Origin of the sequence: Stenotrophomonas sp. ZAC14A_NAIMI4_1 (assembly GCF_003086915.1) — a bacterium.
GTDB lineage: Bacteria > Pseudomonadota > Gammaproteobacteria > Xanthomonadales > Xanthomonadaceae > Stenotrophomonas.
The window spans coordinates 571,124-625,667 of sequence record NZ_CP026002.1 but is presented as its reverse complement, the minus strand read 5'-3'; the positions used below and the strand labels follow the sequence as shown (position 1 = coordinate 625,667).

General features: G+C 67.3%; 59 protein-coding genes and 4 tRNA genes (2 of these 63 cut by a window edge). 30 read left to right on the top strand and 33 right to left on the bottom strand.

Annotation, left to right across the window (positions count from 1 at the left end; genetic code table 11):
* The 5 genes from C1926_RS02780 to C1926_RS02760 all read right to left on the bottom strand — a co-directional run.
* Positions 1-21, bottom strand: the 5' portion of a protein-coding gene (locus tag C1926_RS02780) for a DUF1684 domain-containing protein (protein WP_108758189.1). The gene continues 909 nt to the left of window position 1, outside the view; the window shows 21 of its 930 coding nt (coding positions 1-21); its start codon is at positions 19-21; its stop codon lies off the left edge, out of view.
* A gap of 25 nt (positions 22-46) precedes the next feature.
* Positions 47-1,948, bottom strand: a complete 1,902-nt coding sequence (mutL, locus tag C1926_RS02775) for a DNA mismatch repair endonuclease MutL (RefSeq protein ID WP_108758188.1) — start codon at positions 1,946-1,948, stop codon at positions 47-49.
* A gap of 69 nt (positions 1,949-2,017) precedes the next feature.
* On the bottom strand, positions 2,018-3,586 hold the full coding sequence (locus C1926_RS02770) for an N-acetylmuramoyl-L-alanine amidase (protein WP_108758187.1): 1,569 nt from the start codon (positions 3,584-3,586) through the stop codon (positions 2,018-2,020).
* 81 nt (positions 3,587-3,667) lie between these two features.
* Entirely contained in the window at positions 3,668-4,150 is a 483-nt protein-coding gene (gene tsaE, locus C1926_RS02765) for a tRNA (adenosine(37)-N6)-threonylcarbamoyltransferase complex ATPase subunit type 1 TsaE (RefSeq protein WP_108758186.1), read from the bottom strand.
* Positions 4,147-5,631 (bottom strand): NAD(P)H-hydrate dehydratase, encoded by a 1,485-nt coding sequence (locus C1926_RS02760; protein ID WP_108758185.1) that lies wholly within the window; start codon positions 5,629-5,631, stop codon positions 4,147-4,149. Before C1926_RS02760 ends, tsaE begins: the two co-directional genes overlap by 4 nt.
* A gap of 23 nt (positions 5,632-5,654) precedes the next feature.
* On the opposite strand from C1926_RS02760, the gene queG reads away from it, so the two are divergent.
* Together queG and xseA are read left to right on the top strand one after the other, a co-directional pair.
* A complete protein-coding gene (queG, locus tag C1926_RS02755; RefSeq protein ID WP_108758184.1) occupies positions 5,655-6,725 on the top strand; it encodes a tRNA epoxyqueuosine(34) reductase QueG in 1,071 nt (356 codons plus the stop codon).
* A gap of 45 nt (positions 6,726-6,770) precedes the next feature.
* Positions 6,771-8,102: an exodeoxyribonuclease VII large subunit gene (gene xseA, locus C1926_RS02750; protein ID WP_108758183.1), complete on the top strand. Its 1,332-nt coding sequence runs from the start codon at positions 6,771-6,773 to the stop codon at positions 8,100-8,102.
* Between the two features lie 905 nt (positions 8,103-9,007).
* On the opposite strand, the gene C1926_RS02745 is transcribed toward xseA, so the two are convergent.
* Both C1926_RS02745 and C1926_RS02740 read right to left on the bottom strand, forming a co-directional pair.
* Positions 9,008-9,904, bottom strand: a complete 897-nt coding sequence (locus C1926_RS02745; RefSeq protein ID WP_108758182.1) for a M48 family metallopeptidase — start codon at positions 9,902-9,904, stop codon at positions 9,008-9,010.
* An 89-nt stretch (positions 9,905-9,993) separates the two neighbouring features.
* Positions 9,994-11,865 (bottom strand): formylglycine-generating enzyme family protein, encoded by a 1,872-nt coding sequence (locus C1926_RS02740; protein WP_108758181.1) that lies wholly within the window; start codon positions 11,863-11,865, stop codon positions 9,994-9,996.
* Positions 11,866-11,949: 84 nt separating this feature from the next.
* Here C1926_RS02740 and rnd point away from each other — a divergent pair, with 84 nt between their 5' ends.
* Positions 11,950-13,029, top strand: a complete 1,080-nt coding sequence (gene rnd / locus C1926_RS02735) for a ribonuclease D (protein WP_108758180.1) — start codon at positions 11,950-11,952, stop codon at positions 13,027-13,029.
* 1,240 nt (positions 13,030-14,269) lie between these two features.
* Here the strand turns inward: rnd and C1926_RS02730 are convergent.
* The 5 genes from C1926_RS02730 to C1926_RS02710 all read right to left on the bottom strand — a co-directional run bounded on the left by C1926_RS02730 (position 14,270) and on the right by C1926_RS02710 (position 21,684).
* Positions 14,270-15,403, bottom strand: a complete 1,134-nt coding sequence (locus C1926_RS02730; RefSeq protein WP_159095025.1) for a hypothetical protein — start codon at positions 15,401-15,403, stop codon at positions 14,270-14,272.
* 127 nt (positions 15,404-15,530) lie between these two features.
* Complete coding sequence (locus tag C1926_RS02725; protein ID WP_108747059.1) at positions 15,531-17,858, bottom strand: TonB-dependent receptor; 2,328 nt, start codon at positions 17,856-17,858, stop codon at positions 15,531-15,533.
* Positions 17,859-18,047: 189 nt separating this feature from the next.
* On the bottom strand, positions 18,048-20,606 hold the full coding sequence (locus tag C1926_RS02720) for a Cache 3/Cache 2 fusion domain-containing protein (RefSeq protein WP_108758178.1): 2,559 nt from the start codon (positions 20,604-20,606) through the stop codon (positions 18,048-18,050).
* A 121-nt stretch (positions 20,607-20,727) separates the two neighbouring features.
* On the bottom strand, positions 20,728-21,033 hold the full coding sequence (locus C1926_RS02715) for a Rho-binding antiterminator (protein ID WP_108758177.1): 306 nt from the start codon (positions 21,031-21,033) through the stop codon (positions 20,728-20,730).
* Positions 21,034-21,084: 51 nt separating this feature from the next.
* Positions 21,085-21,684 carry a TetR/AcrR family transcriptional regulator gene (locus C1926_RS02710; RefSeq protein ID WP_108758176.1) on the bottom strand — a complete coding sequence of 200 codons (600 nt, stop codon included), beginning with the start codon at positions 21,682-21,684 and terminating at the stop codon, positions 21,085-21,087.
* Positions 21,685-21,785: 101 nt separating this feature from the next.
* Here C1926_RS02710 and C1926_RS02705 point away from each other — a divergent pair, with 101 nt between their 5' ends.
* The 5 genes from C1926_RS02705 (at position 21,786) to C1926_RS02685 (ending at position 25,842) form a co-directional block, all read left to right on the top strand.
* Positions 21,786-22,841 carry a sugar phosphate isomerase/epimerase family protein gene (locus C1926_RS02705; RefSeq protein ID WP_108758175.1) on the top strand — a complete coding sequence of 352 codons (1,056 nt, stop codon included), beginning with the start codon at positions 21,786-21,788 and terminating at the stop codon, positions 22,839-22,841.
* A gap of 21 nt (positions 22,842-22,862) precedes the next feature.
* On the top strand, positions 22,863-23,756 hold the full coding sequence (locus tag C1926_RS02700) for an alpha/beta hydrolase (RefSeq protein WP_108758174.1): 894 nt from the start codon (positions 22,863-22,865) through the stop codon (positions 23,754-23,756).
* Positions 23,746-24,672, top strand: coding sequence for an alpha/beta hydrolase (locus C1926_RS02695; protein ID WP_108758173.1), 927 nt, complete (start codon positions 23,746-23,748; stop codon positions 24,670-24,672). The genes C1926_RS02700 and C1926_RS02695 overlap by 11 nt, the downstream gene beginning before the upstream one ends.
* Positions 24,673-24,767: 95 nt before the next feature.
* Positions 24,768-24,843 (top strand) — tRNA-Ala (locus C1926_RS02690).
* 108 nt (positions 24,844-24,951) lie between these two features.
* Positions 24,952-25,842 carry a hypothetical protein gene (locus C1926_RS02685; RefSeq protein WP_108758172.1) on the top strand — a complete coding sequence of 297 codons (891 nt, stop codon included), beginning with the start codon at positions 24,952-24,954 and terminating at the stop codon, positions 25,840-25,842.
* 27 nt (positions 25,843-25,869) lie between these two features.
* Here the strand turns inward: C1926_RS02685 and C1926_RS21650 are convergent, their stop codons facing one another.
* From C1926_RS21650 to C1926_RS02675, 3 genes are all read right to left on the bottom strand, one after another.
* Positions 25,870-26,046, bottom strand: a complete 177-nt coding sequence (locus tag C1926_RS21650; protein ID WP_174214073.1) for a hypothetical protein — start codon at positions 26,044-26,046, stop codon at positions 25,870-25,872.
* 109 nt (positions 26,047-26,155) lie between these two features.
* Positions 26,156-26,584: a hypothetical protein gene (locus C1926_RS02680; protein ID WP_159095024.1), complete on the bottom strand. Its 429-nt coding sequence runs from the start codon at positions 26,582-26,584 to the stop codon at positions 26,156-26,158.
* On the bottom strand, positions 26,581-26,853 hold the full coding sequence (locus C1926_RS02675) for a hypothetical protein (RefSeq protein ID WP_108758170.1): 273 nt from the start codon (positions 26,851-26,853) through the stop codon (positions 26,581-26,583). Before C1926_RS02675 ends, C1926_RS02680 begins: the two co-directional genes overlap by 4 nt.
* A gap of 126 nt (positions 26,854-26,979) precedes the next feature.
* Between C1926_RS02675 and C1926_RS02670 the strand changes: the two genes are divergently transcribed.
* From C1926_RS02670 to dxs, 8 genes are all read left to right on the top strand, one after another.
* Complete coding sequence (locus tag C1926_RS02670) at positions 26,980-27,444, top strand: hypothetical protein (RefSeq protein WP_108758169.1); 465 nt, start codon at positions 26,980-26,982, stop codon at positions 27,442-27,444.
* 244 nt (positions 27,445-27,688) lie between these two features.
* Positions 27,689-27,764: transfer RNA gene (locus C1926_RS02665), tRNA-Phe, on the top strand.
* Positions 27,765-27,836: 72 nt separating this feature from the next.
* A tRNA-Phe gene (locus C1926_RS02660) sits at positions 27,837-27,912 on the top strand.
* A 131-nt stretch (positions 27,913-28,043) separates the two neighbouring features.
* Positions 28,044-28,607, top strand: a complete 564-nt coding sequence (locus tag C1926_RS02655) for a lipocalin family protein (protein WP_108758168.1) — start codon at positions 28,044-28,046, stop codon at positions 28,605-28,607.
* A 165-nt stretch (positions 28,608-28,772) separates the two neighbouring features.
* On the top strand, positions 28,773-29,249 hold the full coding sequence (locus C1926_RS02650) for an LEA type 2 family protein (protein WP_108747063.1): 477 nt from the start codon (positions 28,773-28,775) through the stop codon (positions 29,247-29,249).
* 61 nt (positions 29,250-29,310) lie between these two features.
* The gene (locus C1926_RS02645; protein ID WP_108758167.1) at positions 29,311-31,101 is read left to right on the top strand and encodes an acyl-CoA dehydrogenase C-terminal domain-containing protein; all 1,791 of its coding nucleotides are present in this window, start codon (positions 29,311-29,313) and stop codon (positions 31,099-31,101) included.
* A 381-nt stretch (positions 31,102-31,482) separates the two neighbouring features.
* The gene (locus C1926_RS02640; protein WP_079222565.1) at positions 31,483-32,148 is read left to right on the top strand and encodes an HNH endonuclease; all 666 of its coding nucleotides are present in this window, start codon (positions 31,483-31,485) and stop codon (positions 32,146-32,148) included.
* Positions 32,149-32,253: 105 nt separating this feature from the next.
* A complete protein-coding gene (gene dxs, locus C1926_RS02635) occupies positions 32,254-34,161 on the top strand; it encodes a 1-deoxy-D-xylulose-5-phosphate synthase (protein WP_108758166.1) in 1,908 nt (635 codons plus the stop codon).
* Between the two features lie 310 nt (positions 34,162-34,471).
* Here dxs and C1926_RS02630 read toward each other — a convergent pair whose 3' ends face one another.
* The 3 genes from C1926_RS02630 to C1926_RS02620 form a co-directional block, all read right to left on the bottom strand.
* Complete coding sequence (locus C1926_RS02630) at positions 34,472-34,675, bottom strand: hypothetical protein (protein ID WP_079222567.1); 204 nt, start codon at positions 34,673-34,675, stop codon at positions 34,472-34,474.
* A gap of 133 nt (positions 34,676-34,808) precedes the next feature.
* Positions 34,809-35,348, bottom strand: a complete 540-nt coding sequence (locus tag C1926_RS02625) for a DUF3011 domain-containing protein (RefSeq protein ID WP_108758165.1) — start codon at positions 35,346-35,348, stop codon at positions 34,809-34,811.
* Between the two features lie 141 nt (positions 35,349-35,489).
* On the bottom strand, positions 35,490-36,149 hold the full coding sequence (locus C1926_RS02620; RefSeq protein ID WP_108758164.1) for a response regulator transcription factor: 660 nt from the start codon (positions 36,147-36,149) through the stop codon (positions 35,490-35,492).
* 240 nt (positions 36,150-36,389) lie between these two features.
* Here C1926_RS02620 and C1926_RS02615 point away from each other — a divergent pair, with 240 nt between their 5' ends.
* The 8 genes from C1926_RS02615 (at position 36,390) to C1926_RS02580 (ending at position 40,850) form a co-directional block, all read left to right on the top strand.
* The gene (locus C1926_RS02615) at positions 36,390-37,097 is read left to right on the top strand and encodes a hypothetical protein (protein WP_254057359.1); all 708 of its coding nucleotides are present in this window, start codon (positions 36,390-36,392) and stop codon (positions 37,095-37,097) included.
* Entirely contained in the window at positions 37,094-37,645 is a 552-nt protein-coding gene (locus C1926_RS02610; protein ID WP_108758163.1) for a GTP-binding protein, read from the top strand. The genes C1926_RS02615 and C1926_RS02610 overlap by 4 nt, the downstream gene beginning before the upstream one ends.
* Positions 37,638-38,012: a roadblock/LC7 domain-containing protein gene (locus C1926_RS02605; RefSeq protein WP_108758162.1), complete on the top strand. Its 375-nt coding sequence runs from the start codon at positions 37,638-37,640 to the stop codon at positions 38,010-38,012. The genes C1926_RS02610 and C1926_RS02605 overlap by 8 nt, the downstream gene beginning before the upstream one ends.
* A 99-nt stretch (positions 38,013-38,111) precedes the next feature.
* Positions 38,112-38,438: a hypothetical protein gene (locus tag C1926_RS02600; protein ID WP_200734558.1), complete on the top strand. Its 327-nt coding sequence runs from the start codon at positions 38,112-38,114 to the stop codon at positions 38,436-38,438.
* A gap of 107 nt (positions 38,439-38,545) precedes the next feature.
* A complete protein-coding gene (locus C1926_RS02595) occupies positions 38,546-38,998 on the top strand; it encodes a pilin (RefSeq protein ID WP_108758161.1) in 453 nt (150 codons plus the stop codon).
* Positions 38,999-39,184: 186 nt separating this feature from the next.
* Entirely contained in the window at positions 39,185-39,646 is a 462-nt protein-coding gene (locus C1926_RS02590; RefSeq protein ID WP_108758160.1) for a pilin, read from the top strand.
* Between the two features lie 80 nt (positions 39,647-39,726).
* Positions 39,727-40,182, top strand: a complete 456-nt coding sequence (locus tag C1926_RS02585; protein WP_108758159.1) for a pilin — start codon at positions 39,727-39,729, stop codon at positions 40,180-40,182.
* Positions 40,183-40,307: 125 nt separating this feature from the next.
* A complete protein-coding gene (locus C1926_RS02580; protein ID WP_108758158.1) occupies positions 40,308-40,850 on the top strand; it encodes a response regulator transcription factor in 543 nt (180 codons plus the stop codon).
* Here C1926_RS02580 and C1926_RS02575 read toward each other — a convergent pair.
* Positions 40,819-41,076, bottom strand: coding sequence for a hypothetical protein (locus C1926_RS02575; protein WP_108758157.1), 258 nt, complete (start codon positions 41,074-41,076; stop codon positions 40,819-40,821). The genes C1926_RS02580 and C1926_RS02575 overlap by 32 nt on opposite strands.
* A 396-nt stretch (positions 41,077-41,472) precedes the next feature.
* Here C1926_RS02575 and C1926_RS02570 point away from each other — a divergent pair, with 396 nt between their 5' ends.
* The 5 genes from C1926_RS02570 (at position 41,473) to C1926_RS02550 (ending at position 43,797) form a co-directional block, all read left to right on the top strand.
* Positions 41,473-41,748 (top strand): hypothetical protein, encoded by a 276-nt coding sequence (locus tag C1926_RS02570; protein ID WP_108760612.1) that lies wholly within the window; start codon positions 41,473-41,475, stop codon positions 41,746-41,748.
* Positions 41,749-41,757: 9 nt separating this feature from the next.
* A complete protein-coding gene (locus tag C1926_RS02565) occupies positions 41,758-41,991 on the top strand; it encodes a DUF1653 domain-containing protein (protein ID WP_108758156.1) in 234 nt (77 codons plus the stop codon).
* A gap of 72 nt (positions 41,992-42,063) precedes the next feature.
* Positions 42,064-42,831 carry a transporter gene (locus C1926_RS02560; protein ID WP_108758155.1) on the top strand — a complete coding sequence of 256 codons (768 nt, stop codon included), beginning with the start codon at positions 42,064-42,066 and terminating at the stop codon, positions 42,829-42,831.
* Positions 42,832-42,878: 47 nt separating this feature from the next.
* The gene (locus tag C1926_RS02555; RefSeq protein WP_108758154.1) at positions 42,879-43,451 is read left to right on the top strand and encodes a TetR/AcrR family transcriptional regulator; all 573 of its coding nucleotides are present in this window, start codon (positions 42,879-42,881) and stop codon (positions 43,449-43,451) included.
* A gap of 13 nt (positions 43,452-43,464) precedes the next feature.
* The gene (locus C1926_RS02550; RefSeq protein ID WP_108758153.1) at positions 43,465-43,797 is read left to right on the top strand and encodes an SMR family transporter; all 333 of its coding nucleotides are present in this window, start codon (positions 43,465-43,467) and stop codon (positions 43,795-43,797) included.
* Positions 43,798-43,829: 32 nt separating this feature from the next.
* On the opposite strand, the gene C1926_RS02545 is transcribed toward C1926_RS02550, so the two are convergent.
* Both C1926_RS02545 and C1926_RS02540 read right to left on the bottom strand, forming a co-directional pair.
* On the bottom strand, positions 43,830-44,003 hold the full coding sequence (locus C1926_RS02545; protein ID WP_108758152.1) for a DUF1328 domain-containing protein: 174 nt from the start codon (positions 44,001-44,003) through the stop codon (positions 43,830-43,832).
* Between the two features lie 97 nt (positions 44,004-44,100).
* Complete coding sequence (locus tag C1926_RS02540) at positions 44,101-44,739, bottom strand: LysE family translocator (RefSeq protein ID WP_108758151.1); 639 nt, start codon at positions 44,737-44,739, stop codon at positions 44,101-44,103.
* 150 nt (positions 44,740-44,889) lie between these two features.
* Here C1926_RS02540 and C1926_RS02535 point away from each other — a divergent pair, with 150 nt between their 5' ends.
* Positions 44,890-45,582: an aspartate/glutamate racemase family protein gene (locus C1926_RS02535; RefSeq protein ID WP_108758150.1), complete on the top strand. Its 693-nt coding sequence runs from the start codon at positions 44,890-44,892 to the stop codon at positions 45,580-45,582.
* Positions 45,583-45,682: 100 nt separating this feature from the next.
* Here the strand turns inward: C1926_RS02535 and C1926_RS02530 are convergent, their stop codons facing one another.
* From C1926_RS02530 to thrS, 12 genes are all read right to left on the bottom strand, one after another.
* Positions 45,683-46,075, bottom strand: coding sequence for a hypothetical protein (locus C1926_RS02530; RefSeq protein ID WP_108747073.1), 393 nt, complete (start codon positions 46,073-46,075; stop codon positions 45,683-45,685).
* A 222-nt stretch (positions 46,076-46,297) separates the two neighbouring features.
* Complete coding sequence (locus C1926_RS02525; RefSeq protein ID WP_079222584.1) at positions 46,298-46,609, bottom strand: helix-turn-helix domain-containing protein; 312 nt, start codon at positions 46,607-46,609, stop codon at positions 46,298-46,300.
* The gene (locus C1926_RS21900) at positions 46,596-46,727 is read right to left on the bottom strand and encodes a hypothetical protein (RefSeq protein ID WP_301554038.1); all 132 of its coding nucleotides are present in this window, start codon (positions 46,725-46,727) and stop codon (positions 46,596-46,598) included. Before C1926_RS21900 ends, C1926_RS02525 begins: the two co-directional genes overlap by 14 nt.
* A 394-nt stretch (positions 46,728-47,121) precedes the next feature.
* Positions 47,122-47,198 (bottom strand) — tRNA-Pro (locus tag C1926_RS02515).
* A 68-nt stretch (positions 47,199-47,266) separates the two neighbouring features.
* Positions 47,267-47,623 carry a MerR family transcriptional regulator gene (locus C1926_RS02510; protein WP_005410431.1) on the bottom strand — a complete coding sequence of 119 codons (357 nt, stop codon included), beginning with the start codon at positions 47,621-47,623 and terminating at the stop codon, positions 47,267-47,269.
* A complete protein-coding gene (locus tag C1926_RS02505; protein WP_005410432.1) occupies positions 47,604-47,903 on the bottom strand; it encodes an integration host factor subunit alpha in 300 nt (99 codons plus the stop codon). The genes C1926_RS02510 and C1926_RS02505 overlap by 20 nt, the downstream gene beginning before the upstream one ends.
* Before the next feature lie 27 nt (positions 47,904-47,930).
* A complete protein-coding gene (pheT, locus tag C1926_RS02500) occupies positions 47,931-50,312 on the bottom strand; it encodes a phenylalanine--tRNA ligase subunit beta (RefSeq protein WP_108758149.1) in 2,382 nt (793 codons plus the stop codon).
* A gap of 83 nt (positions 50,313-50,395) precedes the next feature.
* Positions 50,396-51,391, bottom strand: a complete 996-nt coding sequence (gene pheS, locus C1926_RS02495; RefSeq protein ID WP_079222585.1) for a phenylalanine--tRNA ligase subunit alpha — start codon at positions 51,389-51,391, stop codon at positions 50,396-50,398.
* 196 nt (positions 51,392-51,587) lie between these two features.
* Positions 51,588-51,947, bottom strand: a complete 360-nt coding sequence (rplT, locus tag C1926_RS02490; protein ID WP_005410435.1) for a 50S ribosomal protein L20 — start codon at positions 51,945-51,947, stop codon at positions 51,588-51,590.
* Between the two features lie 11 nt (positions 51,948-51,958).
* Positions 51,959-52,156, bottom strand: coding sequence for a 50S ribosomal protein L35 (gene rpmI / locus C1926_RS02485; RefSeq protein WP_002811096.1), 198 nt, complete (start codon positions 52,154-52,156; stop codon positions 51,959-51,961).
* 266 nt (positions 52,157-52,422) lie between these two features.
* On the bottom strand, positions 52,423-52,950 hold the full coding sequence (gene infC, locus C1926_RS02480; RefSeq protein WP_075076340.1) for a translation initiation factor IF-3: 528 nt from the start codon (positions 52,948-52,950) through the stop codon (positions 52,423-52,425).
* Positions 52,951-53,013: 63 nt separating this feature from the next.
* Positions 53,014-54,544: the 3' portion of a threonine--tRNA ligase gene (gene thrS, locus C1926_RS02475; protein WP_079222587.1), read on the bottom strand. 371 nt of this gene lie beyond the right edge of the window; the window shows 1,531 of its 1,902 coding nt (coding positions 372-1,902); its start codon lies off the right edge, out of view — the gene reads right to left on this strand; it ends in the stop codon at positions 53,014-53,016.

Genomic DNA, 54,544 nt, shown 5'->3' with positions numbered 1-54,544 from the left:
GCCCACTCCCCGATAACGCATGGATGCTCCCTCGATGTTGCGCCGCTCAACGGCCGCGCAGGAACCAGCGGTCGATCTCCGCCAGCGAAAAACGTGCCCAGGTCGGTCGCCCGTGGTTGCACTGGCCCGAGCGCTCGGTGATTTCCATATCGCGCAGCAGCGCGTTCATTTCCGGCACGGTCAGGCGCCGGTTGGCGCGCACGGCGCCGTGGCAGGCCATGGTCGACAGCAGCTCGTCGCGCGCACTGGCGATGCGCCGGCTCTGGCCATGCTCGCGCAGGTCGGTCAGCACGTCGCGCAGCAGGCCTTCCGGCTCGGCGTTGGCCAGCAGCGCGGGAATGCTGCGCACGTGCAGCGCGCCGGGGCCGGCACGGGTGACCTCGAAACCGAGCGCGGACAACGTCTCCGCCTCGGCTTCGGCAGTGTCGGCCTCGCGCTCGCCCACGGCCAACGTGATCGGCACCAGCAACGGCTGCGACTGCAGGCCGATGCCATCGTGTGCGTTCTTCAGGCGTTCGTAGCCGATGCGCTCGTGGGCGGCATGCATGTCCACCACGATCAGGCCTTCGGCGTTCTCGGCCAGGATGTAGATGCCATGCAGCTGCGCGATGGCGTAGCCCAACGGCGGCACGCCGGCATCGGCGCTGGTCACCGGCAGGCCGTTCTCGCTTGGCATCGGCGGCAGCGCGCTGCTGCGTTCGCCTGCACCGGGTGCGGCATACAGTGCGGCATAGGCGGCGGGCGCATCGGCGACCTGCAGGCCCAGCGGCTGCTGCGGGCGCCAACCGGAGAAACCGCCACCACCGCCGCCCGATCCCGGGGCCGCGCCGCGCACCAGGCCAAAGCCCGACGCACCCGCGCTGGACGGCATCGGCGCGCCGCTGGCATCGGCAGGATGGGCCGGACCGGCGCCGATCTCCTGTGCAGAGACACCAGCGCGGGTATCGGCCAGCGCATCCTTCAAGGTGCGGTAGACGAAGTCGTGCACCAGCCGCGAATCGCGGAAGCGCACTTCGTGCTTGGCCGGGTGCACGTTGACGTCGACGCGGGTCGGGTCCAGTTCCAGGAACAGCACGTAGGCCGGCTGGCGGCCGTGGTAGAGCACGTCGCCGTAAGCCATCTTCACCGCGTGGGCGACACTGCGGTCGCGCACCGAACGGCCATTGACGTACAGGTACTGCTGGTCGGCGCTGGCCCGCGAATAATGCGGCTGCGCGATCCAGCCATGCAGGCGCAGGCCGGCACCGGTGTGGTCCACGCGCACAGCCTGGTTGGCGAAGTCCTCGCCGAGCGTCTCGGCCAGGCGCGTATCGGAATACAGGTCACCCGGCTTGTAGCGGCGCGAGGCCTTGCCGTTGTGCGAGACGCGCAGCTCGACATCGGGGCGGGCCAGCGCCAGCGAGCGCAGCCACTCTTCGATATGGCCCATTTCAGTGCGCTCGGCACGCAGGAACTTGCGCCGCGCCGGCACGTTGTAGAACAGCTCGCGCACTTCCACCGTGGTGCCCGGTGCATGCGCACGCGGGGTCACTTCGCCGATCTTGCCGCCTTCGATCTGCAGCGCCGAGCCGTGCTCGTCATGCGCGCGGCGCGAGGCCAGGGTGAAACGGCTGACCGAGGCGATCGACGGCAGCGCTTCGCCGCGGAAGCCAAGGGTGGCCACCGATTCGAGGTCGTCGAGGTCGGCGATCTTGCTGGTGGCGTGCCGCGAGACGGCCAATGGCAGCTGCTCGGGGGCGATGCCACTGCCGTTGTCGCGGATGCGGATGAGGCGCACACCGCCCTCCTCCAGATCGATGTCCACGCGGCTGGCGCCGGCATCGATGGCATTCTCGACCAGTTCCTTGACCACCGACGCGGGCCGCTCGACCACTTCGCCGGCAGCGATCTGGTTGATGAGGATTTCCGGCAACGGCCGGATCGGGCGCGGATGGGTAGCAGACGTCATGCGGGGATGATAACGGAGGCACACGTCCGCCGGGCGCGGCCCGGCGCTACCGACCGCTCGATCCGCGGGTTATTTGCTGCCGCCGGCCATGGTGGCGGCGGCGTCGATCTCGGCCTGGGCGCGGGCCGCATACAGCGTGCCCGGCGGCGGCTGCCGGCTGAAGAAGGTGTGCACGCCGTCGAGCACCGCGCCAGCGACCTTGCGCTGGTAGGCTGGGTCGATCAGGCGGCGCTCTTCGTCCGGGTTGGAGATGAAGGCGGTTTCCACCAGCATCGCCGGCATGTCCGAAGTGCGCAGCACGGCGAAGTTGGCGCGCTCGAGGTTCGGCTTGTGGTTGTTGCCGATCCGCTTCAGGCCGCCCAGCACGTGGCCGGCCGCGTCTTCGGACGCCTTCATGTAACCGCTCTGGGCCAGGTCCAGCAGCACGTTGGCCAGGGTGCCTTCGGTCTGCTGCAGGCGCACGCCACCGACCAGGTCGGCCGCGTTTTCCTTGTCGGCCAGCCAGCGCGCGCGCTGCGAAGAGGCGCCCTTGGTGGACAGCACGTAGACCGACGAACCCGTGGCCGAACGGTTCTCGGCGGCGTCGGCATGGATCGAAATGAAGATGTCGGCCTTGTTCGCGCGCGCCTTCTGCGCACGCATCGGCAGCGGGATGAACACGTCGCTGTCGCGGGTCAGGTAGGCCTTCAGGCCCGGCGTGGCGTTGACCTGGCGGGCCAGTTCACGTGCCACCGCCAGGGTGACGTCCTTCTCGCGCTTGCCGGTCGGGCCGATCGCGCCCGGATCCTGGCCGCCATGACCCGGATCGATGGCCACCACCAGGTGGCGCATGCCTGGCTGCATGCGGATGCGCGAGGCATCGCTGGGCATGGCCGGCCGCGGTGCTTCGGCCGGCGCAGCGGCGGGCGCAGGCGTCGGCGCCGGTGCGGCGGCCACCACGGTACGGGTCGGCTGGCCAGCAAGGATCGCGGCCGGCGAAGACGACGAAGACGGCGGCGGCGTGCTGCCGGCACTGATGCCCGCAGCGGCCACCTGGGCCGGGGTGGTGGTCGGGGCCGGGGCCGGCGCAACCGGTGCGGCGGCGGTAGCACTGGCCTGCTGCTGCACCTGCGCGGTCAACAGCGCGGTGGCACGGGCGGCTTCGCCACGCGACTGCGCCGTCTGTGCGGCGGCCGTGCTGGCGGTGGACGGGGCGACGGGAGCAGTGGCCGCAGGCGCGGCACGGCTGGCGGCGGTGGCTGGACCATCGCCCGGCCATTCGATCACCAGCTGGGATTCGTTGCCTTCGCGCTGCATCTGCGGGCGGAACGGCGCCACCGATGCGGCCAGGTCGAAGACGACACGGAAAGTGCCCGGAACCGGCTGTCCGGTACGGACGGCGGTGACCACGCCCTGCGCGGCCGGCATCTTCAGGTTGTGCACGGCGCTGGAATCGGGGAAATCGATCACCAGGCGGTTCGGCGAGGACAGCGACAGGGTCTTGTAGCCGCCGCTGCCAACCAGTGAGATTTCCGCACGGGTGCCGGTCGCGCCGGTGTTCAGCTGGACCTGGCGGACCTCACCGGCCCACGCGCAGACGCTCGCCAGACCCAGTCCGACGGCGGCACAGATGGCGATGAGACGGTTCCCCAGGCGCATGGTCAGGATTCAATCACCGCGCTGAACGGAATGCAACACTTTTTTCCTTAATAATCCGTAACCTGCCGGTGTTTGTTCTCGTCAGCCCACAGAAATGGCCTGCAAGTCGCCCCCGTCGGGAAGCCGACCGAGCCATTCACGCCCGGCGTCGCTGGCCCCAGTGAGACGGACGCGTCGGCCCTGCCCCTCGATCTCCAGCGCCACCACCAGATCGGTGCGTGGCAGGGCGCCGGCGCCGCGCTCGGGCCATTCGACCAGCCACAGCACCGCGCTGCCCTCGTCCAGGCCAAGGAAATCCAGCTCGCCCGCCTGGCCGATGCGGTACAGGTCCAGGTGCCACGCTTCGCCACCGCTGGCCAGCGGGTAGCGCTCGACCAGGGTGTAGGTCGGGCTGCGGATCGCGCCCTGCACGCCCAATGCGCGCAGCAGCGCGCGTGCGGTGGTGGATTTGCCGGCGCCGAGATCGCCCCGCAGCTCGACCAGCGCCAGCGGCGGACGGGTGGCGGCCAGCCACTGGCCCAGCAGCTCGGTGGCTTCGCTGTCGGCCAGGAAGAATTCAGTCATTGCGGCAGTTCCGGGTTGGCCAGCCGCCGCAGGGGCGCCAGCAGATCAGTAGGGAGCAGGCCGCGTGCGCCATCGAGGGCGGCGGCATCGCCGGCCAGCGCATGCAGCAGGGCACCGCACGCGGCGGCGTCGAAGGCCTCCAGGCCCTGCGCGCGCAGGCTGGCGATGATGCCGGTGAGCAGATCACCCATGCCACCCACGGCCATGCCGGGGTTGCCGGCGGCAATCAGGCGCGGGGTCTGGCCCGGGGCGGCCACGATGCTGCCCGCCCCCTTCAGCACCACCACCGCGTGGTAGCGCTCGGCCAGCGCCTGTGCGCAGCGGTAGCGGTCGGCCTGGATCTCGGCCGTCGTGCATTCAAGCAGCCGCGCGGCCTCGCCCGGGTGCGGGGTCAGGATGGCATCGGGCAGCGCGCGCGGGTCGCGGGCCAGCAGGTTCAGGGCATCGGCATCAATCACCAGCGGCTTGCCACAGGCCAGCACGCGGGCAAACAGGGCGCGGGCCCAGTCGTCCTGGCCCAGCCCGGGGCCGATCGCCACGACACGGGCCTTGTCCAGCAGGTTCGGCAGCACGTCGCCGTCTTCCAGCGCATGCACCATCGCCTCCGGCAGCCGCGACAGCAGCGGGCCGACGTGGTCGCCACGGGTGCCGATGCTGAGCAGGCCGGCACCGGCGCGCAGGCCCGCCTCGGCGGCCAGGGCGATGGCGCCGCCACTGCCGTGGTTGCCCCCCACGCACAGCACATGGCCGGATTCACCCTTGTGGGTATTGGCGCGGCGCGGCGGCAGCAGGCGCGGCAGGCGATCGGCCGCCCAGCGCTGCGCACTGGCGCTCACCCCTTCCCAGGCCGCGCCATCCAGCTCCAGCGGCGCAAGCCGGCGCTGGCCGACATGGTCCAGCGCGCCACCGGTGAACAGGCCCCGGTGGTTGGCGATGAACTGCAGGGTCACCTGCGCGCGTACCGCCACGCCAGGCACCTGGCCGCGATCGGCGTCCACGCCACTGGGGACATCCAGCGCAAACACCGGCGCATCCTGGGCATTGATCGCCTCGATCAGCGCGCGGGCATCACCTTCCGGTGCGCGGTCCAGTCCCAGCCCGAACAACGCATCCACCAGCAGATCGCACGCCGGAAGCGCGCCGTCCACGGTTTCCACCTGGCCACCTGCGTCGGTGAACGCTGCGGCCGCCTGCCGGGCCAGCGCCGTGGCCGGCCGCTTCCCGGCCAGCGCGAACAGGCGCACCTGCCGGCCTGACTGCAGGGCGTGCGTCGCCAGCACGTAGCCATCGCCCCCGTTGTTGCCACTGCCCGCCACCACGCACAGCTGGCGGGCATCGGGCCATTGCTGCAGCAGGCACTGCCACGCGGCCAGACCGGCCTGGGACATCAGGCCCCAGCCGTCGTCGCCGGCCAGCGCGGTCGCGCGTGCATCCAGCGTGCGTGCAGCGGCGGAATCGAAGAGAAGGGAGAGATCGGGCATGCCGGGATTTTATACTGGTGCGCATGTTCCCCGTCCCCGCCCCCCTCGATCCGGCCCAGGCCGTCTCGCGCATCCGTGACCTGGCCCGCGCGCACGGCTTCCAGCGCTGTGGCATCGCCGGCATCGAGCTGGGCGAGGATGAGGCGCACCTGGCCGACTGGCTGGGCAAGGGCCTGTACGGCACGATGGACTGGATGGCCCGCCACGGCACCCTGCGCGCACGCCCGGCCGAGCTGCTGCCCGGCACCGTGCGGGTGATATCGGTGGGCATGGATTACAGCCACAAGGACGACACCGAAGCCTGGGCCACCCTCGCCGATCCGGGCCGCGCCTACGTCGCGCGTTACGCACTGGGCCGCGATTACCACAAGCTGATGCGCAACCGCCTGCAGAAGCTGGCCACGCAGATCAACGATGAAGTGGCGCCGCTGGGCTACCGCGTGTTCGTCGATTCGGCACCGGTGCTGGAACGTGCGCTGGCGCGCAATGCCGGGCTGGGCTGGATCGGCAAGCACACCTGCCTGATCGACCGCCACGGCGGCTCATGGTTCTTCATCGGCGAGATCTACATCGACATCCCGCTGCCGATCGATGCGCCTGCCACCGCCCACTGCGGCACCTGCACGCGCTGCATCGACATCTGCCCCACCCAGGCCATCATCGGCCCGCAGCGGCTGGATGCACGACGCTGCATTTCCTACCTCACCATCGAACACGACGGCGCCATCCCCGAGGACATGCGGCCGCTGATGGGCAACCGCATCTACGGCTGCGACGACTGCCAGCTGGTCTGTCCTTGGAACAAGTTCGCCAAGCGCACCGACGAGGCGGATTTTCGTACACGCAACAACCTCGATACCGCGCGCCTGGACCAGCTGTTCGCCTGGGACGAGGCCGAATTCCTGCGCCGCACCGAAGGCAGCCCGATCCGCCGCAGCGGCCATGAACGCTGGCTGCGCAACATCGCGGTGGCCCTGGGCAATGCACCGGCCTCGGCCGAGGCACTGGCCGCCCTGCAGACCCGCGTCGACGATCCTTCGCCGCTGGTGCGCGAGCACGTGCAATGGGCGCTGGCCCAGCACGGCGCGCGCTGACGTGCGATCCTGAGCGCCCTGCTCCGCCCGCCATCCGCCGTACCCATGCAGCCACGCAACAACGACGTCCTCACCCCCAGCCAGCTCAACACCCTGGCCCGCGACCTGCTGGAAGGCAGCTTCCCGGCGATCTGGGTCGAAGCCGAGCTGGGCAGCGTGGCCCGCCCCGCCTCCGGGCACCTGTACTTCACCCTGAAGGACGCACGCGCGCAGCTGCGCGCCGCCATGTTCCGGATGAAGGCGCAGTACCTGAAGTTCGTGCCGCGCGAAGGCATGCGCGTGCTGGTGCGCGGCAAGGTCACCCTGTACGACGCCCGTGGCGAGTACCAGATGGTGCTGGACCACATGGAGGAAGCCGGCGAAGGTGCGCTGCGCCGCGCCTTCGAGGAACTGAAGGCACGCCTTGAGGCCGAGGGCCTGTTCGACCCGGCACGCAAGCGGCCGATGCCGGCGCACGTGCAGCGCCTGGCAGTGATCACCTCGCCCACCGGCGCCGCCGTGCGCGACGTGCTGAGCGTGCTGGCCCGCCGTTTCCCGCTGCTGGAAGTGGACCTGCTGCCGACCCTGGTCCAGGGCAGCACGGCCGCCGCGCAGATCACCCGCCTGCTGCAGGCCGCCGATGCCAGTGGGCGTTACGACGTGATCCTGCTGACCCGTGGTGGTGGTTCGCTGGAGGATCTGTGGTCCTTCAACGACGAGGCACTGGCCCGCGCCATCGCCGCCAGCGGCACCCCGGTGGTGTCGGCGGTGGGTCACGAAACCGACTTCAGCCTGAGTGATTTCGCCGCCGACCTGCGCGCGCCGACGCCGTCGGTGGCCGCCGAACTGCTGGTGCCCGACCAGCGCGAACTGACCCTGCGCCTGCGCCGCACCGCCGCGCGCATGGTGCAGCTGCAGCGGCACACGATGCAGCAGGCGATGCAGCGCGCCGACCGCGCCCTGCTGCGCCTGAACGCACAGAGCCCGCAGGCGCGCCTGGACCTGCTGCGTCGCCGCCAGCTCGACCTGGGCCGGCGCCTGCATGCAGCCTTCAACCAGCAGCAGGAGCGCCGTGCGGCGCGCCTGCGCCACGCAGCAGCAATCCTGCGCGGTCACCATCCGCAGCGCCAGCTGGACGAGATGCAGCGGCGCCTGGCCGCCCTGCGCGGCCGCCCGCAGGCGGCGCTGCAGCGCTTGCTGCAACGGGACGCATTGCGGCTGCGTGGGCTGGCGCGTTCGCTGGAGGCGGTGAGCCCGCTGGCGACGGTGGCACGTGGCTACAGCATCCTGACGCGCCGTGATGACGGCACGCTGGTGCGGCAGGTCGGGCAGGTACAGCCGGGGGACGCCCTGCAGGCGCGCGTCGGTGACGGCGTGATCGACGTGCTGGTCAAGTAAGGGGTTGTTCGGCAGGGCTTGCAGCCCTGCACCTGCGGTAGTGCCGGCCGCTGGCCGGCAACGTCAAGATCAACAGCGGGCTATCCGTGGGATGGCGGGGCGGTGGCGGTTGGTGGGTGCCGACCGTTGGTCGGCACATCTGTCAGATATCGAATGAATCATCCACGCATGGCGTGGATCTACTGGCAACGGCGGCGATTGGTGGGTGTCGACCGTTGGTCGGCACATCTGTCAGATGTCGAATGAATCATCCACGCATGGCGTGGATCTACTGGCAACGGCGGCGATTGGTGGGTGCCGACCGTTGGTCGGCACATCGGTCAGATATCGAATGAATCATCCACGCATGGCGTGGATCTACTGGAACGCGCGGCTTTTGGCAGGTGTCGACCTTGGTCGACACATCTGTCAGATGTCGAATGAAACATCCACGCATGGCGTGGATCTACTGGCAACGGCGGCGGTTGGTGGGTGCCGACCGTTGGTCGGCACATCTGTCAGATATCGAATGAATCATCCACGCATGGCGTGGATCTACTGGCAACGGCGGCGATTGGTGGGTGTCGACCTTGGTCGACACATCTGTCAGATATCGAATGAATTCATCCGTGTCGACCAAGGTCGACACCTACCAGAGCCGACCCCGTGCCGACCAACGGTCGGCACCCACCAACAGCAGCGTCATGCCGTTCCGACAGATCGCGGAAAACTGTCGAAGGCGGGGTGGGTCCGGTTGAGGGGGTGTGAGCGCCATGGATGGCGCGACCAAGCCCCCATGGATGGGTTTACGGCGTCCCCCTCAACCGGACCCACCCCGCCAACCCACGGAATGCCGGCTTTTGACGTTGACGTTGACGTTGATTGAGCAGGTGCAGGGCTGCAAGCCCTGCAAAACAAACAACACCCTACTTCGCCTGCTCGCAGAACTTCTGCCGGTACTCCAGTGCCTTCGGCATCAGCGCCTGCAGGTTCTGGATCCGGGTGCCCGGGTTGGGATGGGTCGAGGAAAACTCCGGCGGCGACTGCCCGCCACTGGCCTGCCCCATCCGCTCCCACAACGGCACCGCCTCGCGCGGGTCGAAGCACGCCGCCGCCGCCAGCATCAGCCCCACCTCATCGGCCTGGGTCTCGTGGCTGCGCGCATACGGCAGCAGATAACCGTAGCCCATCGCCGACATCATCATCTGTTGCTGCTGCGCATCCATGCCGCTGGCCGCGCCCGCCATCTGCCCGATCTGCGTCAGCTTCTGCTGCGCCATGCGCTGCGCACCATGGCGCAGCAACGCATGGGCGATCTCATGGCCCATCACCACCGCCATCGCATCGGTGGTGCGCGCCACCGGCACCAGCCCGGTGTACACCGCCATCTTGCCGCCCGGCAGGCAGAACGCGTTGGCCTGGTCGGACGGGATGACGTTGACCTCCCAGTCGAAATCACGCGAGAAGTGCCCGGGCTGCACGCCGTGCTCCTGCGCCAGCGCGGTCTCCACCACGTCCACCTTGGCGATCAGGCGCTGCGCGATGGCGCGGATGTCGCGCGAAATCTGCGCGTTCGGATCCAGCGGCCGCTCCTGCGACAGGATCTCCTGGTACGCCTGCAGGCCCAGCGCTTTTTCCTGGCTGGCATCCAGGGTGCTGTCGATCAGCACCTTCTCGCCCGTGTAGGGGTCGACCGAGCGGTTGGAAAACCAGTAGAACGCCGCATAGCCGGCCGCCAGCAGCAGCACCCACCAGCGGATGTTGCCGAACAGGCCGCGCCGGGGGCCCTGTTGCGGCGAGCGGGAAAAGGGATCGTTGCGCATCGACAGGCCTTCCAGCAGACCCCGCCGGCCGGCGGGCACGGCGCAATCTTAGTGCGCCGCCGCCCAGGGCGGGTGAAGCCGCTGCGGGATCAGATGCCGCGCACCAGGCGGAAGCCGATGCGCGCGCTGGTGGTGTCCGAATCCTGCGACTGGCGCCAGGCGGCGCGGGTCTGTTCCGGTGCGTTGGCCCAGTTGCCGCCACGGATGACCCGCGAGCGGCAGCCCGGGTTGAACCACGGCGCGCCATCGGACGGGGCGCGCCGGTAGCTGGCATGCCAGCAGTCGGCCACCCACTCGCTGAGGTTGCCGGACAGGTCGTGCAGGCCGAAAGCATTGGCCTGGAAGGTGGCCACCGGTGCCGGGCCCCACCAGCCATCGCCGTAGCCGACGAAGGCGTTCTGCCAGTGCCGGCCCGAGGGCGAGACATCGCGGCTGCCGGTGTAGTTGCCGTTGCCTTCCGGCGGCAGGCCGGCATCGCCCCAGGGGTAGCGGCCACTGTTGCCGCCCCGCATCGCGTACTCGAACTCGGCTTCGCTGGGCAGGCGGTAGGAACGACCGGTCTGCTCGGACAGCCACGTGGCGTAGTTCTCGGCGTCGCGCACGCTCACGTGCATCACTGGCGAATTGCCCATCGCCCGGCTGCCGTCGTAATCCGAGCGCCAGTCCACGCCGCTGCGGCGGATGAAGTTGCCGCTGCGCTCGTCATAGACCACCGAATGGCCGCGCCGGGTCGCGCGCGGGCGGGCGTTGGTCGCCTTCACATAGCGCTCGAAGTCGCTCACGGTCACTTCGGTGATGGCCATCGCAAAGCCGCGCTCGAAGCGCACGTAGTGCGAGGGCCGCTCGGCGTCGGTGGCACCGGGCTCGGTATCGCCGGCGCCCATCTGGAAGCCGCCATGCGGCACCACGATCATCTGCGGGCCACGGCCGCCGTCACGCAGTGCATCGCTGAACACCTGGCCGGGGCGGAAGCTGCCGTAATGGGTGGCCAGGTCGATGCGCTCGCGCAGCTGCGCCACCACCGGGTCACCGGGCAGGGCGATGCGCAGCGCTTCGGCCAGTTTCTCGCGCGCCGGCTTCAGCCCCTGCGGCGTGGTCAGGTCGCGCAGGCCACCGTCACGCAGCTGCACCAGCGCCGTGGCACGGATCTGTTCGATGCGCTCGAAGGCATCGGCGATGGTCGGCGAGGAATCGCGCACCTTGCTGGCCTCGGCCAGCCAGGTACCGGCACTGGCGAAGTCGCGCGCACGCGCGGCGTCCTCGGCACGGCGGATCAGCCCACTCTCCGCCGCCGCGAGGCCCTGCCGCGCACGCCGGTTGTCCTTGTCCAGGGCCAGCGCTTCCCGGAAATTGGGAATGGCGCCGTCGCCGTCCTCGCCGATGCGGTCGGCACGCAGGTCATCCTCACCGGCACGGTTGTAGGCCACCACGCGCTGCGCGGTCTCCACCCGGCCCTGCAGCGCGCGCACCTTGTCGTCCTTCGGCGCCAGGGTCAACAGCACCAGCGCCTGCCGGCTGGCTTCAGCCAGCGCCTCGCGCTGCTTCAGCGGCCGCGCCAGCAGCGCGTCGGCCTGCTGCAGCAGGCGTTGCCGGGCCCGCTGCAGGCCATCGCGGGCCTGGCGATCGTCCGGATCCTCCTCCTGCACCGCCAGCCACAGCGGGATGGCCGCGTCGGCATCCTCGTACAGGTGGTCGCGGGCGAAGGCCTGCCCGGCAGCACGGCGCAGCTGCGCCTGGCTGCGCTGCTGCCGGTCCACCCGGGGCGGCGTCCACTGCTGGATGTCCTCGGCCGCGTCATCATCGGCGATGGTGACGGTGCCCTGCCCCGGCGCGTCCGCGGGCTGGGCCTGCGCCGGACGCTCCTCATCGGCCCCGCTGGCGGGCACCGGGGGCGGCGGCGTGCAGCCGGCCAGGGCAACGGCCAGGGCGGTGCACAGCGCGGACGACAGCGGAAAACGCAAGCGGGGGCTCCTTCAACACGGATGCGGACCGACGTTAGGCTATTCTCCCCTGCCTGAGCAAACCCGAGTAGTAGGCCCTGACACGTGGCAACCTGGATCACCACCCCCGCCGAGCTGGACACGTACCGCCAGCAGCGCCCGAGCCGCATCGGCCTGGACACCGAATTCATCCGTGAACGCACCTTCTGGCCGCAGCTTGCGCTGGTGCAGATGGCCGTCGGCGATGACATCCTGCTGATCGACCCGCTGATTCCCGGCATGCCCGAAGCCCTGGCCCCGTGGCTGGCCGATGAATCCATCACGAAGGTGATGCACAGCGCCAGCGAAGACCTGGTGGCGTTCAAGTGGACCTGCGGCGTGCTGCCGCGGCCGCTGTTCGACACCCAGATCGGTGCAGCGCTGGCCGGCATCGGTGCCGGCATGGGCTACCAGAAGCTGGTGCAGGAAATCACCGGCGTCGCCCTGGCCAAGGGTGAAACCCGCTCGGACTGGATGCGCCGGCCGCTGTCCGATTCGCAGCTGCAGTACGCCGCCGACGACGTCGAGCATCTGTTCGCGCTGCATGACGCCATCGACGGCAAGCTGCAGGCGCTGGGCCGCCAGCAGTGGCTGCACGATGATGGCGAGCGCCTGCTGGCCAGCGTAGCCAACGATGAAGAACGCTGGCCACACCTGGGCATGCGCGCGGCGCAGTTCCTCGATGCCGCGGCCCAGCGCCGCCTGCTGCGCCTGCTGCGCTGGCGCGATATGCAGGCACGCAGCAGCGACCGCCCGCGCAGCTGGATCCTGGACAACGAGCTGGCCGCCACCCTGGCGCGCACGCCGCCGGCCGACGAGGCGGCGCTGGGCAAGCTGTTCGAGCAGTTCCCGAAGGCACCGCGCAAGCTGGCCGGCGCGGTCTGGCAGGCCTTGTCCACGCCGCTGGACGACGAAGCCGATGCACCGCTGGCAATGCAGGCCAGCGATACCAACAAGCAGCTGCTGAAGAAGCTGCAGGATGCGGTGGCCGAGCGCAGCCGCGAGCTGGGCCTGGCCGACGGCGTGCTGGCCTCGCGCAAGCACCTGGAAAGCTACCTGGAGCGTCGCCAGTGGCCCGCCGCACTGGCTGGCTGGCGCCAGCAGGAACTGGAAGCGCGCCTGCAGGCACTGCTGCCGGCACGTTGATGGCGCGGCGCCGGTTGGGGCCGGCTGCACCGCCCAGAGCAGTCGACTGACAGTCGACTCTACCGGCCTGCGGCGATCCTCACCGGAGGCCGGCTGGGTAGAGTCGACCGTTGGTCGACTACCGCGCGCAGCGCGACCGTGCCGCTGCACCGCCCGGAGCAGTCGACTGACAGTCGACTCTACCGGCCTGCGGCGATCCTCACCGGAGGTCGGCTGGGTAGAGTCGACCGTTGGTCGACTATCGCGCGCAGCGCGGGTGTGCGGCTGCACCGCCCAGAGCAGTCGACTGACAGTCGACTCTACCGGCCTGCGGCGATCCTCACCGGAGGCCGGCTGGGTAGAGTCGACCGTTGGTCGACTACCGCGCGCAGCGCGGGTGTGCGGCTGCACCGCCCAGAGCAGTCGACTGACAGTCGACTCTACCGGCCTGCGGCGATCCTCACCGGAGGCCGGCTGGGTAGAGTCGACCGTTGGTCGACTACCGCGCGCAGCGCGGGTGTGCGGCTGCACCGCCCAGAGCAGTCGACTGACAGTCGACTCTACCGGCCTGCGGCGACCCTCACCGGAGGCCGGCTGGGTAGAGTCGACCGTTGGTCGACTATCGCGCGCAGCGCAGGTGTTCTGCTGCACCGCCCAGAGCAGTCGACTGACAGTCGACTCTACCGGCCTGCGGCGATCCTCACCGGAGGCCGGATGGGTAGAGTCGACCGTTGGTCGACTATCGCGCGCAGCGCGACCGTGCCGCTGCACCGCCCAGAGCAGTCGACTGACAGTCGACTCTACCGGCCTGCGGCGATCCTCACCGGAGGCCGGCTGGGTAGAGTCGACCGTTGGTCGACTACCGCGCGCAGCGCGGGTGTGCGGCTGCACCGCCCAGAGCAGTCGACTGACAGTCGACTCTACCGGCCTGCGGCGATCCTCACCGGAGGCCGGCTGGGTAGAGTCGACCGTTGGTCGACTACCGCGCGCAGCGCGGGTGTGCGGCTGCACCGCCCAGAGCAGTCGACTGACAGTCGACTCTACCGGCCTGCGGCGATCCTCACCGGAGGCCGGCTGGGTAGAGTCGACCGTTGGTCGACTACCGCGCGCAGCGCAGGTGTTCTGCTGCACCGCCCAGAGCAGTCGACTGACAGTCGACTCTACCGGCCTGCGGCGATCCTCACCGGAGGCCGGATGGGTAGAGTCGACCGTTGGTCGACTATCGCGCGCAGCGCGACCGTGCCGCCGTCCTCACCGTCGCTCAGACGTAACCGCGTTCCTTCAACCGCCCCCAGCGCTCCGGCCCGATCGCCCGGCGCAGCCCGGGCAGCGGGTCGATGCTCCCCGTGTTGTCAGCCACGGCCACCACGAAATCATCGGTGGCTGCGAGCAGCGCGCGGCGTTCGGGTGCGTCCAGCCAGGCCGCCACGTTCTTCAGCACGCGCTTGGCCGACGCATCGCTGCCGCGCATTTCCATGTACTGCGAATGCCGCTTGCAGGCCTCGACCAGCGCAACATCGTCGAACCAGCACTCGTGCGCATCGCCCTGCACGCCTCGCATCTCATCCGGCACCCACAGGTAATAGGCCACGTCCTCGCCACGCGCCAGCACCGCCTCCCGGTAGGGCTGCCGGCCCCACACCAGGAACGGCGGCCAGGCCGCGGTAAAGTCGCTTTCGGTGAAGCACAGCAGCAGGCAGTACAGCGGCTCATCGCGCGGGATGCGCGGCAGTTGGGCCGCAATCGCCTCGATCAGCAGGCGCTCGACGTCAGCGGTGACCGTGGCCAGCGTCTCGCCCGGGCGTGGCCGCTGGTACTGCAGCCGGCGCTGGCCGGTGGCGCGTCCATTCTTGTCCAGGTACTCCAGCACGATGCGGTCCAGCTGGCCGGCATCGTTGTAGCTGTAGACATCCTGGCACCACCAGGTGCGCCCGGTCGTGCTCCAGTTGCACATCACTTCGCGCAGCAGCCGGTCGCCCTGCCAGTGGTAGGTGCGGTCGATGCCGCGGCCATGGTTCACCAGGTCCAGTGCCTGCAGGCGCCCACCTTCCTCGCGGAATTCCCAGGCGTCGCTGATGTGGCCGCCATCATGGAAAGTGAGGTAGTGGCGGCAGTCCTGCTGGTGCAGCCACACGCCGATGCGACCGGACGGGCCGCGCTCGAACACGATGCGCCCTTCCCCATCGAGGCCGTGCTGCACGTGCTTGCGCGCATCCGCCTTTGCTTCGGCCACCCAGCGCGGCGCTGGCGTGCCCGTGGACTCGCGCGGAAACGGCGTGATGTATCCCATCGATGCGGTCGCCCAGCGCCAGCTCACCACCTGTGCTTCGCAGCGCGCCTGCAGCGCGAGCGCAGTGATGGGGTCGGCATGGTCCTGGTACAGGGATTTCAGCATGGTCGAGATCCATTCAACACGGCGCGCGAACATAGCATGTGCCTTCGCGCCGTCGCGGCACGCAGGTCGCGGAAACGACAACGCCCCGCAGTGCGGGGCGTTGCCGGTGGCTGCATGACGCCAGCGCTTACCAGTTCATGTTCAGCGAGACACCCACGGTGCGCGGTTCGTTGTAGACCGCGGCCATGTAGTTCTCGATCACGCCCTTGAGGTTCTTCTCGTTGGTGATGTTGCGCGCGAACAGCGCCACTTCGTAGGCACCGTAGTTGCCGGAGTAACCCAGCTTCAGGCCGCCTTCGAAATCACCCTTGGAGTTGAATTCCTTGCTGTCGTACAGGACGAAGCTGGTGTAACCCTGCTTGTTCCAGTCGGTGGACACGAACATCGTGCCGGCATCGCTGACCGGGAAGTCGTAACGGGCAGCGAAGTTCACGTTGTACTTCGGCGCGTTCGGCAGCGGATTGCCGTCGATCTGGGCGAAGGTGTTCGCACCGACCTTGATGGTCGGGTCATTCACGGTGCACACCACCGCGCCGTTCAGCGCACACACCTGCGCGTACACGCGCTTGTCCTGCACTTCGCTGTGCAGCAGGCTGACGCCGGCGCTCAGGGTCAGGTTCGGGATCGGGCGCAGTTCCATGTCGGCTTCAAAGCCGTACGCCTTGGCCTTGTCTGCGTTGAACAGCACGCCGTTGCCGTCCGAATCGTTGCCGTTGAGCTGGATGTCGTTGACGGTGTAGGTGAACGCGGTGGCGTTCAGGCGCAGGCGGTTGTCCCACAGGCTGCTCTTCACGCCCGCTTCCCACGACAGGATCGTTTCCGAATCGGCGGTGGTGAAGTCGGCATTGAACACCGCCGAACGGCCCTGGATGGTCGGGCCGCGGAAGCCACGGGCAACCTTCGCGTAGACGCTCACGTTCGGGTTGAACTGGTACATCGCGCTCAGGTCCCAGCTCGGGGTGGTATCGGACATCTTCACGTCCGTACGGCCCTTGTAGGTGACCACGCCGGCAGCGGTGTCAGCGGTCTTCAGCAGGCGGGTGTGCTTCTCGTCCTTGGTCTGGCGCAGGCCGGCGGTGATGCTGAACTTGTCGGTGAAGGCGTAGCTGATCTGGCCGAAACCGGCCCACGAGGTGTTCTTGTTGCGCAGGCGCACCCAGTTGTTCGGGTTGCGGGCCGCGCCCTGCAGGAACCACGCGCGCTGGTAGAAATCGGTGGTGTCGCTGCCGTTGAAGTAGAACGCGCCGGCCTGCCACTGCAGGGCGTTGTCATCGTGGCTGGCCAGGCGGAATTCCTGGGTCCACTGGTCAAGGTCGCGGATCTGGCCCATCGACTGGCCGTAGCCGTTCGGCACGCCGTTGACCGGGAAGTTCACCGCTGCGCCGCCGTCGGTGTCACCACGGCTGTAGCCGGAGGTGGTTTCGTAAGCGGTGATCGAGGTGAAGTCGACCGCGCCGAAGTCATAGCGCGCCTTCACCGAGCCGCCGTAGGTCTTGTAGGCCTGCGGGTTGTTGTCGGCTTCGTCGTAGGCGACCTTGTCGCGCGGCACGTCGGTCTGGTTCGAGCCCTTGGTCAGCGCGTTGCGCAGGAACAGGGTCGAGGTGCCTTCGTAATCGCGGGCGTGGGCCGAGGCCAGGATCGAGAACTGGTCGCTCGGGGTCAGCAGCAGCTGCGCGCGCACGTTGCGGTCATCGAAGCCGCCCATGGCGTTCTTCTTCGGGCTGACCGTGCCATCGGCGCTGGGGCCGGTGTAGGTGTTGTCGACGTAGTCGTCGCGGTGCTGGTACAGGGCCGACACGCGGAACGCGGCGACATCGTTGATCGGGCCACCGAAGCCGCCGTCGATCGAGACGCTGTTGTAACTGGCATAGCTGGCGCTGACGCGGCCGCTATAGTCTTCGCTCGGCTTGATGGTGTCGAACTTGACGATGCCGGCGGTGGTGTTGCGGCCGAACAGCGAGCCCTGCGGGCCGCGCAGCACTTCCACCTGGTCCACGTCATAGACCGGGTTGGACTTCAGCACCACGTGCTCCAGCACCACGTCGTCCTGGATGATCGACACCGGCTGCGAGGCACCCAGGTAGAAGTCGATGTTGCCCAGGCCGCGGATGTAGAAGCGCGGGAAGATGCGGCCGGTGGTGGTTTCCGCATACAGGCTCGGCACGCGGCCGGACAGCGCCAGCAGGGTGTCGTCGCCGCCGGCGGTGAAGTCGCGCATGCGCTCGCCCTGCACCACGCCCACCGATACCGGCACTTCCTGCAGGTTCTGCTCACGGTGTTCGGCGGTCACGGTGATGGTGTCCAGACCGGTCGGGGTCGGCGCGCTGTCCTGCGCGGCGGCACCGAAGCTGCCGACCAGGGCCAGGCCGGCACAGGCCAGGGCCAGCGGGTGGCGACGGAAAGAAACAAAAGACGACATGCCCGACGAACGGCGGGAATCGGTATGGGAAGGCATCGAGAGCTCTGAGGAGGCATCCGTGCGGCCTGCGCGAGCCGGGCGGTAGAAAAGGGAGACACTGCGCAAGCGTTCATTATCGCCCGAATTGTTACGATTTCGTTGCGCACCCCGTCGCAGTCAGGTTCCCGCCCACTGCGGCAAAGTGGGGGCGGCAGCGAACACCACCGCCCCCGGGCCCTGCTCCCCTTACACGCCTGCAGCCAACGGAGAACGTGCCAGCACGAAGCGGCCGGCCGCCTCCTGCAGGGCATGCGCCTGGCTGCTCATCGCCCGTGCCGACGCCGACGCCTCCTCCACCAGCGCAGCGTTCTGCTGGGTCACGCCGTCCATCTGCACGATGCTCTGGTTGACCAGCTCGATACCGGCGGCCTGTTCCTGGCAGGCATGGGCGATCTCGCCCACCAGTCCCCCCAGCTCGGTCACTGACGCCACCACGTCCTGGATGGTCCGTCCGGCATCACCGGCCAGCACGTTGCCTTCGGCCACCCGGGCGACCGAATCCTCGATCAGCCCCTTGATCTCCGCGGCGGCCAGCGTGGAGCGCTGCGCCAGCGCCCGCACCTCGCTGGCGACCACCGCAAAACCGCGCCCTTCCTCACCGGCCCGCGCCGCTTCAACCGCCGCGTTCAACGCCAGGATGTTGGTCTGGAAGGCGATGCCATCGATCACCGCGATGATCTCGGCGATGCGCCGCGATGCCGCGTCGATCAGGCCCATCGTCGCCTGCATCTCCGCCATTGCAACGCCACCGCGCCCGGCCACCTGTGCCGCCTCGCTCGCCAGCTGGTCGGCGCGGCGCGCATGGTCGGCGTTCTGGCGCACGGCCGAGGTCATCTCCTCGATCGACGCCGCCGACTCTTCCAGGTTGGCCGCCTGCTGTTCGGTGCGACGCGACAGATCGTCGTTGCCGGCGGCGATCTCCGCTGCGGCCAGGCTCACCGCGCCGGCCGCCTGCTGGATGCGGCCGACGATGCCGGTCAGCGCGCCCACGGTGGCATTGGCGTCCCCGCGCATGCGAGCGAACACGCCCTGCGACTGGCCATCGATGCGGTGGCGCAGGTCACCTTCGGCCAGGTTGCGCAGCAACCCCGAAAGCGCCATCAGGTTTTCATCGGCCGTGCCCATCACACTGTTCAGGCCCTGCACCATCTGCCGGAAATCGTTGGCAAAGGCCTGCGCATCACCGCGCACGCTGAAGTCGCCAGCGGCAGCGGCCGCCACCAGGCGCTTGATCTCGCCGTTGATCCCCTGCAGTTTCGAACGCACGCCATTGAGCGCCTGGGTGATGGCCACCTGTTCGCCCGGCAGCACGTCCATCGTCTGCTGCAGGTCGCCCTCGGCATAGCGCTCGACCAGCGCAACCATGCGCTGCTGGGTCTGCAGGTGTGCGGCCACCAGCGCGTTGGTGCCGGCCACCATGGCGCGGAATTCACCCTCGAACGCCTGTTCGTCGATGCGGTGGCTGACCACGCCGGCCGCGTGCTGTTCGCCCATGGCCGCCTGCGCCTGCAGGATCTCCCGCAGCTTGGAGCGCATCTGCTGCAGCGAACCCAGCACGCGGCCGACCTCGTCGTCCCGGCGCACCTCGATCTCGCGGTCCAGGCGCCCGCTTGCCACGTCACGCGCGACCTGCGCGGCGGCGGCCAGCGGGCGTCCCAGCAACCGGCGCACCACCAGCACGATCAAGGTCACCACCGTGGCCAGTGCCAGCGCCGAGATCAGCGCGATGCGCAGCATCAGGCCGTTGAGCACATCGTCCAGCACCGACTGCGGCTCGAGGCCGAGCACCAGCCACTGCCACGGACCGTAGCGCTGTGCCGAGGCGAACCACGCCTGCTCGCTGCCACCCGCAGCCGGGCTCAGATGCAGGCGCGCCTGCGTGCTGCTGCCATCCAGCAACGCCTGCAGCGCCGGCAGGTCCTGCGCGGCCACCCGCTCCTGCAGCAGCCCGCCCTCGCCGTCGGTAGCGGCCACCACGCGGCCGCGCTCCTTGCCGGCGCGGGTATCGAGCACGATGAAGCGCCCTTCGCGGCCCAGCGTGGCCTCGCGCAGGCGCGCCTTCAGCGCGGCCAGGCCCTGCGAATAGTCCTGGCCGACGAAGGCGATGCCGGCCACGCTGCCATCGGCCGCGCGGATCGGCATGTAGTGGGTCATGTAATCGGTGCCGAACAGGTGCGCCGGACCGGTGTAGCCCTGCCCGCCCAGCACCCGCGCATACGCGGGATTGGCGTGGTCAAGCACGGTGCCCAGCACGCGCTCGCCCTGCGCGTTGCGCAGCGACGTAGCCACGCGCACGAAATCATCGCCATCGCGCACGAACACCGTGGCCACGCCACCGGTGGCGTCGGCGAAGCGATCGACTTCGGTCGACGCCGGGCCGATGGCCTGGCTGCCCAGGCGCAGCGTCGGCGCACTGCGGCCGGCCACATCGATGGTTGCGGTGCCATCGGCCTGCGCCTCACCCTGCGGCAGCATCGCGCGGAAGGTACCGGCGATGCGCTCGGTGCTTTCGCTCAGGCTGCGGTCGTACAACTGCACCGAATCGCGCATCAGCACGGTGGCGGTGTCCAGGCCAGCGCTCACGCGCTGCTGGTAACTGTCAGCGGTGTCGCGGTAGATCAGGACCGCCAGGGCGGCGAAGGCGACGGTGGTGATCGCGGCCATCAACAGGGCAAGCCGCGAGGCGATGGTCAACGAGCGGCGCGGCGGCGAGGCAGAGAAACGGGAGGCAGCAGGGGTCATCATGGAAAAACGGATCCGTGGAAGGGAGTGCTCGAAAGCGCACCCCCGTTAACGGCACCGTTCTGGTCCTCTTTACGCCCGCCGCCTAGCCGGATCTGGTTATTGACGGCGCCAAGCCATTGATTCAGAAACCTTGTTCAGCTTCGCCACTGGCGTCGGCGGGCCCCGGGCCCAGCACCGTGCGTGCGCCGGCAGTGCCATCAGCGCCCACGGTGGCCACCGCGTGCAGCTGGTCCAGGCGGATGCGGCGCTCGCCGTCGGGCGCATCCAGCAGCAGGAACTCTTCCTTGTCCGCAGTGCTCTCGGTGGTCCGCGCCCGCGCCACGAAACGGCTGCCGTCGCGCAGTTCGACCTGCAGCAGGGCGCGGTGCAGGCAGGCGATTTCCAGCACATCGCGCAGGTCGCACTCCAGCGGGTGGTAGTCGGTCATGTGGGGTTCCTCGGCGGTGAAATTACCCAGCGTAACTGCGGTGGGCCTGCTTCAGTTGCTGGCTTCCGGTCCAGGCAACAGAGAAAGGCTGGCCTCGACCAGTGCGAGCAGGCGTTCGCGGCTGACACCGTCCCGCGCCTGTACCGAAATGCCATGCAGAAGCGCGGCGAAAAGATCGCCCAGCGCCTGCACCCCGGTACCAGCAGGCAACTCGCCTGCGGCCTGGGCCTGCTGCAGGCGCGCGATGATCTCCACCGTCCGCTGGCGGCGGTGGCTGGCCAGCCAATCCTGCACGCCCTCGCCTTCGGGCGACACGCTGCTGGCCGAAGACACCACCAGGCAACCGTGTGGGCGCCCGCGCCGGGTGTAGGCCAGTACCGCTTCGCGCAGCATGGTGCCGATTGCCTCGCGCAACGTCGCCTGCTCCAGCGCGCGCGGCGCAAAACCACCCTCGCCGTCCTCGTACAGCGCAACCGCTTCGCGGAACAGCTGCTCCTTGCTGCCGAACGCGGCATAGATGCGTGCCGAGGCGATGCCCAGGGCCTCGACCAGCGCCGACATCGAGGTGCCTTCGTAGCCGTGCTGCCAGAACAGCAGCATCGCCTTGCGCAACGCCTGGTCCCTGTCGAATTCGCGCGGTCGCCCTGCCATCAGCCTGCCTGCTCCAGTGAGGCGCGCAGTGTAACGCGGGTGTTGACCGCCGCGAGGGAGGAACCTATTCTTTGTCGCTCGACAAACAATTGGAGCAACACATGCAGACCCTCAAGGGCCCCAGCCTGCACCTGGCGCAGTTCGCCAGCGACCAGGCCCCCTTCAACAGCCTCGCCGGCATCGCTGCGTGGGCCGCCGGCCACGGCTTCAAGGCGCTGCAGGTTCCTGCCTGGGATGCACGCCTGTTCGACCTCGCCACGGCTGCCGACAGCCAGGACTACTGCGACGACGTACGTGGCACCCTGGCCGAGCACGGCCTGCAGATCAGCGAACTGACCACCCACATCCTCGGCCAGCTGGTCGCCGTGCACCCGGCCTACGACGAACTCTGCGATGGCTTTGCACCGCAGGCACTGCGTGGCAATCCGAAGGCGCGCAGCGAATGGGCGCAGCAACAGCTGCACCTGGCCGCCCGTGCCTCGCGCCGGCTGGGCCTGCAGGACATGGGTACCTTCTCCGGCTCGTTCGCTTGGCCCTACCTGTTCCCGTTTCCGCAGCGCCCGCCCGGCCTGATCGACGCGGCGTTCGATGAACTGGCACGCCGCTGGCGGCCGATCCTCGATTCCTGCGAGGACAACGGCATCAATCTCTGTTACGAGATCCACCCCAGCGAGGACCTGCATGACGGCACCAGCTTCGAGCGCTTCTTCGAACGTGTCGGCCAGCATGAACGCTGCCGCATCCTGTTCGATCCCAGCCACTTCGTGCTGCAGCAGCTGGATTACCTGCAGTACCTGGACATCTATCACCCGCTGATCCGCATGTTCCACGTCAAGGATGCGGAGTTCCGCCCGAATGGCCGCCAGGGCATCTACGGCGGATACGCCGATTGGACCGAACGCGCCGGACGCTTCCGCTCGCTGGGCGATGGCCAGGTCGATTTCAAGTCGATCTTCTCCAAGCTGGCCCAGTACGACTACGCGGGCTGGGCAACGCTGGAATGGGAGTGCTGCCTGAAGGACCAGGAAGCCGGTGCACGCGAGGGCGCTGCGTTCATCCGCGATCACATCATTCCGGTCACTGACAAGATCTTCGACGACTTCGCCGGTGCACCGATCAGCACCGCACAGATGCAGCAGATGCTCGGCATTGCCTGAGCCCTACCGGAGCACTACCCCATGACGTCTTCCCTCCCCGCTGGCACCGCCGGCGACGTTTCCCTGCGCCACCACTACCTGCGCATCGACGGCCAACGCGTGCATTGCGTGTCCGCCGGCCACGGTGAGCCGGTGCTGCTCATCCCCGGCTGGCCGCAGACCTGGTACGCCTGGCGCCACGTGCTGCATGCCTTGGCCGAGGCCGGCTTCGAAGCCATTGCCGTCGATCCGCCGGGCATCGGCGAATCCGATCGCCCCACCCACGGCTACGACACCGGCAGTGCCGCCGCCGTCCTGCACCAGACCATGCTGGCGCTGGGTCACGACCGATACCAGGTGGTGGGCCATGACATCGGCATGTGGATCGCCTATGCACTGGCAAGCGACCAGCCGCAGGCCGTGCGCCAGCTGGCCGTCACCGAGGCGGTGATTCCGGGCCTCGCCCCGGAACCGGGCATCTTCGCCGCGCCGGCTGACAACATCTTCCTCTGGCACTTCATGTTCAACCAGGTCGCCGACCTGCCCGAAGCACTGATCAGCGGCCGCGAACGCGCCTACCTGGAATTCATGTTTGATCGCTGGTCGTATCGGCGCGATGCGGTGGCCGCAGACACCTACATCGCTGCCTACAGTCGCCCCGGTGCATTGCGCGCCGGCTTCGCCTGGTACCGCGCGATTCCGGAAACGATCCGCCAGAACAAGCTCCGCGCGCAGCAGCGCCTGCCGATGCCTGTACTGGCCATCGGCGCCGAGCATGCCACCGGCGATGCGCCGATGCTGACCTTGCAGCCACATGCCGATGACGTACGTGGCAGCGTGGTGCCTGGCTGCGGCCACTTCATCATGGAGGAAGCACCGCAGGCCTTCCTGGCCCAGCTGCTGCCGTTCCTGCAGGAGGTACGACATGCAGCTTGAACCGGCGCTCCAGACGTTCGTCGATACGATCGCCGCCCATCCGCTGCCGGAGGATCTGCGACAACTGCGCGTGATCAGCGAGGAGGCACTGCCGCAGCTGCAGGGCACGCCGCAGGCCGTTGCGCGCGTGATCGAGCACACGCTGACCGCACGCGACGGACATCCACTGCGGGTGCGTGTCTACACGCCGGAAGGACTGCCGGCGGGACCGCTGCCGGCGCTGCTGTTCGCCCACGGCGGCGGCTGGTTCCAGTGTTCGCTGGCGGTCTATGACAACCCCTGCCGCGCACTGGCCAATGCCAGTGGCTGCGTGATCGTCGCTGTCGGCTACCGGCTGGCACCGGAACACCCGTTCCCCGTGCCGCTGCACGACGTCGCCGATGCCTGGCAATGGCTGCAGGCCAACGCCGTGCAAATGGGCCTGGATCCGCAGCGCCTGGCCATCGGTGGCGACAGCGCCGGTGGCAACCTCGCAGCTGCCTGCTGCCTGCTGCTGCGCGATCTCGGGTTGCCGCAGCCACGCCACCAGCTGCTTCTGTACCCGGCGCTTGATGCCTGCATGGGGAGCGCCTCCTACCGCGACTACGCCAGTGGCTACTACCTCAGCGCCGAACTGATGCAGCGCTGCTGGCGGGCCTATCTGGGCGCTATGGACCCGCCGCCCGTACTGGCCTCGCCAGCCCTCGCCAGCGATTTGCGCGGACTGTCGCCGGCCTCGGTGCTCAGCTGCGAGCATGATCCGCTGCGGGATGAGGCCGAACAGTACGCGCAGCGCCTGCAGGCCGCGGGCATCGACTGCACGCTCGAGCGCCTGCCCGGGATGATCCACGCCTGCATCCACCTGCAGGGGGTCGCCGCTTCCACCGGCGTGGCGGTACAGCGCGCCGGTGCCCTGCTGCGCCAAGCCATGGGTTGAAGCGGCTGGGGACGGCCACCGATCCCCGTCAGCCGCCGTCCCCGGGCCGCCGCTTGGCAAGCCCGGGGGGCGGCGCTACACTGGATCCCAGCCGTGGGGCCATAGCTCAGCTGGGAGAGCGCGTCGTTCGCAATGACGAGGTCAGGAGTTCGATCCTCCTTGGCTCCACCACTATTCAGTGCGGCAACGCACGCAGAAGGCCGGAAGTCCTGAAACAGCAGGGTTTCCGGCCTTTTTTGTTGCACGGTTGGCAACGGAATCGGCCACGAGGACACGCGGGTGATCGGGAAAAACGCACGGACGCTGATTGCTGCGATTGCCCTCTTGGCCATCGGGGCCTACGCCATCTGGTCGGGCGACGGCCGTGACCACAGCACCGCCGCCGGTGACCCGCCCGCTGCGGACCACGCCTCCCTGAAAGCGCCCGCCGCGCCAGGCCTGCACGCTGCCGGCCCTGCGCCAGCCGCTCCGCCGCGCCCGCAGGCATTAGCGTTCGGCGATCTCAAGGCACGGGCGCAGTCAGGGGACGCGGTTTCCCAGCGTGAACTGGCTGAACTCTACGAGCGCTGCTTCGCGGCCAACATCGCACCAGAAAACTACCTGCCGGGCTACGAAGTCATGGCCCGCCACAGCCGGTACCCGGAGGAGACGGCAGAAATGATGCGCACTGCCCGTTCCACCGCGGCGTTGTGCGCGAAGGTCGACGGCGGCCAGATCATCCCGATCGAGGCCATCCGCGCCTGGCTTGAGTCTGCAGCCACCCGCGGCGACCTCGCCGCCCAGGTCCGGCTGCTGTTGCTCAACGGTGAGAAACCGGACGCGGCCGCCTACACGCGCCTGATGGACGATGTTGCAAGATCGAAAGACCCGGCCGCCGTGTTCCGGCTTGGCGACCTGGTGGCGTACCCCACAGGCGTCAGCGCCACGGGCCGATACGCGGACCTCTCTTCCGATCCGATTTCGGGCCATGCGTGGAGCATCGTCGGCTGCCGCATGGGGTATGACTGCAGCAGCGGCTCACCGCTGATGGCGTCCGTCTGCCTGTCGGGGGGCGGATGCGCCGGGGAGAACTACGAAGCGTACGTTCGTTCGAGCCTCATCTCCGCGCGCGACGCACGCTTTCTCGACCTGCGCATCCGCGAAGTGTCGGCACTGCTGGCGCAGCCATAGGCCGGGCGCCAGCGGCCACCGGCGCGCTCAGGCCGGGTCCTGGCCGCCATCCTTGCGCTGCGGCCGGCGCGAATGCGCGTCATGCACCTGCTGGTCGTTCTGGCCCGGCCGCTGCTTTGCCACCTCATCCTGCCGGCGATCCTGGCGGCTTTCCTGGGCACCCTCGCGGGCCTGCTGCTGGTTGGGGTTCTGCTTGTCGTTCATGGGGGCGCTCCAGCCGGCAACAGGCCGGCCCGGTCAACGCACGCTAGACGCGCGCCGGTGATGCGCGGGTCAGGCCGCCGCGAGCACCGCGTGCAGGGTGACGTGAGGTTCAGGCCTGCACGCATTCGCGCACGGCGAAGGGATGCCCGCAGGCGCTGCAGGTGGAATGACCGAACGCCAGCGCCAGCAACTGCTCGGCGCGCTGGTCGCCATCGTCGCGCACCTGGTGCATCAGCCATTGCTCGGCCACGCCCACCGGTTCGCCCGGCAGCAGTGCCGTCGTCGCCGACGGCGCGCCGAACACCGGATCCTCATGGCACACGTACGGCGCTTCCGCATCCAGCGTGCAGTACAGGTCGGCCGAACACGCTACGCACTCGCCTACGATCTCGCCTTCGGCAAGCCGGTCCAGATGCTGCGACCAGGCCTTCTCGCCACTCAGGCCCAGCCAGGCCTGGCGCAGCCAGCCACGTTCACCGTGACCATCGTCGGACAGCGGCACCGCATCCTTGCCGGTGCCTTGCAGGCGCTTGTTCACCTTGCTGCGCAACGCCTGGATGACATCGCCATGCGGCAACGGTCGCTGCGCCCGGTCTGCCGCGCGATCGACAGCAGCACCGGCAGCGCCGCGTGGCTGGCCGAATAGACCGTGCCCTGGTGGCACAGGTGCGACCAGATGTCGTTCCAGTCCTGCTGGTGCTGCGGGTCCATCATCGATGCCAGCAGTGCGCCCGCTTCAGACGCGTTGCCGTAGGCACCCTGCAGCGTTGCCCAGTCGATGGCATGAACGTCGGCGGTCTTCGGCATGTCCTTCCCTGGTCGATGCGACAAGCGTGCAGCATGACCCATCGGCGGGAGGGATGGACAGTGCGCTTGTAGCTGCAACGCTCGCGCGGCCAGAATCGGCACATCACCGACGCACAAGGAAGCGCCATGTACCGCCCCACCCTGCTGGCCGCACTGCTGGCCCCGCTGCTGCTCACGACCGGCTGTGCCCACCGCCTGGCCGCTGCGCCGCCGCCGATGCCCGGCTACATCGGCAACTACGAAGCCGTGCGCGCCGCACAGGACGATCCGGCACGCGGCATTTCCGGCATCTTCGCCATGACCGTGCAGGCCATCGGCAACGACAATCGCCGCATCTACCTCAACAGCGAACGCGACTACCGGCACCCGCTGAACATCACCCTCAACCTGGACTCGGCCCTGCGGCCGGGGCTGGAAAGCGCGCTGGGCCTGAAGCTGGACCACCTGCAGAACCGCCGCCTGCTGGTGCGTGGCACCGCGCGCCAGGTCCGCATCGATTTCATCGACGGCAACGGCCAGCCCAGCGGCAAGTACTACTACCAGACGCAGATCAGCGTCAGCGACCCACGGCAGGTACGTTTCGCGCCGTGAGTCGCATTGGCCTGTACAGGTAGCGCAGGGCCATGCCCGGCGAAATGCCAACGGCGCCGCGCTGCGCGCTCGCGGGGCGCGGCCCCGCGCTACCCACTGCGGCCGCCTGCTGAGCACCGAGGATCAAGCACTTGCGCGCGCGCAGACGGCAATGTGAAGGTTTTTTGCCAAAACGCTTGCCGAACGCAGTCGACCTCCGTAATATGCGCGTCCTTGGCAGCGACCTCGCTGCAACGAAACAAGTGGCCGAGTAGCTCAGTTGGTAGAGCAGGGGATTGAAAATCCCCGTGTCGGCGGTTCGATTCCGTCCTCGGCCACCACTTTCGAAGGCCTGCAGAAATGCAGGTCTTTTTTTTCCGGCCACTGCGTTCGCGCGGTTGGCCAACCAGACTGGCCGAGTAGCTCAGTTGGTAGAGCAGGGGATTGAAAATCCCCGTGTCGGCGGTTCGATTCCGTCCTCGGCCACCAGTTTGAAGACCTGCAGAAATGCAGGTCTTTTTTTTTGCCGCTTCGCGCGACCGCTGGAACCTGAACGATGGTTTTCACGCCCGGTCCAGCGTCCAGTCGCCTACTCTCGACGTCTCGACCGGAGACGTCCCATGCGACTGCGCCACGCGCTGCTGCCCTGCCTGCTGATCGCCACCGCCCACGCCGGCGCCGCCAACGTGCAGTCGGTCCAGGCGCTGGATATCGATCGCTATGCCGGCCAGTGGCATGAGATCGCACACCTCCCCGTCTCCTTCCAGAAAAAGTGCGTCGGCGATATCACGGCGACGTACAGCCTGCGCCGCGACGGCCGCATCAGCGTCAGCAACGCCTGCCGCGTGCAGAGCGGAGAGCGCATCGCCGCAGATGGCGTGGCACGCCCGGTGGAAGGCCAGCCCGGCCAGCTGCAGGTGCGCTTCGCCCCCGACTGGCTGAGCTGGGTGCCGCTGGTCTGGGCCGACTACTGGGTGATCGCGCTGGACCCGGACTACCAGTGGGCCGTGGTCGGCGAACCCGACCGCCGCTACCTGTGGATCCTCTCGCGCCTGCCCGGCATGGACCGCGCCCTGTTCGAGCAGCTCAAGGCCAAAGCCGAAGCGATGGGGTACGACCTGGCGCCCCTGCGGGTGATGGCCCCGCTGCGCGATCCCGCGCCGACGCCCGCGCCGGCCGACTGAACCCCAACCCCTCCAGCATCCCGGGCGCGCCCTTGGCAGCGTCCTGCGCACGCCTGCCGGTCATGCTCACGCGCTACCCTCTGCGACGGGTCGCCATGGGCGATCCATTCCACCATACGCCGTAGTATGCTTATCCCACGCACCCCCTACAAAGGACCTGCGCCCATGCTCCACCGTTTCCGTTTCGCCTTGATCGTCCTGTGCACCCTGGCCCTGGCTGCTTGCAGCGATGGCATCGTCAAGCGTGTTTCGGAACCGGCGGCCAGCCTGCAGCAGCTCACCGTGCGCGCCGACGGCAACTGGACCGTCGCCCTGCGCCTGCAGAACTACAGCTCGATGCCCATGACCTTCGACGATGTGTCGCTGACCCTGACCGTCGGCGACACCGAAGCAGGCACCCTGCAGGCCAAGCCGGCCATCTCCATCGGCGGCACCTCGGCCGACGTCATCAACCTCGACCTGGTGCCCAGCTCCGGCGCGCGCCTGGTGGTGGCCGACGCCCTGGCCGGCAACCGCACCCTGGCCTATGGGCTGAAGGGCACGGTGGCCGCCACGCCGCAGGAAAAGAAGCAGCGCAGCTTCGACATCAGCGGCCGCAGCACCCTCAACCAGGCCCCCGGCCTGCCCGGCGTGCTGCGCTGAGATCCCCCTTTCGCCGCGGCATCGCCTGCCGCGCCCTTTTGTCCTGATCGAGACGTCACCGATGAGCAGCTACACCGCCCCGCTTTCCGACCTCCGTTTCGCCCTGCACGACGTGCTCAAGGTGGAACCGCTGTTCGCCCGCCTGGGCTTCACCGACGCCACCGCCGACGTGGTCGATGCCGTGCTGGAAGAAGCCGGCCGCTTCAGTGCCAGCGTGCTGGCCCCGCTCAACAGCGTGGGCGACGAAATCGGCTGCGTGCTCGACCAGGCCACCGGTGAAGTGACCACCCCGCCCGGCTTCAAGCAGGCCTACGACCAGTTCGTCGATGGCGGCTGGACCGGCCTGACCGCCGCACCGGAACTGGGTGGCCAGGGCCTGCCGCACACCCTGGGCGTGCCGCTGAACGAAATGATCAACGCGGCCAACCTGGCCTGGGGCAACTTCCCCCTGCTCTCCCATGGCGCCATCGAGGCCCTGAAGCAGCACGGCGAGGCGTGGCAGCACGACGCCTTCCTCAAGCCGCTGATCGAAGGCCGCTGGACCGGCACCATGTGCCTGACCGAACCGCATTGCGGTACCGACCTGGGCCTGCTGAAGACCAAGGCCGAGCCGAATGCCGACGGCAGCTACGCAATCACCGGCACCAAGATCTTCATCACCGCCGGCGAGCACGACTTGACCGGGAACATCGTGCACCTGGTGCTGGCCAAGCTGCCCGACGCCCCGCCGGGCGCCAAGGGCATCTCGCTGTTCGTCACCCCCAAGTTCAAGGTCGACCGCGACGGCAACGTCGGCGAGCGCAACGCACTGCGCTGCGGCTCGATCGAGCACAAGATGGGCATCAAGGGTTCGGTCACCTGCGTGATGAACTTCGACGGTGCGCAGGGCTACCTGGTCGGCCAGCCGCACAAGGGCCTGCAGGCGATGTTCACCATGATGAACACCGCACGCCTGGGCGTCGGCCTGCAGGGCATCGGCCTGTCCGAGCGTGCCTACCAGAACGCGCTGAAGTACAGCCGCGAGCGCCTGCAGTCGCGCGCGCTGAGCGGCGCCAAGTTCCCGGAGAAGGCCGCCGACCCGATCCTGGTCCACCCGGACGTGCGCCGCATGCTGCTGACCATCAAGTCGCTGGTCGAAGGCAGCCGCCTGCTGGCCCTGCACGCGGCCACCCTCATCGACGTGGCACACAGCGCCGGCGACGCCGCCGAGCGTGAGCGCGCCGACACCCTGGTCAGCTTCCTCACCCCGATCTCCAAGGCCTGCCAGACCGAATGGGGCATCGAGAACACCTACAACGCCCTGCAGTGCTTCGGTGGCCACGGCTACATCCGCGAGCACGGCATGGAGCAGCTGGCGCGCGATGCACGCATCACCACGCTGTATGAAGGCACCACCGGCATCCAGGCGCTGGACCTGATCGGCCGCAAGACCGCCTCCAGCCAGGGCGCCGGCCTGAAGCTGATGCTGGCCGAGATCGAAGCCTTCGCCAAGGAACACGAAGGCAACGAGGCGCTGGCCGAGTTCATCGGCCCGCTGCAGGCCAAGGCAGCCGAGTGGGGCAGGCTGACGATGGACGTGCTCAAGCGCGCCGCCGCCAACCCGGACGAACTGGGCGCAGCCAGCTACGACTACCTGTTCTACTCGGGTTACGTGGTGCTGGCCTACTGGTGGGCCCGCAGCGTGGCTGCCGCCGACGCCAGCGCACACGGCGCCGCCTTCGCCCAGGGCAAGCGCGAAACCGCCCGCTTCTACTTCGCCCGCGTCCTGCCGCGCACCCTCGCCCACGCCGCCGCCATGCAGGCCGGCGCCGCCCCACTGATGGCCATGGACGACGAGCGCTTCGGCGCCTGAGCCGGGCTGCGCCCGGCACCCGCAGAGGCAACGTCAACGGCAACAACTGGCTTACTGGCGGATGGCGGGGCGGTGTGACCTTGCAGGACACGCCGTAAACCCGTCCTTGGGGGCTCGATGGCGCCATCCATGGCGCCAACGGTCCTGCAAGGCCACGCCGCCCCGCCTCTGAAAGAGTCCCGCGGCTGGTAGATCCACGCCACGCGTGGATAAGGGTCCCAGACCCCCGCCATGTATCTGGAGGAGAGCCCCCCTTTGTTAAGGGGGGCGCGCCAACGGCGCGGGGGATAGGAAGAATGCGCGGACCCGAATCCTGCGATTTGTGTATCGCCCACGGGCGATACACAAATCGCAATGATTCGGGTATAAGCTGTTCTCCCGATGGAGACAGACACTACACGCTTGGGTCTGATCGAAGCCGGAGCCTCGATTTCTGCTCCGGGCGCCGCGTCATCGCCCAATGCCAGCCCGCTGCATCGCCCCGGCACCGTCCGCCTGCTCTCGCTTGACGCCCACGGACGCGTCCTGGATTGGATCACCTGGCAGGACGCAGCCTGTCTCTACGCCCGCAACGCGGTCTCCTGGACCCTGGGCGACCCCTGCCTGCACATCCACGGCGGCACCAACCGCCTCAGCGGCCTGCAGAGCGGCATGGACCTGCACCCGATCATCGCCGCCCGCGGCCATGCCCGCTCGCGCGCACCGGACCCCACGCCGAACCTGACCAACCCGGCGCTGTTCGCCCGCGACGCCCACCTCTGCCTGTACTGCGGCCAGCAGTTCAACCGCCCCACCCTCACCCGCGACCACGTCATGCCCCTGTCCAAGGGCGGCCTGGATTGCTGGGAAAACGTGGTGACGGCCTGCTTCCAGTGCAACTCGCGCAAGAGCAACCGCACCCCGCAGCAGGCCAACATGCCCCTGCTGGCCATCCCCTACCGGCCCAGCTGGATCGAGCACCTGATCCTCTCCAACCGCAACATCCTGGCCGACCAGATGGCCTTCCTGAAGGCGCAGTTGCCCAAGCGATCCAAGCTCAGCACCTGAACACCGGCACCGGCAACCCTCACCGTCCTGTCACGGGCGGCGGCGTTTGCTTGCCCCACCCCCGATTGAGGGCGAAAATGGGCGTTCAGAATAAGTGCGAACACGATGATCGACTCTGCCCGCTATCCCCGCCTCGCGCGCATCCAGACGCCCGATGACCTGCGTACGTTCGACGAATCCGAAATGCGCGCGGTCGCCGATGAACTGCGCGCCTACCTGATCGAGTCGGTGGGCAAGAGCGGCGGTCACTTCGCCGCCGGCCTGGGCGTGATCGAACTCACCGTGGCCCTGCACTACCTCTACCAGACCCCGCACGACCAGCTGGTCTGGGACGTCGGCCACCAGACGTACCCGCACAAGATCCTCACCGGCCGCCGCGACGAGATCCACACCGTCAAGCAGAAGGACGGCGTTGCGCCGTTCCCCAAGCGCGAGGAAAGCGAATACGACACCTTCGGCGTCGGCCATTCCTCCACTTCGATCTCGGCTGCGCTGGGCATGGCCATCGCGCGCCAGTCGCAGGGTGATGACCGCAAGGTCGTGGCCGTCATCGGCGACGGCGCGATGACCGCCGGCATGGCCTTCGAAGCGCTGATGCACGCCGGCGGCATGGACCCGGAACCGAACCTGCTGGTCATCCTCAACGACAACAACATGTCGATCTCCGAGGCGGTCGGCGGGCTGACCAAGATGCTCGGCCGCGCCACCGGCAGCCGCACGCTCAACGCGCTGCGCGAGGGCGGCAAGAAGATCCTCGGCGACAAGAAGAACAACCCTGCCCGCTTCGTCAAGCGCTGGGAAGAACACTGGAAGGGCATGTTCGTGCCGTCCACCATGTTCGAGGAAATGGGCTTCCACTACACCGGCCCGATCGACGGCCACGACATGCCCGCCCTGCTGTCCACGCTGAAGACGCTGCGCGCCTCCAAGGGCCCGAAGCTGCTGCACGTGATGACCACCAAGGGCAAGGGCTACGAGCCGGCCGAAGGCGACCAGATCGGTTACCACGCGGTGGGCCCGTTCGATCCGGACAAGGGCCTGGTGGCCAAGACCGGCGCCAAGAAGCCGACCTATACCGACGTCTTCAGCGATTGGCTGTGCGATGCCGCCGCTGCCGAACCGCGCATGTGTGCGATCACCCCGGCGATGCGCGAGGGCTCCGGCCTGGTGCGCTTCAGCAGGGAATACCCGCAGCGCTACTTCGACGTGGCCATCGCTGAGCAGCACGCGGTGACCCTGGCCGCCGGCATGGCCACCCAGGGTGGCAAGCCGGTCGTGGCGATCTACTCCACCTTCCTGCAGCGCGCGTACGACCAGCTGGTGCATGACGTGGCCATCCAGGACCTGGACGTGCTGTTTGCGATCGACCGCGCCGGCGTGGTCGGCCCGGACGGTGCGACCCACGCGGGCAACCTGGACCTGAGCTTCCTGCGCTGCGTGCCGAACATGGTGGTGATGGCACCGTCCAACGAAGCCGAATGCCGGCAGATGCTGAGCACCGGCCTGCAGCACCCCGGCCCGGCCGCCGTGCGCTACCCGCGCGGCACCGGCACCGGCGTGGATGCCGGCAACGACCTGTCCACCTTGCCGATCGGCAAGGGCGAGCTGCGCGTGCAGGGCAACCGCATCGCCCTGCTGGCCTTCGGCAGCACCGTCAGCGCTGCCGAACAGGTCGGCCGCGAGCTGGGCCTGAGCGTGGTCAACATGCGCTTCATCAAGCCGCTGGACCGCGAGCTGGTGCTGGCCATGGCCAACAGCCACGACGGCCTGGTGACCATCGAGGACAACGTGGTGGCTGGCGGTGCCGGCTCGGCCGTGGCCGAGCTGCTGAACGCCGAGGACGTGCTGCGCCCGATCCTGCACCTGGGCCTGCCGGACGCCTTCCAGCACCACGCCAGCCGCGAAGACCTGCTGGCGGAAGCCGGCATCGACGCTGCGGGCATCCGCGCGGCGGTGCTCAAGCGTTGGCCGAAGCTGGAAAGCGGTACGCCGCCGCTGAGCGCGGCCAGCTGAGTAGATCCACGCCATGCGTGGATAAGGGGTCAGAGCCCTTTCCTGCGGAAAGGGATCCGACCCCAACCTCGTGGATGGGTTCATCCGTGCGGACCAACGGTCCGCATCCACCAAACCAGTAGATCCACGCCACGCGTGGATGAGGGGTCGGATCCCTTTCCGTAGAAAGGGCTCTGACCCCAACCTCGTGGATGGGTTCATCCGTGCGGACCAACGGTCCGCACCCACCAAACCAGTAGATCCACGCCATGCGTGGATAAGGGGTCAGAGCCCTTTCCTGCGGAAAGGGATCCGACCCCGTCGGTGGCGCTCAACCGTAGCTGATCGCCTCGACAAACGCGCCGCTGGCTTCCACGCGCACGGCCGCACGCTGGCCGGTATCGGTGAAGTGCAGGCGCGCGAGGGTTTCGGCGAAATCGAAGGCGCGGACACCGTCGCGGAACTCGATCGGTTCCGGCTTGTCCGGGTGCAGCACGCGCCACTGGCGCTGCTCACATTGCAGACGGATCAACATGCGTTGCTCACTCCTTGAACAGCGTATCGATGACGGTGGGCACACCGGGAGGCGCACTGCCCCCGGTTGCCGACGATACGAGGAATGAAATGTGACCGCCATCAGATTAATCTGAATCTGAGGGCCACTGCCGTCAGTTGATCTGGAACTGGGCCCGGCAGCCATCGCTGACCCACACACCGCGGCGGTCCCAACCCCAGGTACGACCTTCCACGCAGGGGCTGCGCGACTCCTGGCGCACCAGGCGCACGTCGCGGCGGATGCGCGCATCGCAGTACTTCTGCCGGCGGTCATTGGAATGGCAGGCGATCACCTGGCCGCCGTTGCCGCCCCAACCACCACCGCCGTGGCCCCAGCCGCCACGGGATTCACCCACGAACTCGGCACGGCAGCCCTGGGTCACCCACACGCCACCACGCGACTGGCCCCAAGTACGTCCCTCCACGCACGGCGAGCCGGACAACTGGCGGATCAGGCGCGCGCGGCCGTCCAGCCGGCACTCGTTGCTACGGTTCTTCACCGATTCGCAGCGCACGATTCCGCCGCCACGGTTGTCGTAGCGGTCGTCATAGCCACGGTTCTGCGCCTGCGCGGCACCTGCAGCCGCCAGCATCGGCAGCACGAGGCATGCCACGGTTCCCCAGCCCAGTCCCCTGCCCGATCCCTTGCCCATTGCCACATCTCCAGATGAATACGATGGCGCAAGCATCGGAGATTCCGGGCGCGCCGCACAGAGGGGCCGCATGACATGGTTGGCATTCCGTTCAAGCAACCCAACCGGGCCTGACCAGAAACGATCAGCATCCGCCGGCGATCACTCTCCCGCGGCCGCCATCGCCAGCGGCGCCCCCAGCTTTTCCTCGAACGCAAACGCGAACAGCTCGGCGTCATTGCTGATGCCCAGCTTGCGCATTGCCGAGATCCGCTGCCGGCTGATCGTACTGACCGTCCGCCGCAACTGTGCGGCGATCTCGGTGATCGACGGCCCGGATACATACAGCCGCAGCACTTCCAGCTCCTTGGGCGAAAGCACGGACAGGGTCCGCTGGCGCCCGGCCTCCTGCAGGCAGGGGGCAAGCTCGGAGTCCAGGTAGATCCCGCCGCCCATGACCGAATCAACCGCATTGCGAAGTCCATCCACGCCACTGCCCTTGTAGACCAACCCACGCACACCGGTCCGCATGGCCATGTTGAGCGTGGTCGGATTAGTGATCATCGTGACCAGGACCACGGGAATCCTGGGGTGATTACGACGCAGCGCCTGCAGCATCGCCTGCCCGTCCGGCCGCTTGCCACCTGGCATCGAAAAGTCGGTCACCACCAGATCCACAGCTTCAGTAGCGAGCAGGTCGAGCAGCTCCTCCGCACACTGCGCCTCGGCTACAACGCTGTGCCGCCCCTCTGCCTCGATCACAAGGCGGGTGCCAAACAGCACCAGCGGATGGTCATCCGCGATGGCGATTCGAGTGAGCATGGTGATTGCCTGTAAATGGTCACGCCGCAGTGCGCACGGAAAACGCTAATAACCCTTGAACGCTTCGTCAACTTAACAACGCTAAATGCAATTCCTCATCGCAAATCCGCGCTGATACACGGCTTCCCATTAATTGCATGACCCCCGCGTGCATCTGCAACTTTCCCAATAGTTTCATGGAAACAAAAACAGAAACCGACTTATATATCCACCTCCAATCACTCATGGCGCCCGATGCTCATGGTCCGATTCCGCCGCCATCCTTTCGATGATCTCGAGGCACGGCCTGCCCCTCTGTCGACGCCAGCGGCGACGCTGCCGACCGCGGCGCTGCCCTTCGTGCAGCAGCTGCGCATCCATCTGGCAAACGACACCTCGATGCCGCGCAGGTCCGCCTATGCCGCCATCATCCATGACGACACGGCCGTCTGCTGGCTGGATGCGAAGAACGACCGCATGATGACCACGGCGCCTGCACCGATCACGCTGACACTGCTGCAGAAACTGCTGGCCGAGGAGCACCCGGCGTTGAGCCTTGCACCGGTCACGCAGGAGGTGTTCGAGCAGCGCGCGGTCGTGTCCAGCAACCTGGCGCTGCGTCCCACGCTCTGGAACATCGCGCTGGCCGCAACACGTCTGGACCGCTTGATGCTGCCGCTGCAGATGGACGCCAAGCTGCGCCTGCGCCGCTGGCCGGATTTCCGCATCCTCGCCCACCGCCACGACCACTTCCGCCTGTGCGCACTGTTGATCAAACAGGGCGCCTCCGTCCAGGCGTGCTGCGACATCCTCGACCTGCCGCAACGCCAGGTGCAGTCGTTCTTCAATGCCGCCTTCCTCACTGCCTACGCTTTCCCGGTGATGGGCATCGATGCACCGGTCCGCCCCTCGCCCACTGATGGCCTCGTCAATCTGTGGCGCCAACTTCGTATCCGCTGGAGTGCATGAGCGTGCGTGAGCACAAGATCGTCGTTATGGGCCCGCTGGGAGCGGGCAAATCCACCCTGGTGCAGACCCTCACCCACGGCAAAGCCGTGGTGACCGAAGCCCGCAACACCGACCCCAGCGTGGGCAAGGAATACACCACCGTTGCCATGGATTACGGCGACATCGACCTGCCGGGCGGCGACCGGCTGCGCCTGTATGGCTCGCCCGGGCAGGAACGCTTTTCCTACATCTGGCCGATCCTGCTGGCAGGTGCCGAGGGCGCCATCGTGCTGGTGGATGGCAGCAAGAGCGTCAACGCCACACTCGCCGGCCAGCACCTGCAGGCCATCGCCGAGCACGCGCCCACCCTGCCGGTGGTCATCGGCATCACCAAGTGCGGCCGCACCGACGATCCGATCCTGCCGCACTGGCAGGCGTGGTTGAGCGAGCAGGCGCCGCACCTGCCGGCCTTGCCGCTGGACCCGCGTGACATGAAGCAGGCCATCACCGCCATGGACCTGCTGATGAGCCAGATCGAATGCAATGCGATGGCGGCCGCACATGAGTGACGCCCTGCACGCCGCACCGGCATTGAATGCACTGGCGCGCGACGTCCCAGGCATCCAGGCCATCGTGGTTGCCAGCGCCGACGGCTTCGCGCTCGCCCAGGCCGGGCCGAAAGGCAACGTGGCCGATCGCCTGGCCGCGATGACCAGCTCGATGCTGGGCTTGGCCAGCGCGCTGGGGCGCGAGCTGCGCTTTGGCGAACTGGACACGCTGATCCTCGACGCCGCCGACGGCAAGGTGCTGATGCTGGCCATTCCCGGATCGCAGCCGCGGCTGCTGATGACCGCATGCGACCACAGCTGCGTCATCGGCAACGCCCTGTGGCATGCCAAGCAGTGCGTGCGCACGCTGGCCGACAACACGAACTGATGCATGTCGCTCTCACTGCTCAGACGACTCTTTTCTTCCAAACACCCGCAACGGACGACTGAAATGAATACCGCCATCAACAAATGCCTGGACACGCTCATGCAGATCAACGGCGCACAAGCCGTTGCACTGGTCGACTACGAAAGCGGCATGCTGCTGGGCAACGCCGGCTCGGGCGTGGACATGGAGCTGGCCGCCGCCGGCAACACCGAAGTGCTGCGCGCCAAGATGAAAACCGCCGAAGCCCTGAACCTCAACGACAGCATCGAGGACATCCTCATCACCCTGGGCCGCGCCTACCACGTGCTGCGCCCGGTGTCGGCCAAGAAGGGGCTGTTCTTCTACGTCGTGCTGGACCGGCAGAAGGCGAACCTCGCCCTCGCCCGCCGCATGGTGCTGGATGTGGAAAGTTCGTTGGCGCTGTAAAGCGCCACGCAAACGTGCATGGGGAAGGCGTGCCGGGGCCGCTGGAGGAGCGGCCCCGGCACTGGGATGCCTTCCTCCCAAGGAACACAGGAGGGAGAGCCACTGCCATGCATGCAGCTTCTCCGGAACACAGGGACATCGTACTGCCGCCCCGGGCCAGACCCTGGGCGGCCATCGCCATTTCGGCGGCCATCACTGCTGTTTATGCCGTCGTCCTGGCTGCGCCAACACTCGGCGGAAACAGCGAACGCGAATACCTGCACGCCGCCGTCGCCCACCTTGGCGAAGTGATCCAGGCCGTGGAAGCCAGCTACGCAGAGGGCGATCTGCGGATCAGCGACCAACATCTCGGCCTGCCCGCCAGCGCGGCGTTCTGCGCGCGCCTGCACATGCAGCTGCCCGACACCGGCCACGCACGACTGCGCTGCGAACTGCGCGGCAATGGCCTCGCGCGCGGCACGTTGGCACTGCAACGCTCGCCACAAGGCACCTGGCGCTGTGTAGCTGAAGTACTCGACCCGCAACTGCTGCCAGCAGCCTGCCATCCGCAATTCCGGTAGGCGCCAACCTTGGTTGGCGTATTGATTCAACAAATGGGAAAAATGGAACAGCTCGCAGATTGAAGTCCAATTTTCCCATTAATTGAATATACCCGGAAAGACGCCCGTGATTATCTATCGCCACGCCACGAAGTACGAATTATCGCGGCCACTTCGATGAATAACCCACGTCACTGAGAAAGAAAAATGGACACCTCCCGTTTCCGCGCACACCGCGCACCCCGCATAAACTCCCGACAGAAAGGCTTCTCGCTCATTGAGCTGATGGTGGTCGTGGCGATCATTGGCATCCTGGCGATGATTGCGCTGCCGCAGTACCAGAAGTTCTCGACCAAGTCGAAGGTGGCTGCTGCCCTTGCCGAACTGGCGAGCGGCAAGGTTGGCGTTGAGGCACTCCTCGCTGAGGGTGCCAAGCTCACAGGTATCGATGCAGCAGCGCTTGGCATGCCGGTGGTCTCGCAGAGATGCACAAGTTTCGATGTCAGCGTAAGTGACACCGGCGAGAGCAGTCTGGTTTGCCACCTGACGGACGATGCAACGTACGGCAAAAGCCAGACGTTGAGCCTGGAGCGGAGCGAGCAGGGTCGCTGGACTTGCTCAAGCTCGATCTATGAGCAGACGGTGTTGCCGGAAGGTTGCAAGGTCTGATCCTTTGAATGCAGGGGCGGCGCTATGCACAAGGAAGTGCGTCGCCTGCTTCCTCTCATGCCAGCAAGAAGGAGTCCATCATGACGACCAAGCATGAAGCGCGCAGCACATCACCTGTCCCGTCCCAACACGGATTCTCACTCATCGAGCTGATGGTCGTGGTCGCAATCATTGCCATACTGGGAATGATCGCGCTGCCGCAATACCAGAAATTCGCAACAAGGGCGAAGTATTCCGCCGCACTTGCGGAGATCGCACCCGGCAAAGCGGGTGTCGAGGTACTGTTTGCGGAAGGGGAACCGGGTCGAACGATACAGCCATCCAACATCGGCCTTGAACTCAGCACCTCCAATTGTGAGCGCATCACAACTGAGCTGGATGATTTCAACTACCCCACACGGGTGGAAATCATCTGCGAGCTGGCTTGGTCACTCTCGCCAGACACGATCTCGCTCGTTAGAGAACACACCGGCGAGTGGCGCTGCACGAGCAACATCTACAACAAAAGTCTGTTGCCTGAGGTCTGCCGGGCGTAAGCAAGCGCGGCGTTCCATCGGCCAACGCCCTGGAATCGGCGAGACATGTCCCAGCGCAACGCATCTCGGCCTTCCTGAGCAGCGCACTCATTGCAGATGGAGAACCAGCAACCGGATACCTGCACATGCGGACACCGAACCGTCTCTCGCGCATCACCCACTACGCCCACATGTCCGCCACACCCGCCGCCAACGACGATCGGTTTACCCCGGAATGCCCCGTTGCCATCACCCCCAGGCTGTACGGCCACGCCCACGCCCTGGTCATCGCAGATGCAAACCCCTGGGTCCGCAGCGAGCTCGTCCTCGGCATTTTCCCGCACCTGCAGGGTCAGGCTCCCCGCGAAGCCCGCTCACCGTCGGAAGTACTGGCACGGATTTCCGACCCGACCTGCAAAGTGCTGGTCATCGACCCCTTCATGCCTACCATTGGCCAAAGCGATGGCATTCCCCTGCTGCGGCGCATCTGCTGCCTGCGCCGCGACCTGCTCATCCTGGTGCTGGCCGAGGACCCGCAGCGACTGCTGCAGGACAGGGCTCTGCCGGGGCGGATCGAACACGTCCACGCCAAGACCGTCAGCCGAGCGTGGCTCTGGCGTTTCATTACCCCGGCGCTGAGCCGGGATGCGGCTGGCGTCACGCCGCTGGCGCAGGATGCAGCTCCGTAACCTGCACCGGCGCGACAGCCACCGCCTGGAAACGCACGGCGTCGATGCTGTTGCCCAGCGCTTCCACGCGCACGATGCTTTCCTGCCCGGTGCGGCGATAGTGATCCCCGGCCCGCTCGACGGCGGTATCGAAGGCGGCAGCCCCCGAACAGAACGCTTCGGCGCTGCCCGCAGCGGGATCCAGCAGCGACCACTGGGCGGCACTGCATTTGACGGTAATGACCATGACGGACTCCTGTGGTGGAAGACGCAGGGGCCAGAGGCCGTCTGCTGATGCCATCCACCCTAGTCAGCCGGTGAGGGGAGGCCTATCAGATAAGTACGAAAAATCCGCACTGAGCTGTCAGAACGCCACCCCCATCACATCTATGAGTCCGTTTAGTGAAGGATTTGCGTGACCCTTGTCACGAAGTCAGGCTGGCTTCACACTGTCGTCACTAACAGGGGCCCCTTCCACATGCGCACCTCGCTTCCGCTGCAGCGTTCGACCTTGCTGAAGTTCTACTTCGTGGCCAGCTATCTGATCCTGCTTGAGGAGCTGGTCCGCGCCAGCATCAGCTGAGCGCTTGTTGCCGGCGCGGAAGCCGCCGACACTGAGGCCTCCGGACCCGAGGCCATGCCGATGAAGACTGCCCTTCTGCCGGTGCTGCTGGTGCTGGCATTGAGTGCCTGCGCACAGCCCGAACCCGCGCCCGCCCGGGATGCCGCCGCCGCCGCGCCCGCGGTCGGCGGTGATCGCGACGCCCACGGCTGCATCGGTTCGGCCGGCTACCAATGGTGCCAGCGCAGCGGGCGCTGCGAGCGGCCATGGGAGCTGGCCCAGGCCCAGGGCCTGGCCAACACCGCCGAGGCCATTGATGCCTGGTGCGCGCTGCCGCCCACGCCCGCGCGGAAGTAGAATTCCCGGATGTCCGCCCTCAGCCCCCTGCCCCGCCTCGAGCCGGGCCGTTACCGCCATTTCAAGGGCGGTCTGTACGAAGTGATCGATATCGTGCGCAGCAGCGAAACCCTGCAACCGCAGGTGCTGTACCGCGCCCTCTACGGCGAAGGTGGCCTGTGGGTACGCCCGTACGCCATGTTCGTCGAGCAGGTGCCCGGCGAGCACGGCCCGCAGCCGCGCTTCGCCCGCATCGACGACTGACGCCCGCGTTCACGGCGCCCCGACGCGCGGCCCGCGCATGCTCGGCAACACCCCTCGAGCTCGTCGGCCAGCATGCGCCAGTGCATCGTTCTGTTCGGGCTTTCCATGGCCTGCCTGTCCGCATGGGCAGAGCCACCGTCCGCCCCGCCCGCCTTTGATCGGCCCGGCCTCGGCTTCAGCACCGACACGGTAGGCCGTGGCGCCGTCGCGCTGGAGTTCGGGCTTCCTTCCTACCTGCGAGAAACCGACGCCGAGGGCGTGCGCAGCACGACCTTGTCCGGCGATGCGCTGCTGCGCACCGGCTTGGCGCCCGGCCTGGAACTGCAGGTGTCGGGCACACCGTGGAATCGCCAGCGCCTGCGCGCGCCAGATGGCGAGGACACCCGCCTGCGCGGGGCGGGCGACAGCAGCGTCGGCGTGAAGTGGGCCGGCCCCGGCAGCAATGACCGGACCGCATGGGCGGTGCTGGCCACGGCCGTGGTGGCGCGCGGCGACGCAGCGTTCAGCGACGGCCGGCAGTACACACTCGCGGCCAGCGTGGAGCAGACCCTGACCGATCGATGGAGCCTGGGGCTGTTTGCCGAGCATCAGCGCGGCGCGGGCCAACGCACGACCACGTGGGCGCCCAGCCTGTCGCTGCAGGCCACCCCGACGGTGTCCACCTATCTGGAAGCAGGCTTCTTCGACGTCAGCGATGCGCCCGACCAGACGCTGGCAGGGGCGGGCCTGAGCTGGCAGGTGCGTCCGGGCGTCCAGCTGGATATCTCGTTCGACGTCGGCCTGGACGATGACAGCCCGGACCTGCAGATGGCCAGCGGACTTTCGGTCTACCTGGACTGAGCCGCGGCTGCGCTACAATCATACCGTCCAGTCGGTTTCCTTCATTCATGTCCGCATCCCCCACCCTCACCCGCCGCAAGGCGCCCGAAGCCGTGCGCCAGGCCCTGCTCGACGCGACCGCCCGCGTGATCGGCCAGGGCGGGCTTGCTGCGCTGACCGTGCAGGACGTCGCCCGTGCCGCTGGCGTCAGCAAGGGCGCCCTGTTCCATCACTTCAGCAGCAAACAGGCGCTGCTGGACGCAACGCTGACCGCGCTGGTTTCTGCGTTCGAGCAGGACCTGCGCGCGCACATGCTGCAGGCGCCGCCCGGCCATGGCTGCTTCACCCGTGCCTACGTCGAGGTGAGCTTCAACCACCTGCTGCAGCAGACCCAGGACAACGATATCGGCCTGACCATGGCCAACCTGCTGGAACCGGCCATGCTGGCGCACTGGCGCGAATGGATGCGCGGCATGCTGGCCGAGTTCCCCGGCGAGGCCACCGACCCGCGACTGTACGCGGCGCGCTGCGCTGCCGACGGCTACTGGGCTACGGCCTATGGCCGCCCGCTGGATGAGGAAGAACGGCGCAATGCGCTGGCCATGGCGGGCGAAGCTCTGAAACTGTGCATGCCCGGCTGACCTGGAGCCCGCGATGAATCCTTATGCCTACCTGGCCGCCGCCATCGCGCTGGAGGTGATCGCCACCTCGCTGCTGAAAGCGTCCGAGGGGATGAGCCGGATCGCGCCCACGCTGGGTGCGCTGGCCTGCTACGGCGTGTGCTTCTACCTGCTGGCGCTCACGATGAAATCGATCCCCACCGGCATCGCCTATGCGATCTGGTCCGGCGTGGGCATCGTGCTGATTTCGCTGATCGGCCTGCTGGTGTTCAAGCAGCGCCTGGACACGCCGGCGCTGATCGGCATCGGCCTGATCTGCGCGGGTGTGCTGGTCATCAATCTGTTCTCGAAAAGCAGCGCGCACTGAGCGCGCTGCCGCCGGCCACCTGGGGCAGGCTGTCAGGCGACCTTTTTGGCCACGCTCCTGCCGATCAGGAACAGGATCACCGCGATGATGATGCCCGCCCAGAACAGGAACTTGGCGATGCCGACTGCGGCACCGGCGATGCCGCCGAAACCGAGCACGCCGGCAATGAGGCCGATGACGGCAAAAATGATGGCCCACTTGATCATGTCGATCCTTTCCCCACAGGGACTAATAACGGTGAGATCAGGTTAGGCAGGCGCCGATGCGGGTGCCGTGAGTGCGCCGCGCGCGCGGCGTGAACGTTCAGCGCGGGCGGAAGCGCAGCAGCGCGACAGCGAACGCGAGGAACACGCTGCCCACCAGCCGTTCGAACCAGCGCTGCGCGAAGGGCTTGGCCAACCAACGGCGCAGGCTGTGCCCGCCCGCGGCATACATCACGTACCAGAACAGTTCGCACGCGGCGAAAGTGGCCACCAGCACCGTGTACTGCAGGCCCTGCGCACGCGCGGGATCGACGAACTGCGGCAGGAATGCGGCGGCGAACAGCAGCAGCTTCGGGTTGCTCAGCCCGACCAGCAGGCCACCGCGGAAGACCGACCACGCACCGTGCACCGGCGCCAGCAGCGGCTCGCTTCCGGTGCCCGTCGCGACAGGACGGCAGCTGTCGCGCCAGGCCTTGATGCCCAGCCAGGCCAGATACGCCACGCCCAGGTAACGCAGCACTTCGAACAACATTGGCGAGGAGCGCAGCAACGCGCTCAGGCCAGCAGCCGAAGCGACCAGCACCAGCAGCATGGCCAACAGGCAGCCGGCCATGGCCGGCACGCTGCGGCGGAAACCCAGCCCGACGCTGCGGCCCAGGATATGCAGCATGTTCGGGCCCGGCGTGCCGCACAGCACGAAGACCGTGGCCAGGAACCACCACCAGGTATGCAGGGCCATTGTTGTTCTCGACGCGGGGAGCCCACCAGCTTACGGGCTGGCGGCGCACCGCGGTACGTACAGCGCGGGCCACGAATGACGGTTACAGATGACGCCCTGCACGCGGCCACCGGTCTGTGCTGGAATGGCGGTTCCAGCATGGAGATACGCATGAAGACCCTGGGCCTGATCGGCGGCATGAGCTGGGAAAGTTCGGCGCAGTACTACCGCCTCATCAACGAGGATGTCCGCCAGCGACTGGGGGGCGCGCATTCGGCGCAGCTGCTGCTGTGGTCGGTGGATTTCGCCCACATCAAGCAGTTGCAGCACGACGGCGACTGGGACGCGCTGGGCACGGAAATGATCGATGCCGCGCGCCGCCTGCAGGCCGGTGGCGCCGACCTGCTGGTGGTCTGCACCAACACCATGCACAAGCTGGCCCCGCAGATGGAAGCCGCCTGCCCGCTGCCGCTGCTGCATATTGCCGACCCGACCGCCCAGGCGATCCTGCAGGCGGGCCTGCGCACGGTCGGCCTGCTCGGCACCGCCTTCACCATGGAAGAGGACTTCTACCGTGGGCGGCTGAGCGATCGTTTCGGGCTGGAGGTACTGGTGCCCGACGCCGACGACCGCCGCGACGTGCACGACATCATCTACCGCGAACTGATTGCAGGCGTGGTCAGCGAAGCTTCGCGGCAGGTGTACGTGGACGTGATCGCGCGACTGGTCGCCCGTGGCGCCGAGGCGATCATCCTGGGCTGCACCGAGATCATGCTGCTGGTACGTGAGCAGGACAGTCCGGTGCCGCTGTTCGACACCACCACCCTGCACGCACGCGCCGCCGTGGATGCCGCACTGGCGTAGGGGTCGGATCCCTTCGCAACGCGAAGGGCTCTGACCCCGCACGGATGCATGACCCTGGGGTCAGAGCCCTTCGCTGGGCGAAGGGATCTGACCCCGCATTTCAGCCTTCGCGTATTTCCAGCGCGGTCACCAGCCACTCGACCACCGCCGGCGAATCGCACAGGAAGAACACGGCATCACCACTGCGCGCCTCGCTGAGCAGGCGGTACACGCTGATGGCCGCGGCGGCCTGGTTGGCAATGAACACTTCGCCGCTGCGAGGCCCTTCAACCTGCCGCGACTCGCGCTGCAACGCTTGGCGAGCGGCAACGGTTTCGGCCGGCTCGGCCTCGCGGCTGAGATCCTCGCCACGCAGGCCCCATGAAACAAAGACGCGCTTTTCCTTGAACGTGGTGTCCAGGACGCGGACGCCGTCCGTGCCTGCGTCGGCCGAACGATGAATGACGGTACTGCTGATCAACGCAACCCCCTGTGGTCGTCGTGGTCCGCGCATCGTCCTGCACGCCCGCCGCAACCGCCGGTGGCGGGTGCGAGGAGAATGCCGATGCAATCGGATGTGCGCCGATGATAAGGGAAGTACCGGACCGTATGGGCTGCGGGCCTGAACGCCCGGTATCGCACACCCTCGGTAGAGTCGAGCTTGCTCGACTGCGCCACTGCAACGTTGTGGCTGCAGACGAAGCCCGCCTACCGGCGGGCTTCGTGATTCGACAACTCAGACTGCCAGCGCCTCATGCACTGCATCTGGACGCAACGCCGCGATCTTCAGAAGCGTTTTTGCGGCGCCGGATGGCTCGCGACGACCCTGCTCCCAGTCTTGAAACGTACGTACCGATACGCCGAGCATTCCGGCAAACTGCGCCTGGGACATGCCAAGCCGCTGACGCGCCTCTGCAGCAATGGACACAGGCACCATATTCACAGCACCCACTTTGCCAGCCTTCACCGAGCGAACAGCCTCCAGCAGCTCTGCGCCAATATTTCGGCCAGCATCACGGGCTTCTCGTTCTTTCTTATTCATCGGCATGGCAAAGCTCCTCCGCCAGTTCGCGCAGGATGTGCGCGGGAATATCCTCTGTGGTGCCTTTTCCGTAAATGGTGAGTGCCACTACAGCTCCATTTGCCAAGCGCAGGGTATAGATCACTCTCACTCCTCCACGCTTGCCTCTGCCATCACCCGACCAACGCACCTTCCGACATCCACCAGAGCCTGGGATCACGTCCCCCGCCTCTGGGGTTCCGGCAATGTAGGCAACAAAATCGCTGTGCTGTTCGGCCGTCCAATAGTCGGGCCAATACCTGCTGAACAGTGGGGACTCGATCACGGTCAGTAGCGACATGTCACAACTATACGGCAGAGCCGTATAGATCACAAGTGCCTGCGGACCAAGGACCCTGCCAGAGAACCCCTGTGATGACGCGGCCTGTCAGCTAGAGTCGAGCTTGCTCGACCGCCTCGAAGATGAGTCGAGCAAGCTCGACTCTACAAACAACAAAAAAGCCCACGCATCGCTGCGCAGGCTTTCTGTTTCATCACAGTGGTCGGGACGGCCGGATTCGAACCGACGACCCTCTGCCCCCCAGGCAGATGCGCTACCAGGCTGCGCTACGCCCCGACTGATGCTGCGATGTACCCGCCAGTGCGGCGGGCCGTGAAGTATAGCGGATTACGCGGGGTTTTGGATCACCGGCGAAGCAATTGCAGCACTTCTTCCAGCTCCATGCGTACCTGCTTGATGATCTGGTTGCTCAGCGCCGATTCCTCGCGTGCATCCGGACCATCCAGGCGCAGGCGCGCGCCGCCGATGGTGTAACCCTGTTCGTACAGCAGGCTGCGGATCTGCCGCACCATCAGCACGTCGTGGCGCTGGTAGTAGCGGCGGTTGCCACGGCGCTTGGCCGGCTCAAGGCTGGGAAACTCGGTTTCCCAGTAGCGCAGCACGTGCGGCTTGACGTCGCACAGCTCGCTTACCTCACCAATGGTGAAGTAGCGCTTGGCCGGGATCGGCGGTAGTTCGCGGTTACTGCCCGGATCCAGCATAAGCTTCCACCCTCTCCTTGAGCTTCTGGCCCGGACGGAAGGTGACCACCGTACGGGCGGAAATCGGAATTTCCTCGCCGGTCTTGGGGTTGCGACCCGGGCGCTGGTTCTTGCGCCGCAGGTCGAAATTACCGAAGCCGGACAGCTTCACCTGACGTCCCTGTTCCAACGCTTCACGCAGCACATCGAAGAACGCGTCGACGAATTCCTTGGCTTCCCGCTTGTTCAGACCGACTTCGTCGAACAGCTTTTCCGCCATCTCCGCCTTGGTCAATGCCATTGCCTGCTACCCCTGAGTGCTTCCCGCTCAGCCGCGGATCCGGGCGTGGTGTTCACGCTCGATCGCAGTGACCGCCTCGGCCACCACCGCTTCCACGTCGCGGTCCGTCAGAGTGCGCGACTTGTCCTGCAAAATCAAGCCCATAGCGAGACTCTTGAACCCAGGCTCGACCCCCTGGCCGACGTAACGGTCGAACAGGTTCAGCTCGCGCAGCAGCGGGCCAGCGGCCTGCCGGATGGTCGCGGCCAGGTCGCTCCAGGCCACCTGCTCAGGCACCAGGAACGCCAGGTCGCGGCGCACCGCCGGGAAGCGCGACAGCTCGCCGGCACGCGGCAGCGCACGGGCGGACAGTGCCTCCAGGTCCAGCTCGAAGGCATAGACGTCAGCCTCGATGTCCATGGCCTTGGCCAGGCGCGGATGGATCTGGCCGATCCAGCCGATCACCACGCCATCGCGGTACACCTCGGCCGAACGGGCCGGGTGGCCGAAGGCACGGGTGGAGGGGCGGAATTCGAGCACGGCACCGCTGGCGGCGGCCAACGATTCCAGGTCGCCCTTCAGGTCATGGAAATCGACCTTGCGGGTCGGCAGGCCCCACTGCACGGACTGCGCATCGCCACAGATGGCGGCCGCCACGCGCGGGGTTTCCAGCGGTGCCGGCTGGCCTTCGCCAGCCTGCTGGGCGAACACCCGGCCCACTTCGAACAGGCGCACGCGGGCCAGCTGGCGGGCGGCATTGCGGCCCAGGGTGGCGACCAGGCCCGGCAGCAGCGCCGGGCGCATCACCGCCAGCTCGGCCGACAGCGGGTTGGCCAGCGGCACCAGGTTGTCGCGCAGCTGCCACTGGGTCAGCAGCGCATCATCGACGAAGGCGAAATTCAGGGTTTCCTGCAGATCGCGGGCGATCAGCTGGCGGCGCACGCTGAGCACATCCAGCTGGGTCTCGGTCGGCATCGCCACGCGCGCCGCGCCACCCGGCAGGGTGGTCGGGATCTGCTCGTAGCCGTGGATGCGCGCCAGTTCCTCGATCAGGTCTTCTTCGATGGCGATATCGAAGCGACGGCTCGGCGCGGTCACCTGCCAGCCTTCGCCGGCAGCAGTCACGCCCATGCCCAGCGCGCGCAGGATGCGTTCGACCTCGGCATCTTCGATGGTGATGCCCAGCACGCGGGTGATGCGGGCACGACGCAGGGTGATCGTTGCCGCCTGCGGCAGATCGGCCTCACGCACGGCCTCGGTGACCGGCGCCGGGGTACCGCCGGCCAGGTCCAGCACCAGGCGGGTGGCGTATTCGATGGCGGTACGCGGCAGCGCCGGATCAACACCACGCTCGAAGCGGTGGCCGGCATCGGTGTGCAGGCCCAGCTTGCGGCCACGGCCCATGATGGCGGCCGGCGCGAAGTGCGCAGCCTCCAGGAACACGGCGGTGGTGTCGTCGGTGACGCGGGTATCGAAGCCGCCCATCAGGCCGGCCAGGCCGACGGCACGGTCGGCGTCGGTCACCACCAGGAAGCTGTCGTCCAGCACCGCATCGCGGCCGTCCAGCAGCTTGATCGCTTCGCCGGCGCGCGAACGGCGCACGGCGATGCTGCCCTGCAGGGTGCCCAGGTCATAGGCGTGCATCGGCTGGCCCAGTTCCAGCATCACGTACTGGGTGATGTCGACCAGCAGCGACACCGGGCGCACGCCGCTGCGGCGCAGGCGCTCGGCCATCCACAGCGGGGTCTTGGCGGCGGCGTTGACGCCCTCGATGACACGGCCCAGGTAACGCGGCGCTTCGGCGCCGGCGTCGAGCTGGATGGACAGCTCGCGGCTGCCGACCGCCGCAATGGCGTCGGCGGCGAAATCCAGCACTTCGCTGCGGGTGGCCGCGGCCACGTCGTAGGCGATGCCGCGCACGCTGAAGCAGTCGGCGCGGTTGGGGGTCAGCTTGATCTCGATGCTGGCGTCGGGCAGGCCGAGGTATTCAACCAGGGTCTGGCCGACCGGCGCATCCTCAGGCAGCTCCAGCAGGCCCGAGGCATCGGTGTCCAGGCCCAGCTCCTTGGCCGAACACAGCATGCCGTTGGATTCGACGCCGCGCAGCTTGGCCGGCTTGATCTTCAGGTCGCCAATCTGCGCGCCGACCATGGCCAGCGGCGCGACCAGGCCCGGGCGCGCATTGGGCGCACCGCAGACGATCTGCAGCAGTTCGCCCTGCCCTGCATCGACCTTGCACACCTGCAGGCGGTCGGCTTCGGGATGGCGCACGGCCTCGACGATGCGTGCCACGACCACGTGCTGCAGGCCGTTGCCGAGCGCGGTCACTTCTTCCACTTCCAGGCCGATGGCGGTCAGCACCGCGCTCAGTTCATCGCGCGAGGCGGAGGTCGGGACGTGGCTGCGCAGCCAGTTTTCGGAGAATTTCATGGGGTCACCCTGGTGGGCCCGGCGCATGCGCCTGGGCCTGCGTTGTTGAGTCCGCCGGGCGTTGCCCGGCGCTACCTGGTCCGTTACGCGAACTGCTTCAGGAACCGCACGTCGTTCTCGAAGAACGCGCGCAGGTCGTTGACGCCGTAACGCAGCATCGCGAAGCGCTCCACGCCCAGCCCGAAGGCGAAGCCGGTGTAGCGTTCCGGATCGATGCCGACGTTGCGCAGCACGTTCGGGTGGACCATGCCGCAGCCGAGCACTTCCAGCCAGCGGGTGCTGCCGTCGGGCTGCTGCCAGGCGATGTCCACTTCCGCGCCGGGTTCGACGAACGGGAAGTAGCTGGGGCGGAAGCGCATTTCGAAATCGCGCTCGAAGAAGGCACGCACGAACTCGGCCAGCGTGCCCTTCAGGTCGGCGAAGGTGGAATGCTCATCCACCAGCAGGCCTTCGACCTGGTGGAACATCGGCGAATGGGTCTGGTCGCTGTCGCTGCGGTACACCTTGCCGGCGGCGATCATGCGCAGCGGCGGCTGGTGCTCGCCCATGTAGCGCACCTGCACACCGGAGGTATGCGTGCGCAGCAGGCGGCCGTCGCCGAAGTAGAAGGTGTCGTGCATGGCGCGCGCCGGGTGGTGCGGCGGGAAGTTCAGCGCCTCGAAGTTGTGCCAGTCGTCCTCGATCTCCGGACCTTCGGACAGCTCGTAGCCCAGCCGGCCGAAGATGCCGGTGATGCGTTCCAGGGTGCGGGTGATCGGATGCAGGCCGGCGCGGTCGCCGTTGCGGCCCGGCAGGGTGATGTCGATCGCTTCGGCGGCCAGGCGCGCATCCAGTGCGGCGTTTTCCAGCACGGCCTTGCGCTCGCCCAGCGCGCTGGACAGCGCGTCACGGGCCTGGTTGATGGCTTCACCGGCGGCCTTGCGCTCGTCGGCCGGCAGGGTGCCGAGCTGCTTGAGCTGGGCGGTGATGCTGCCGCTCTTGCCGAGCAGGGCCACGCGCAGCTGTTCCAGCACGTCGGGGCTCTGTGCGGCGGCCACATCGGCCAGCGCCTGGGTGGTGAGGGATTGGATGTCGCTCATGGGGGGCCGGAACTCCAGTCGGTCTGCCATCGCGATGCGCGAAGGGCCGACCCCTGTCGCCACCGCCGGTCCCCGCACCGCGCGCCTGCGGCGTTGCCGGGACCCAAAAAAGAATGGGGAAGGACTTGCGCCCTTCCCCATGCATTGCCTCTACCTGACACCGTTCCCGTTGAACGGCAACGGCATCGGGAAGGACTTATGCCGCCAGTGCGCCCTTGGCCTTTTCGGCCAGTGCAGCAAAACCAGCTGCGTCGTGCACGGCGATATCAGCCAGGACCTTGCGGTCCAGGGTGATGCCGGCCTTCAGCAGGCCGTTCATGAAGCGGCTGTAGCTCAGGCCGTTGATGCGGGCAGCCGCATTGATACGGGTGATCCACAGCGAACGGAAGTTGCGCTTCTTCTGCTTACGGCCGATGTAGGCGTACTGCTGTGCCTTGATGACCGCCTGCTTGGCGACGCGGAAGACCTTGCGACGGGCATTGTAGTAGCCCTTCGCCAGATCAAGGATTTTCTTGTGGCGGCGACGCGCCTGTACGCCACGCTTAACTCGTGCCATTTTTCAGTTCCTCAGAGGTAAGGGAGCATGCGGTCCAGACGGCCGGCGTCTTCTGCGCGGACGTGGTTCGTCTGACGCAGGTTACGCTTACGCTTGGTCGCTTTCTTCGTGAGGATGTGGCTACGGTTGGCGTGGCCGCACTTGTACTTGCCCGAGGCGGTCTTGCGGAAACGCTTGGCCGCTGCCCGGTTGGTCTTGATCTTGGGCATTGCAATGTCCTTGATGGGATATGACCCTGGTTTCTGACTGATCTGGCGGTGGCTTCAGCCACTCTTTCCGTCCTGCCATGATCGGCGTACGACCCGTCCTGGGTGGGTCGAGCCGGGCATGATACAGGCAAAACCGCCCTGCCACCAGCCCCTGCGACCCTTTCCGGCATGAATTACCGGGATACCGCAAAAGCAAAGGGACGCCCGTGGCGTCCCTTTACCCTGAACCATTCAGCCAGGCGCCCCGGAAGGCGGCCCGTCAGGCTTCAGGTCTTCTTCTTCGGCGCGATCATCATGACCATCTGACGCCCTTCCAGGCGCGGACGGGATTCGATGACGATGTCCTCGCCCAGATCGGTCTCGATCCGGTTGGCCATCTCGCGACCCAGTTCCTGGTGGCTCATTTCACGGCCACGGAAGCGGATGTTGACCTTGATCTTGTCGCCTTCCTCAAGGAAACCGCGCATCTTGCGCAGCTTGATCTGGTAGTCGCCCTCGTCCGTGACCGGACGGAACTTCACTTCCTTGATCTCGACCTGCTTGGTCTTCTTCTTGGCCTCGCTGGCCTTCTTCTGCGCTTCGAACTTGAACTTGCCGAAATCCATGATCTTGCAGACCGGCGGATCGGCCTGCGGCTGGATTTCAACCAGGTCCAGGCCTTCATCTTCGGCCATGGACAGCGCTTCGTCGCGCGACAACACGCCGATCATTTCTCCGTCACTGCCGATCACGCGGACGCGCGGCACACGGATTTCCTGATTCTTGCGGTTCTGTTTGTTGTCAGGGGTGCTGATATTACGTTCTCCCAAGGGTATCGAACCGGTCCGGGCTTCTGTTCGCCCGGACCGGACCTTTGCTTACGCGCCCTCGGCCTGGAGCCGCTCGATGAAGGCCTGCAGGCTCATGCTGCCCAGGTCTTCGCCAGAACGCGTACGCACCGCCACAGCTCCATTTTCCTTCTCGCGGTCACCGATGACCAGCAGATAAGGCACGCGCTGCAACGTATGCTCGCGGATTTTATAACCGATCTTCTCGTTACGCAAATCCGAGCTGACGCGGAAGCCTTGCTCCGCAAGGGTCTTGGTCACGCTGGAGACGTATTCAGCCTGAGCGTCGGTGATGTTGGCCACCACCACCTGGGTCGGCGCCAGCCAGGCCGGGAACTGGCCGGCGTGGTGCTCGATCAGGATGCCGAGGAAGCGCTCCATCGAGCCGACGATGGCCCGGTGCAGCATGACCGGGTGCTTCTTCTGGCTGTTTTCGTCCACGTACTCGGCGCCCAGGCGGCCCGGCATCATGAAGTCGACCTGCATGGTGCCCAGCTGCCAGGTACGGCCGATGGCATCCTTCAGGTGGTACTCGATCTTCGGGCCGTAGAAGGCGCCCTCGCCCGGCAGCTCCTGCCATTCCACGCCGCAGCTGGACAGCGCCGAGCGCAGCGCGCCTTCGGCCTTGTCCCAGGTCGCGTCGTCACCCAGGCGCGACTCCGGGCGCAGGGCGATCTTGACCTGGATCTCGTCGAAGCCGAAGTGCTGGTAAACCGCCAGCGCCTGCTGGTGGAACGCGGTCACTTCCGCCTCGACCTGGTCTTCGGTGCAGAACACATGGCCATCGTCCTGGGTGAAGCCACGCACGCGCAGGATGCCGTGCAGCGCACCGGACGGCTCGTTGCGGTGGCAGGCACCAAACTCGCCGTAGCGGATCGGCAGGTCGCGGTAGCTGTGCAGGCCCTGGTTGAACACCTGCACGTGGCCCGGGCAGTTCATCGGCTTGAGCGCGTAGGTACGCTTCTCGGACTCGGTGAAGAACATCGCGTCCTGGTAGTTGTCCCAGTGGCCCGACTTCTGCCACAGCGACACGTCCAGGATCTGCGGGCAGCGCACTTCGCCGTAGCCGGTGCTGCGGTAGACCTTGCGCATGTACTGCTCGACCACCTGCCACAGCGCCCAGCCCTTGGGGTGCCAGAACACCAGGCCCGGGGCTTCTTCCTGCAGGTGGAACAGGTCCTGCTGCTTGCCGATGCGGCGGTGGTCGCGCATTTCGGCTTCCTCGATGCGCTTGATGTATGCATCGAGCTGCTTCTTGTCGGCCCATGCGGTGCCGTAGATGCGCTGCAGCTGTTCGTTCTGCGCATCGCCACGCCAGTAGGCGCCGGAAATGCGGGTCAGCTTGAAGGCCTTCAGGAAGCGCGTGTTCGGCACGTGCGGGCCGCGGCACATGTCCACGTATTCCTGGTGGTAGTACATGCCCATCGCCTGGATGTCGTCGGACATGTCTTCGATCAGGCGCAGCTTGTAGTCCTCGCCACGGGCCTTGAAGATCTCGACCACTTCAGCGCGCGGCGTCACCTTCTTGATGACGTCGTAGTCCTGGGCGATCAGTTCGCCC

Coding starts and splice junctions, on each gene's coding strand:
- C1926_RS21650 (WP_174214073.1), bottom strand. CDS start 26,046: ATGAACGACAAGCAGAACCCCAACCAGCAGCAGGCCCGCGAGGGTGCC.
- C1926_RS02545 (WP_108758152.1), bottom strand. CDS start 44,003: ATGATCAAGTGGGCCATCATTTTTGCCGTCATCGGCCTCATTGCCGGC.
- C1926_RS02565 (WP_108758156.1), top strand. CDS start 41,758: ATGTCCGCCCTCAGCCCCCTGCCCCGCCTCGAGCCGGGCCGTTACCGC.
- dxs (WP_108758166.1), top strand. CDS start 32,254: ATGATCGACTCTGCCCGCTATCCCCGCCTCGCGCGCATCCAGACGCCC.
- C1926_RS02590 (WP_108758160.1), top strand. CDS start 39,185: ATGGACACCTCCCGTTTCCGCGCACACCGCGCACCCCGCATAAACTCC.
- C1926_RS02540 (WP_108758151.1), bottom strand. CDS start 44,739: ATGGCCCTGCATACCTGGTGGTGGTTCCTGGCCACGGTCTTCGTGCTG.
- C1926_RS02580 (WP_108758158.1), top strand. CDS start 40,308: ATGCGGACACCGAACCGTCTCTCGCGCATCACCCACTACGCCCACATG.
- C1926_RS02700 (WP_108758174.1), top strand. CDS start 22,863: ATGACGTCTTCCCTCCCCGCTGGCACCGCCGGCGACGTTTCCCTGCGC.
- rplT (WP_005410435.1), bottom strand. CDS start 51,947: ATGGCACGAGTTAAGCGTGGCGTACAGGCGCGTCGCCGCCACAAGAAA.
- C1926_RS02605 (WP_108758162.1), top strand. CDS start 37,638: ATGAGTGACGCCCTGCACGCCGCACCGGCATTGAATGCACTGGCGCGC.
- C1926_RS02555 (WP_108758154.1), top strand. CDS start 42,879: ATGTCCGCATCCCCCACCCTCACCCGCCGCAAGGCGCCCGAAGCCGTG.
- C1926_RS02650 (WP_108747063.1), top strand. CDS start 28,773: ATGCTCCACCGTTTCCGTTTCGCCTTGATCGTCCTGTGCACCCTGGCC.
- C1926_RS02715 (WP_108758177.1), bottom strand. CDS start 21,033: ATGACCGACTACCACCCGCTGGAGTGCGACCTGCGCGATGTGCTGGAA.
- C1926_RS02730 (WP_159095025.1), bottom strand. CDS start 15,403: ATGCTGAAATCCCTGTACCAGGACCATGCCGACCCCATCACTGCGCTC.
- C1926_RS02720 (WP_108758178.1), bottom strand. CDS start 20,606: ATGATGACCCCTGCTGCCTCCCGTTTCTCTGCCTCGCCGCCGCGCCGC.
- C1926_RS02705 (WP_108758175.1), top strand. CDS start 21,786: ATGCAGACCCTCAAGGGCCCCAGCCTGCACCTGGCGCAGTTCGCCAGC.
- pheT (WP_108758149.1), bottom strand. CDS start 50,312: ATGAAATTCTCCGAAAACTGGCTGCGCAGCCACGTCCCGACCTCCGCC.
- C1926_RS02615 (WP_254057359.1), top strand. CDS start 36,390: ATGGTCCGATTCCGCCGCCATCCTTTCGATGATCTCGAGGCACGGCCT.
- C1926_RS02525 (WP_079222584.1), bottom strand. CDS start 46,609: ATGCCGATGAATAAGAAAGAACGAGAAGCCCGTGATGCTGGCCGAAAT.
- C1926_RS02640 (WP_079222565.1), top strand. CDS start 31,483: ATGGAGACAGACACTACACGCTTGGGTCTGATCGAAGCCGGAGCCTCG.
- C1926_RS02670 (WP_108758169.1), top strand. CDS start 26,980: ATGTACCGCCCCACCCTGCTGGCCGCACTGCTGGCCCCGCTGCTGCTC.
- C1926_RS02510 (WP_005410431.1), bottom strand. CDS start 47,623: ATGCTGGATCCGGGCAGTAACCGCGAACTACCGCCGATCCCGGCCAAG.
- C1926_RS02620 (WP_108758164.1), bottom strand. CDS start 36,149: ATGCTCACTCGAATCGCCATCGCGGATGACCATCCGCTGGTGCTGTTT.
- C1926_RS02770 (WP_108758187.1), bottom strand. CDS start 3,586: ATGCGCCTGGGGAACCGTCTCATCGCCATCTGTGCCGCCGTCGGACTG.
- C1926_RS02600 (WP_200734558.1), top strand. CDS start 38,112: ATGCAGATCAACGGCGCACAAGCCGTTGCACTGGTCGACTACGAAAGC.
- C1926_RS02560 (WP_108758155.1), top strand. CDS start 42,064: ATGCGCCAGTGCATCGTTCTGTTCGGGCTTTCCATGGCCTGCCTGTCC.
- C1926_RS02630 (WP_079222567.1), bottom strand. CDS start 34,675: ATGTTGATCCGTCTGCAATGTGAGCAGCGCCAGTGGCGCGTGCTGCAC.
- C1926_RS02655 (WP_108758168.1), top strand. CDS start 28,044: ATGCGACTGCGCCACGCGCTGCTGCCCTGCCTGCTGATCGCCACCGCC.
- C1926_RS02550 (WP_108758153.1), top strand. CDS start 43,465: ATGAATCCTTATGCCTACCTGGCCGCCGCCATCGCGCTGGAGGTGATC.
- xseA (WP_108758183.1), top strand. CDS start 6,771: ATGCAGCCACGCAACAACGACGTCCTCACCCCCAGCCAGCTCAACACC.
- C1926_RS02645 (WP_108758167.1), top strand. CDS start 29,311: ATGAGCAGCTACACCGCCCCGCTTTCCGACCTCCGTTTCGCCCTGCAC.
- C1926_RS02530 (WP_108747073.1), bottom strand. CDS start 46,075: ATGCGCGGACCACGACGACCACAGGGGGTTGCGTTGATCAGCAGTACC.
- C1926_RS02695 (WP_108758173.1), top strand. CDS start 23,746: ATGCAGCTTGAACCGGCGCTCCAGACGTTCGTCGATACGATCGCCGCC.
- C1926_RS02595 (WP_108758161.1), top strand. CDS start 38,546: ATGCATGCAGCTTCTCCGGAACACAGGGACATCGTACTGCCGCCCCGG.
- C1926_RS02710 (WP_108758176.1), bottom strand. CDS start 21,684: ATGGCAGGGCGACCGCGCGAATTCGACAGGGACCAGGCGTTGCGCAAG.
- C1926_RS02535 (WP_108758150.1), top strand. CDS start 44,890: ATGAAGACCCTGGGCCTGATCGGCGGCATGAGCTGGGAAAGTTCGGCG.
- C1926_RS02505 (WP_005410432.1), bottom strand. CDS start 47,903: ATGGCATTGACCAAGGCGGAGATGGCGGAAAAGCTGTTCGACGAAGTC.
- C1926_RS02610 (WP_108758163.1), top strand. CDS start 37,094: ATGAGCGTGCGTGAGCACAAGATCGTCGTTATGGGCCCGCTGGGAGCG.
- C1926_RS02575 (WP_108758157.1), bottom strand. CDS start 41,076: ATGGTCATTACCGTCAAATGCAGTGCCGCCCAGTGGTCGCTGCTGGAT.
- queG (WP_108758184.1), top strand. CDS start 5,655: ATGTTCCCCGTCCCCGCCCCCCTCGATCCGGCCCAGGCCGTCTCGCGC.
- mutL (WP_108758188.1), bottom strand. CDS start 1,948: ATGACGTCTGCTACCCATCCGCGCCCGATCCGGCCGTTGCCGGAAATC.
- C1926_RS02625 (WP_108758165.1), bottom strand. CDS start 35,348: ATGGGCAAGGGATCGGGCAGGGGACTGGGCTGGGGAACCGTGGCATGC.
- C1926_RS02585 (WP_108758159.1), top strand. CDS start 39,727: ATGACGACCAAGCATGAAGCGCGCAGCACATCACCTGTCCCGTCCCAA.
- pheS (WP_079222585.1), bottom strand. CDS start 51,391: ATGAGCGACATCCAATCCCTCACCACCCAGGCGCTGGCCGATGTGGCC.
- C1926_RS02725 (WP_108747059.1), bottom strand. CDS start 17,858: ATGCCTTCCCATACCGATTCCCGCCGTTCGTCGGGCATGTCGTCTTTT.
- C1926_RS02745 (WP_108758182.1), bottom strand. CDS start 9,904: ATGCGCAACGATCCCTTTTCCCGCTCGCCGCAACAGGGCCCCCGGCGC.
- rpmI (WP_002811096.1), bottom strand. CDS start 52,156: ATGCCCAAGATCAAGACCAACCGGGCAGCGGCCAAGCGTTTCCGCAAG.
- tsaE (WP_108758186.1), bottom strand. CDS start 4,150: ATGACTGAATTCTTCCTGGCCGACAGCGAAGCCACCGAGCTGCTGGGC.
- C1926_RS02675 (WP_108758170.1), bottom strand. CDS start 26,853: ATGCCGAAGACCGCCGACGTTCATGCCATCGACTGGGCAACGCTGCAG.
- C1926_RS02570 (WP_108760612.1), top strand. CDS start 41,473: ATGAAGACTGCCCTTCTGCCGGTGCTGCTGGTGCTGGCATTGAGTGCC.
- C1926_RS02760 (WP_108758185.1), bottom strand. CDS start 5,631: ATGCCCGATCTCTCCCTTCTCTTCGATTCCGCCGCTGCACGCACGCTG.